We start from the raw sequence: 57,671 nt of genomic DNA on the forward strand, positions 1-57,671 counted from the left end.
TCGCGGAAGGCCCGAAGGTCCCCTCCTTTCCCCCGTAGGGCGTATGCGGTATTAGCAGTCGTTTCCAACTGTTATCCCCCTCGACTGGGCAGATCCCTAGGCATTACTCACCCGTCCGCCGCTCGCCACCTCAGGAGTAAACTCCCTTGTGCTGCCGCTCGACTTGCATGTGTTAGGCCTGCCGCCAGCGTTCAATCTGAGCCATGATCAAACTCTTCAATTAAAGTTTTGTTGCTTCCGTCTTGCGACTTCAGCGGCTCAATGAATTCTGATTTTTTGTTTCTCGCTAAAAGAAACAAACTGTACATATTACTATGAACACTCATTGTTACATTGATTTAAATTTTTGACTGCCAACCCTGAGGCTAAGCAGTTTCGATTAACTCAACACCTGTGAGTGTCCACACAGATTTGCTTGATAAATTGTTAAAGAGCGTTGACCACACACTGAGTTTTCAGCGGGTCAGGGCTGCGTATTCTACGCATTCCCGTTAGTGCGTCAAGTAGTTTTTTAAACTTTCTCAACACTCATCGTTTAGCTTGCTAACCGATGAACTGCTTGGCTTTCTTTGCTTAACTTGCGTTTCGCTGTCTGCCGTGTCAGTGGATGCGCATTATAGGGAGATTGAGAAAGTCCGCAAGGGCTTTTTTGAGAAAAATGGATCTTTTTTTAATACTTTCAGTTAGTCACACAATACCCCCACTTTATCCTCAGACTTATCCACAAAATGGGTTTTAACGGTTAAATTTGCTACAGCGGCGGGTTAACTTTAGAGGCTATCGATAAGAATGAAATGATGTTCAATGGGGAATAACGACGATTAGCTATATAAAGAAGAGTAAGAATGTAATCCGGATGACATGGGAGTAAACGTGAGGCTTAATTCTAAATTAATGAAGAAATAAAAAGGCAACTTAGATAAGTTGCCTTTAGTGTACGTTTTATTCTACTTATTCAGTAGGCTTAATCTGTCAGCAGATTAACTTAACTTGCCGTGACATTGTTTGTACTTACGACCAGAGCCACAAGGACAAGGATCGTTGCGACCCACTTTGTCACCATCACGGATCATCGGTGCTTGCGCAGTGACAGCTTCATGCTCATCACCACCGCCAACAAGCGACTCTGCCGCTGCGTGTTGATAGTCGCGCTGGATCTTGGCATCTTCTTCACGACGACGCGCTTCCATTTCTTCCACATCTGACTGAGCTTGCACTTGTACTTTCGACAGCACACTGATGACGTCGTGTTTCAAGGTGTTCAATAGTTGTTGGAATAACTCAAACGACTCACGCTTATATTCTTGCTTTGGATTCTTCTGCGCGTAACCACGTAAGTGGATACCTTGACGCAGATGGTCCATCGCCGCTAAGTGTTCTTTCCACAGGCCATCGAGCGTTTGTAGCATAACGGCTTTTTCAAACTGGCGTAGCACTTGTGCGCCAACCATTTCTTCTTTTGCCTTATACGCATCGCCCCAAGCAGTAATAATACGCTCACGTAGACTCTCTTCATGCAGATCGTCTTCTTTATCTAACCATTCCTGGATAGGTAATTTGAGCATAAATTCTTGGTGTAGACGTTGCTCTAAACCTGGGATATCCCACAGCTCTTCTACTGATTGCGGTGGAATATACTGATCAATTACTGCGCCAATCACATCGTCTTGGATGTTTTGGATAGTATCTTCAATACTTTCCGCATCCATCAACTCATTGCGCTGGGCGTAAACCACTTGGCGTTGATCGTTAGCGACGTCATCAAATTCGAGTAATTGCTTACGGATATCGAAGTTACGGGCTTCAACTTTACGTTGAGCGTTTTCGATTGCGCGTGACACCCATGGATGCTCGATCGCTTCGCCTTCTTCCATACCCAGCTTTTTCATCATGCCAGAGACACGATCCGAGGCGAAGATACGCATTAAGCTATCTTCCATCGATAGATAGAAGCGTGATGAACCCGCGTCACCTTGACGACCCGCACGACCACGTAACTGGTTATCGATACGGCGTGATTCGTGACGTTCTGTACCTAGGATATGTAAACCACCCGCAGCAACGACTTCATCATGACGAATTTGCCAATCGGCTTTGATCTTAGCTTTTTGCTCTGCTGTTGGATTATCGAGTTCATCGATTTCCATGTTCCAGTTGCCGCCAAGCACGATATCGGTACCACGACCTGCCATGTTCGTCGCAATAGTCACAGAGCCAGTACGGCCAGCTTGCGCGACGATTTCAGCTTCTCGTTCGTGGAATTTAGCATTTAAAACTTCGTGCGGGATCTTTTCCTGCACCATTAAGCGCGCTAACAGTTCAGACTGTTCGATTGATACTGTACCCACCAATACTGGCTGACCACGTTCACGGCAATCTTTAATGTCTTTAATGATCGCTTGATATTTTTCATCGGCGGTCAAATAAACTAAATCCGCTTCAGTGTCAGCTGTACCTGTCATACCTGCCAGCTTCTCGTATTGACGGAAGTAGTTCTGGAAAGTGATCGAAGCCAATGTTTGGTTTTCGTTTTGAATGTGTACACCTTCTTTGGCTTCGACAGCTTGATGTAAGCCTTCAGACCAACGACGACCAGGCATAGTACGACCCGTGTGTTCATCGACTATGATGACTTCGTTGTCTTGTACTATGTAATCCACATCACGCTCAAACAGCGTGTGCGCACGAAGCGCCGCGTTGACGTGGTGTAATAGGGAAATATTTGCAGCAGAATAGAGTGAGTCGCCTTCGGCTAACATGCCGCGCTCGATCAGCAGGTTTTCTACTTTTTCTTGGCCACGCTCGGTGAAATGCACTTGTTTGGCTTTTTCATCAATGCTGTAGTCGCCCTCACCCACAAACTCTTCCGTATCTTCTTTATCTTGACGGATAAGATTAGGGATCAGGGTGTTGATCTTGATGTATAGCTCAGAGCTATCTTCGGCGGCGCCAGAGATGATCAGCGGCGTACGCGCTTCGTCGATTAAGATTGAATCCACTTCATCGATTAGGGCATAGTGCAACGGACGTTGTACTCGTTCTTGCGGTGAAAACGCCATGTTATCGCGCAGATAATCGAAACCAAACTCATTGTTGGTCCCGTAAGTGATATCGGCGTTATAGGCAGATTTCTTCTCATGTTGGCCAATACCTGCGACGTTGATTCCTACGGTTAAACCAAGGAACTCAAACAGTGGGCGGTTATTCTCGGCATCACGACGTGCCAAGTAATCGTTCACTGTAATCACGTGGACGCCTTTGCCTGTCAATGCGTTTAAGTAGGCGGGTAAGGTTGCCGTTAAGGTTTTACCTTCACCCGTACGCATTTCAGCAATACGGTTGCTGTCGAGTACCATACCGCCGAGTAACTGTACGTCGAAATGACGCATATCAAATACACGCTTAGACGCTTCACGCACTGTCGCAAAGGCTTCAGCCATGATGCTATCTAATGAAGCGCCAGCAGCTAAACGCTCACGGAACTCTGCGGTTTTCGCCTTTAATGCTTCATCGGTTAATTTTTCATAATCAGCTTCTAATGCGTTAATGCTAATAACGATCTTTTGAAGCCCTTTAAGGGTGCGGTCGTTGCGACTACCAAATACTTTTGTCAGTAATTTACCAAACATCTGAATCACTTATTCTCTGTAGGCCAAGTCCATGATGGAAACTAGAAGCCAATGTTTCAATTAACTTGCTTTGCGGTAGACAAACTTTTGTGGATCTATCTGCTGTCCGCCGCGCAACACTTCATAATGCACATGAGCCCCAGTTGAGCGCCCAGTGCTTCCCATACTGGCGATAGCATCGCCTTTTGCGACCACATCACCTACAGTCACTGACAAAGCTTTATTATGGCCATAACGCGTATGCAAACCGTTACCATGGTCGATTTCAACCAATTCGCCATAACCGAACATATTTCCAGCAAAAGTCACTACGCCTGCAGCAGTCGCAACAACTTTAGCTCCTTCTCGACCGGTAAAATCAATCCCTTTATGCACAGACCTGCGACCGTTGAAAGGGTCATTACGTAATCCGTAGGGTGACGATAACCAACCTTTATCGAGCGGGATACCTGATATATAACGTTCATCATCTATATGGTGGTTAGATGACACTGTTTCAAGTAGTGAAAGCTGAACATTATTATTGTCAATTCGTGATGCCAACTTATCCATATCGTCGATAAGCTGTCCGAGCTCGATGTTAGTGCCTAGTTCGCTCAAACCACCCACACCAACCTCGGATGAAAAATCAAAATCTTCATCCAACTTATTCTGCTGGGCGACCTGTTGACCTAAAGCTTCGAGACGGGTGATCTTGGCTTGCATACGTGCAACATGAGTCACAAGCATAGCCAGTTGAGACTCAGTAGCACTTTTAAGCTCTAAGACTTGTTTCTTTTGTTGTTCGCGCACGAGACGATCGTTATCGACACTGGCTTGCTGATCTTGAAATCGAGCGGAGTTGTGTTGATAAATACCGGACCCAGTGGCCAACAATAGTATTGGAAGTAGCAACCAGCGTTTACTGGGCTGCCAGCGTGTGACGCCATTCCGACCTTGAATAAATACTGTTACACTCATAGCCTAATTCAGCCATCTTATTATCATATGAAAAAGCCCCCTCAAGATCTCAGCCAATTACTGCATCAATCGGGAAAATTACCCGACCTTGCTGAGAAAGCGGAACTACTTATGTATCTGGATCAGCATGTGAAGCAGATTATTGCAGGTCCTGTTGCGGAGCAACTAAAAGTCGCTAATTTCCGCCAGGGTGTTCTTGTGGTTGAAACCACTTCGGCAGCTTGGGCTGCGCGAATTAATTTCCAAAAGCCGAAGCTATTAACCCAGCTTCAAGCAGAAACGCTCCCAATCCTTACCGCAATTGAAGTTAAAGTCAACCCGAGATTAGCAATGTATGACGCAAAGCCTAAACAGGGACATAAAGAATTAAGCCCAGCAGCAGCGGAGCACATTGCAGCATTAGCGGAAAATATTGGCGGTTCACTGGGTGAAAAACTAAAACGGCTGGCCTCATTGGCCAGCCGTAATAAATAATCTTACCGCTTTTTAAGCAAATACAGCGCCACCTGGTACGGTAAAGCTGACGGGGACATCGGCTTCTTTTTCGAAGCTGACCAACTCCCACGCATCTTGTTGCGCGAGTAAAGCACGCACCAATTGGTTGTTCAACGCATGACCAGTTTTATAAGCAGTGAACTCACCTAAAATAGCGTGCCCAGCTACATATAAATCACCAAACGCATCTAGAATTTTGTGCTTAACAAATTCGTCCTCATAACGCAGGCCGTCGGGATTAAGGACGCGATATTCATCAAGTACAACAGCGTTTTCCATGCTGCCGCCCAACGCTAGGTTGTTGGCTCGCAAATATTCGATATCACGCATAAACCCAAAAGTACGGGCACGGCTGATATCTTTCACGAAAGCAGAAGTTGAAAAGTCCATCACCACATGCTGTTGGCTACGAGCGATTTCTGGGTGCGCAAAATCAATTTTAAAATTGACTCTAAAACCTTTAAACGGTTTTAACTCGGCCCATTTATCGCCATCTTCAACGCGCACAGTGCGCTTAATCTTTAAGTACTTCTTAGGCGCGGCCTGCTCTTTAATACCCGCAGACTGCAACAAGAAGACGAATGGGCTTGCACTGCCATCCATAATAGGAATTTCAGGCGCGTCCACTTCGATTACAGCGTTATCTATGCCTAAACCCGCAAGAGCTGCAAATAAATGCTCAATGGTCGAGATACGAATACCTTCGTCATTGACAAGTGCCGTACACATAGTGGTTTCACGAACTTGCTCCGCCTTCGCTGGGATAGCGACGGCAGGACTCAAATCGGTGCGCACGAGTACGATCCCTGAATTAACGGGCGCGGGCATAATGCTCAAAGTGACCTTGTTGCCAGAATGCAATCCGACACCAGTAGTTTTCACCATTTTCTGAACAGTTCTTTGAAATATCATTCAGTTACCCGTTTATATGCCAATTATAAAGCCTAATATTTGTACACTCAGCGTCGGCAAATTGGCCGCACTGGTTCAACATAATAACATAACTTTATTATGTCACACAAATGCAGCTATGTTGTGGTATTGCCCAAAACGAACAACACCTCACACATTACGCTGGACTCAAACGCTATCGCTAGTCGGCTTGCTTACGCAAAAATGCTGGAATATCAAGATAATCCAATTCATGCTTTGTCGATGGTGCAGGCGTAGGAGCTGGCTGCGGTGCCGCTGGCAACACGTTGCCTTTTGGCGCTGCATAGTTCACATGTGCAGCTTCTTCGACATAAGCTTCGACTTTTGGTTCAACAACTACAGGCTCTGGACGAGGCGCTGGTTTAGAAACCAATTGGATATCTGGACGCTTTTCAGCACCAATACCAGTCGCAACAACCGTTACACGCAGCTCATCACTCATTTCTGGGTCGATGACAGCACCAACAACCACAGTCGCGTTGTCAGAGGCATAAGCCTTAACATGATTACCGACAGTTTCGAATTCTTCGATACTCATATCCATACCCGCAGTGATGTTCACTAACACACCACGCGCACCGGCTAAGTCGATGTCTTCTAATAATGGGCTGGCAACAGCAGCTTCGGCCGCTTCTTCAGCGCGGTCTTCACCGCGAGCGACGCCAGTACCCATCATGGCATTACCCATTTCAGACATCACAGTCTTCACGTCGGCAAAGTCGACGTTAATCAGACCAGGACGAGTGATAAGCTCGGCAATACCTTGTACCGCACCAAGTAACACGTTATTCGCTGCGGCGAACGCATCGAGTAAAGAAGTACCACGGCCCAATACTTTTAATAATTTTTCGTTCGGGATCGTGATTAACGAATCCACGTGCTTAGCCAGCTCAGCAATACCTTGCTCAGCGTAAGCCATACGTTTTTTCCCTTCGAATGGGAAAGGCTTAGTCACAACCGCAACGGTCAGAATACCTTCTTCACGTGCGATTTGAGCCACAACAGGTGCAGCACCTGTACCTGTACCACCGCCCATACCGGCAGCGATAAAGATCATGTCAGAACCTTTGATTGCCGCGCGAATGTTTTCGCGGTCTTCTTCAGCTGCAGCACGACCCACATCTGGGTTTGCCCCTGCTCCAAGACCTTTAGTGACATCGCGTCCTAATTGAATTGTTGAGCCAGCGCCTGATTTTCTCAGGGCCTGAGCGTCTGTATTGGTAACGATAAACTCAACACCTTCAATGTTGTGTTTGACCATATGTTCGACAGCGTTACCGCCGCCGCCGCCAACGCCGATGACTTTAATCACCGCGTCGTCTGAGTGAGTATCCATGATCTCAAACATTGTCTGATCTCCGTGTTGCCTGCGTTATGAAAATTAAAATTCGCCCTTAAACCAGCTTTGGACCCGATTCCAAGCGCTAGTTACCCCTTGGCGCTCAGGACGTTCGAACTGACGTTCGATCACCCGTCGTGCGCCGTAATGAAGCAGTCCGACTCCTGTGGAGTAAATAGACTGGTCCACGTATTCATATAAACCTTTGATCGGTAGCGGTGACGCTACGCGAACTGGCATGCCAAAAGTCGCTTCCGCAATATCGACCACACCTTGAATCGACGCTGTGCCACCTGTGAGCACAATACCTGCGGCGATTTGATCTTCTAACCCACTGTCTTTCAACTCTTTAAGCACAAGCTCAAACAGCTCTTGGTATCTTGGTTCAACCACTTCGGCGAGCGTGTGACGTGACATGCTCCGCGATGGACGACCACCTACCGATGGCACTTCAATACTGTCTTCGCGGCTCACCATAGAACTGCGAGCACAGGCGAACTGCACTTTAATTTGTTCAGCATGCGACGACGGCGTGCGGAAAATCTTCGCAATGTCGTTCGTCACTTGGTTACCAGCAACCGGTACAACCGCACAATGACGCAAGGCGCCATTGGTATATACCGCGATATCCGTAGTGCCACCGCCGATATCGACGATACACACACCTAAATCTTTCTCATCGAAGGTCAACACAGCATCGGCTGAAGCAATCCCAGAGAACACTAAGTCGTCGACCTTAAGGCCACAACGCTCAACGCTCTTAGTAATATTCTTCGCCATATCATTGGCGCAGGTCACTATGTGTACCTTGGCCTCCATACGCATACCGGACATACCGATTGGGCTGCGAATACCGTCTTGAACGTCGATTGCATATTCCTGCGGCAGCACGTGTAAAATGCGACGTTCGGTCGGGATCTTCACCGAGCGAGCCGTATGGATCACGTTATCAACATCTTCCTGTGTCACTTCTTCATCGTTGATCGATACCATGCCGTTTTCATTTTGGCAGGCGATGTGTTTACCCGAAATACTCAAGTAAACAGATGAAACTTGGCAATCCGCCATTAATTCCGCTTGATCGAGCGCACGTTGCACACTGCGAACTATCGAATCTAAATCGTTCACGCCACCTTTATCCATGCCCCTTGAGGGATGGTTACCAAGGCCGACTATGCTGATTTCACCATCGGGCAGAACTTCGCCTATGATCACTGCGACCTTAGAGGTTCCTATGTCCAATCCGACGATAAGGTTTCTATCTTGGTTTTTGATCATTAATTATCGGCTCTCTTGTTTGTGCATCGCCCCAGCCTACGGCCAACCCTGTGTCGTAGCGCAAATCTACTCTGGCAACGGATTTCTCTTGTTTCGCCAAAACCGGATAAACAGTAATAAATCGCTGTATCCGTGCAATTTTATCTTCTCGACCCAAATCTAAAACGATACCGTTTCCAAGGGTCGCGTGCCACGCATGTCGTGGCGTTAAATTCAAACTGGCTAAGGTAAAGCCATTAATCTTTAGTAGGGAGTTGATCTGTGCATAGACAGTCAACACCTCAAGGCCCATATCATTTGGTCCAGATAACTGCGGTAAATGCTCAAGCTCTGGGTGCGATGGCGCTTCGAATACTTCTCCATGCACGTTCAACCACAAGTCACCATTCCAATGGGCTGCGGGTTGTTGCTCTTGCAAATACACCCTGAGTTTCGCTGGCCACTCACGCCTTACCGATGCGCGATACACCCAAGGCAAGGCTTCTAGTGCCTGCTGCACTAAGGTAATGTCAGCACTAAAAAAACTGCGCTGCATTAAATGCTGTAGTGCTACTTGTATATCTTTATCTGTGGTGTAAACCCGCTCACCTTTGATGGCAACGGCCTCAATCGGCAAGTTGCTGGCATCATTCAAAAATTTATGTAACTGATAGCCACCAAATACAAAACTGGCTACGATGAAGAATAAAAAGCCAGCCCCGCTCCATTGATACCAATTAAACCGTGACATTCTTGCCCGCCAGTGTCGCCTCTTATCACTCCAAGACACGCTTCATCCCACCTTTAACGACACCCATTAAAAACCACAGAAAACCGGCCATTATATAGACCAAAATCCTTTGGTCAAAATTTCCTTTTTCTCGCAGATCAAGCGCTAAAGATCAGCTTGCTTGCGCAGGTAACTCCACCACAGCAAACCCTAATCCAGACGACGCTAACTGTCGTGACAGGGCGCCAATATTACCCGCACCTTGGGTGAGTAATAAATCCCCGTCCTGCAATACATCAGGCAACACTTCTGCAAGCAGATCTGGGCTTGCGATAAAGATCGGATCTAGCTGACCACGCAAGCGAATTGAACGACATAATGCGCGACCATCCGCACCTGTGATCGGCGCTTCACCCGCACTATAAATATCGAGTAACAATAAGCAATCCACTTGCGATAACACTTCCACAAAATCCTCATACAAATCACGGGTACGAGTGTATCTGTGCGGCTGATACGCCATGACCAAACGTCTATCAGGCCATCCTGCACGCGCAGCTTTAATGGTCGCCGCAACTTCGCTGGGATGATGACCATAATCATCCACTAACATGACTTCGCCCTTCGGCGTGGCAAATTTGCCTAAATGCTGGAAACGACGTCCTATACCTTGGAACTCCACTAGAGCCTGAGTAATCGCGTTATCGTCGATTTCATCTTCAGTCGCCACCGCAATGGCAGCTAACGCATTGAGCACATTATGTTGGCCCGGTAAATTCAACACCAGATCGAGATCTTCTTTAGCTTTACGTCTAACAGTAAAACGGCACTGATGACCTTGCTGGCTAAAATTAAGTGCTTGCACGTCCGCATCGTCACTGAAACCATAGGTCACGTGTTTACGGCCAATACGCGGCAGAATCTCACGCACGACGGCATCATCGATACACACCACAGCGACACCGTAGAACGGCAAGTTGTGCAGAAAATCCACAAAAGTCGATTTCAGTTTTTCAAAATCACCGCCATAAGTATCCATATGATCGGCTTCGATGTTGGTCACTACACTGACCATAGGCTGCAAATGCAAAAAGCTCGCATCACTCTCATCGGCTTCGGCAATCAAATAACGGCTAGTGCCTAATCTGGCATTTGTACCGGCACTGTTGAGCAAACCACCAATCACAAAGGTTGGGTCCCGCCCAGCTTGGCCATAAACGCTGGCGATAAGGCTCGTTGTCGTGGTTTTACCATGGGTGCCCGCAATCGCCACACCATGTCGATAACGCATCAACTCGGCTAACATCTCAGCACGACGCACAATAGGAATACGTAATTCTTTAGCGGCAAGGATTTCTGGATTTTCCAGATTAATCGCGGTTGATATGACGACCACATCCACTTGCTGCACGTTTTCAGCGGCATGACCAATTTGGATCTTGGCTCCGAGTAAACATAATCTGTCGGTCACGGCATTTTGCGCAATATCCGAACCACTCACCTGATAGCCTTCGTTCACTAACACTTCGGCGATCCCGCCCATGCCCGCGCCGCCAATGCCGACGAAGTGAATACGCTTAATACGGCGCATTTCTGGGATCATGCTTCTCAGTTGTGCGTATCTTTCTGTCTTAGTCATGCTTATCCTTTCTCAGCAAGGCTGATGCACACTGCGGCAACTTGTTCAGTCGCATCCAGTACCGCAACGTCTCTCGCTCTTTGGCCCATACGGGCTAATTCTGTTCTGTCATTGGCGAGCAACTGTAATTTGTTCGCCAGTTTATTCACGTCCAAGATGGCCTGTGGCAATAGGAAAGCTGCGCCAGCCTCAACCAATACTTGAGCGTTACGGGTTTGATGATCATCCACTGCATGGGGATAAGGTACCAGAATACTGGGTAGCCCCACCGCCGCTAACTCAGACACAGTCAAGGCGCCAGCTCGGCACAATACCACATCAGCCCAGCGATAGGCGGCTTCCATATCGTCGATAAACTCAGCGATATTCACGCCACCATCTTGTCCTTGTTGCTGATATGCCGCCTTCACGCCCGTAAGATTATCTTTACCCACTTGATGCCAAACCGTCACTGACTGCTGCTGACTCAGTATCGCGACAGCTTCTGGCATAAGATCGTTAAATACTTTGGCGCCAAGGCTGCCACCGACCACGAGCACTTTTAAGGCTTCATCAGCCTCATGCTTAGGTTCTGCACCTAAGGCAATCAGTTCTTGGCGAATCGGATTACCAACGACCTTGGCCTTCACTGTGGTAAAGGTATTTTTAAAGGCGCATAACACTTGCGTCGCAATCCGCGACAACAACTTGTTTGTCATCCCTGGGATGGCATTTTGTTCATGCAGCACCAGTGGAATACCGGCTAATCTTGCCGCAACACCACCTGGGCCACTGGCGAATCCGCCCATGCCAAGGACCACATCGGGTTTAAACTCCGCAATCACGGCCTTAGCCTGCAAGATTGAACGCACCACTTTAAAGGGCGCCGCGAGTTTTCGGATCAAACCATTACCGCGCACACCTTTGATATCAATAAAATCAATATCAAATCCATACTGGGGCACTAAACGTGCCTCCATACGATCAGCCGTGCCTAACCAACGCACTTGCCAACCCTGTTGAGCTAAATACTTAGCCACCGCCAGCGCCGGGAACACATGTCCTCCCGTACCACCCGCCATGACTAAAATACGTTTTCCTGTTGGAGTCATCACTTCAATCTCCCTTGCACGGCCTGAATTAATGTCATGCGCCGCTCGTAATCAATGCGCAACAACATCATCGCTGCCGCAGTCATGACCCATAAACTACTACCACCGTAACTGATAAAAGGTAATGTCAGCCCTTTGGTTGGCAACATACCGATACTCGCGCCGACATTCACCACAGTCTGGAAACAAATCCAAATACCGATGGCATAACCTAAATAACCTTCAAATGGCTTATCCATGGCTAAACACAAATTACCTAAACGAATCGATCTCAGCGCCACAAATAGCAGTACAGATAACACGGCAATAATGCCGATAAAGCCCAATTCTTCCCCGATCACGGCAAAGATAAAGTCTGTGTGCGCTTCGGGTAAATATTCTAATTTTTGAATACTATTACCTAGCCCTTGGCCAAACCAATCACCTCGACCATAGGCCATCAAAGATTGAGTCAACTGGTAACCGCTACCGAAGGGATCTTGCCAAGGATCCATAAAGGAGGTCACTCGGCGGATACGATACGGTTCCAATAGCACTAGGGCCACGAACGCCAATACGCCCGCAAAAATCAAGGCAAAGAAATCGAGTAAACGTGCACCGGCTAAAAACAATAGACCAACCGTTCCCACAAATAGCACCACCACAGTACCTAAGTCGGGCTGCATCAAAATCAGCACAGCGTAAATCGCAAATACTGCAATCGGCTTATAGAAGCCTTTAGCATTCTCGCGCACTTCCTGATGACGCCTCACTAAGTAACCCGCCATATAGATGGCGAAGGCAAATTTAGCGACTTCCGCCACCTGGATACGAATAGGGCCTATGGATAACCAACGCGTTGCACCGTTTACCGTAGTGCCAACCACCAATACAGCCAACAACATCAAACCCACAATCAACAACAACATGGGGCTCCAGCGCTGCCAAGTCTGCATCTCTACTCTTAGCACAAATGCCGCAATGAATAAGCAACCCACTAAATAACCCACATGGCGAGTCATAAAATAAAATGGGTTCCCCGTGAGCGTTTGCGCTTCAGGCATAGAGGCTGACATTACCATTACAAAGCCGAAGCTAATCAAAGACAACACAGCCGCGAGCAAAGCACGGTCGTACAATTGCACGCCCGGGACTTCGGTATCACGTTGCCAATTGGGTATTGCTAAACGCAAACGCCCAAATAGGCTAAGTTGTCTTGCATCACTCGCCATTAAGTTGTCCCACGAGGTTTCTAAAATCATCACCTCGAGCCATGAAGTTACTGTACATATCTAAACTGGCGCAGGCTGGCGATAATAAAACGATATCACCAGAGGTTGCCAATTCAGCGGCTTTCGCTACCGCAGCAGCCATAGTGTCGACTCTTATCGAGCCGTCTTTCAATGCAGCAATCTTTTTACCATCGCGGCCTAAGGTGATGAGGTGTGTGACTTTAGCTAAAGCCACAGCTAAAGGCTTAAAATCAGCCCCTTTACCGTCACCGCCAGCAATCAAAATAATATCGCCTAAGTGGTCACTCAAGCCATCGAGCGCGGCGACTGTGGCACCGACATTTGTCGCTTTAGAGTCATTGACATAGGTCACGCCATTCTTAACACCAACCACTTCACAGCGATGGGATAAGCCAGTAAAAGTACGCGCCACTTTTGCCATAACGTGCTTGTCGACACCGACGACATCCACAAGCGCCATCGCCGCAAGTAGGTTGGCATGGTTATGGCTGCCAATCAGCGACACTTCAGTGATCGGCATTATTTCGCTGCTGCCGTGATAAATCTTGCTGTCGCTGATACCCCATTCGTCCGCTTCTGGCGCCGCTAAACCAAAACTGTTTTGGTTCATTGGTTCTGGTGGTACGGTCAGTTTATCGTCACGATTAAAAAGTACGGCACGGGTTTGTTTATATAAGCGTAATTTAGCCTCGCGGTAGGCATCGATGTCACTGTATCTGTCCATGTGGTCTTCGCTGATATTCAAACAGGTCGCCACCACACACTTAAGACTGTGGGTGGTTTCCAATTGAAAGCTCGACAACTCAAGCACAAATAAGTCCGCATTTTCATGCAGTAAATCCAGCGCAGGCACACCGATATTACCTCCGACGGCAACAGCAATACCCGCTTCCCTTGCCATCTCGCCCACCAGCGTAGTGACGGTCGATTTTCCGTTAGAGCCAGTAATGCCAATCACACAAGGTTTACGGTCAGCAATCTCACGGGCAAATAGCTCCACATCGCCAATCACCTCAATGCCCATATCCACAGCGGCACGCACCTCTGGGGTATAAGTGGCAATGCCGGGACTGATAATGATCTGCGTCGCTTGCACAAGATAACGGCAATCGAATCCGCCAGAAATCAGCTTCACATCAGGAAAAGACGTCGCTAACGTTTCGGCGCCCGGAGGCTGCCGACGACTGTCCATCACCAATGGCGTAATGCCCTTTCCACACAAATAGCGCACCACGGACAAGCCCGTGGCCCCCAAACCTAACACTATGTGTGAATACTGATTTTGCATAACCAATTACCTTAACTTCAACGTGGCTAAGCCAAGTAAGACGAGGAATATCGAGATAATCCAAAAACGCACTATCACTCGAGGTTCAGGCCAACCTTTTAACTCATAGTGATGGTGGATCGGCGCCATGCGGAAAATACGCTGGCCGCGTAACTTGTACGAACCCACCTGCAGGATCACCGACAGAGTTTCCATCACGAACACGCCGCCCATGATCACTAACAAAATTTCTTGGCGAACAAGCACTGCGATCGTGCCAAGTGCAGCACCTAATGACAGTGAACCCACATCGCCCATGAAGACTTGCGCGGGATAAGTGTTGAACCATAAAAAGCCTAGACCCGCACCGACAATGGCGGTACAGACAATCACAAGCTCACCCGAGCCAGGTAAATGCGGAATATGTAAGTAGTTTGCAAACTGCGCGTGACCCGACAAATAAGCAATCAAGGCAAACGCCGCCGCGACCATTACCGTCGGCATAATCGCCAAACCATCGAGACCATCGGTTAAGTTCACCGCATTACTCGAACCCACTATCGTGAAGTACGCCAATACGATAAATACGGCGCCGAGTTGTGGCATCACGTCTTTAAAGAAAGGCACCACTAATTGGGTTTCGCCTGGATTTGCCGCTGTGGCATACAGAAAAAAAGCAATAAGCAGCGCAGCCAAAGATTGCAGAATGTACTTCCAGCGCGCGATCAAACCTTTAGTGTCTTTACGCACCACTTTGCGATAATCGTCGATAAAACCGATCAAACCGAAACTGCCGAGCACAAACAGCATGACCCACACATAGCGGCTACCGAGATCGCCCCACAGCAATACGCTGATGAAAATAGCAGCCAATATCAGCAAGCCCCCCATAGTCGGCGTGCCACGCTTACTAAAATGTGATTCTGGACCATCGTTACGCACAACCTGACCAATTTGCAGTAATTGCAAACGTTCAATCAGTTTAGGGCCAAACCATAAGCTAAAAACCAATGCAGTCAATAAGCCTAAAATGGCTCGAAATGTTACATAGGAAAACACGTTAAACCCGGTATGAAAACGGGTTAAATACTCGGCCAGATATACCAGCATTTACACTAACTCCCCACGCCCGAAGGCTACTGTTAGGCCATCCACGACCCGCTCCATGGCGGCGCTACGTGAACCTTTAACGAGAACCGTTACCTGTCCCGGCAACTGGTTTATATGCTTTATAAGTTTTTCTACTAACGTCGCCACACTGTCATAGTGCTCCGCACCGAAAGCTTGGCTCGTGTGCTGACTTAAAGTTCCGGTACAAAACAAGGCATCAATCCCCTGTTGCTTGGCCAGTTGCCCTAGTTCAGCGTGTAAAAGGGGCGCATTGTCGCCTAATTCTCCTAAATCTCCCAGTACCAGACAGCGATTTTCAGAAATTTCCTTTAACCAAGCGATCGCAGCGCCAACGGACACAGGATTTGCGTTATAGCTATCGTCGATTAGACGCACGCGTCCCAATTGACTCGGCTGCATACGTCCTTTCACTGGCGTTAATTGGCTCAAGCCTTCAGATATTTCAGTCAAACTCAATCCCAAAGCAATACAAACACTTGCAGCGGCGAGAGCATTACTCACCTGATGACGACCCGCCAACGGCAATACCACTTGGCAAGATTCACCTAAATAATTGAGCATAAAACGATAGCAACCATCCGCATTAGTCTTATGGCCTGTCGCTATCACGTCGATATGACGTTTAGCGGCACCATCTTGCTGGGAGAAGCTCAGTTGCTTATAAGGTCTTGCCTTAACGCTCATAAAATCAGCGAAGGCATCATCGGCATTGATGATGGCAGTGCCATCGGCCTGCAGATGATTAAAAATTTCTGACTTCGCCTGTGCGACACCCGCTTGCGATCCAAATCCTTCTAAATGGGCGCTGCCGACGTTATTCACCAGCGCGACGTTTGGACGCACGAGTCCCGAGGTGTAATCGATTTCACCTTTATGGTTAGCGCCGAGCTCGAATATCCCAAACTCATCCGCTGGCGTTAAACGCAGCAAAGTGAGCGGCACACCAATCTCATTATTAAAATTGCCAGCGGTATAGAGGATTTGATGCTTTGCCGACAGAATGGTCGCAATCATTTCCTTCACGCTGGTTTTGCCGTTTGAGCCAGTCAAAGCAACACAAATCGGATTGATCTGGTCACGAACATAAGCACCAATCGCACCCATGGCCTTTTGACAATCAGCCACAATGAGCTGCGGGATATCAAAAGCTAACTCACGCTCAACCATTAACGCCGCGGCGCCGTTCGCAATAGCTGTTGCTGCAAAATCATGGCCGTCAAAGCGCTCACCCTTTAAGGCAACAAACAGGGTTGCAGCGCCGATTTTGCGGCTATCACTGCTTAAATCTTGGATGGTGACGTCGTCACCGACTCGAAACGTACCTAAGTGCTGACTCAGGGTCTCGAGAGAAAGAGGGATCATCTTGATTGCTCCGATAACTGGCGTGCCAGAGCGCGTTCATCATAGTCATGACGCACACCTGCCGCCTCTTGGTAAGTTTCGTGGCCCTTGCCCGCCAGCAAGATCACATCGCCAGGTTTAGCCAATGCCACAACCTCTTTAATTGCTGCGATACGGTCAACCTCAGTCAATGCCTGCTCAGGGATTGCAAGCCCTTGGATAATATCGGTAATAATTTGCGCGGGATCTTCACTGCGCGCATTGTCGCTGGTCACCATAATACGGTCGGCATACTGTTCTGCAGCTTGACCCATCAAAGGACGCTTGCCCTTATCACGGTCGCCGCCACAACCAAACACGCACCATAAATCACCGGCACAATGGTGACGTAGCGCGTTTAACGCTTGTTCGATCGCATCGGGTGTATGGGCATAATCGACCACTAAGGTGATGTTATCCGCTGTAGTGAAACGCTCCATACGACCTGCAACGGGCGTTAAATATTGCACCTGCTCGGCTAACGCTTTCATATCAAAACCTTGCAGATACAAGGCCGATAACGCCGCGAGTAAATTAGAGAGATTAAAGGCACCAAGAAGTGGCGAGTGAATTTGAGTCTCGCCCTCGGGCCACACTAAGGTTGCACTGACACCTTGATCGTCAAACTTGGCATTTTTAGTATAAAAAGCAGCACCTTGATGACCTTCAATGCTAAAACCCCAAATCTGCGCAGGCACAGGCTTAAGCTCAGTCAACCAAGAGGCGCCAACTGCATCGTCGAGATTCAATAAACCGTGACCTAAAGTGCTGAAACGAAATAGGCTTTGTTTAGCGGCGGCATAGCTTTCCATATCGCCGTGGTAATCGAGGTGATCGCGTGTCAGATTAGTAAACACGGCAACATCGAATGGTACTGCGTCGACGCGGCCTTGCACTAAGCCGTGACTTGACACTTCCATGGCGCAGACACTCGCGCCTTGGGCTTCAAACTCATGCAACTGACGCATTAAGGTAATCGCATCGGCTGTGGTATTACCGCTATCGACTAAAGCCCCCCAGAGACCATTACCAAGGGTTCCCATGACGGCGGCTTTGCGCCCCAATGAAGTCACCAGTTGTGCAATGAGTTGACTCGTAGAGGTTTTACCGTTAGTTCCGGTAATGCTGATAACCCCAAGGGATGGCATAACGGCAGACTTGTGCGCTAAGGGATAACGCTGGGCGGCAATTGCCGATACCTGACGACTTAACTGAAAGAAATAAATCTGCACACCGTGCTCGGCATTATCACCCAGTAACACTTTGCCATGTTGGTCAGCATCATCCGTGTGAACTAATACGCATGCGGCACCTAAATCTAAGGCTTTTTCAATAAACTGTCTGCCATCGACCTTATGTCCTGGCAGAGCCAAAAACACATCGCCGCGACGTATTGCGCGGCTATCTAAGGTCAGATCATTGAAGGACTGCGCGCCAGCATAATGTAGCCAAGGCGCTAGCAAATCCCGTAATAACATCATTCTGCTCTCCCAGCGGCGATTCCCGCCAATTGCACTTGTTCTTTATCGGTAATGGGTTCAACGTTTAACATTTGCAGTGCGCCAGACATGACTTTGGCAAATGCAGGCCCCGCCACTGAACCACCATAATAGAGATCGCCCTTAGGCTCATTCACTACCACCACTATCGCTAATCTAGGATTATTCGCAGGAGCAACACCCGCAAATAAAGCAACATAATCATCACCATAACCACCAGCAACTGCCTTACGACTTGTGCCAGACTTACCTGCAACTGGATAACCATCGATGTGCGCTAAAGTGCCAGTGCCGCCTTTTTCCGTTACACCGACCAGCATTTGCATTACATCGTGGGCCACATTTTCAGAAATGACTCGCTCACCGACAGGTGGCTTTTTCAGTTTCATTATCGAGACTGGAAACAAAGTGCCGCCATTGCCTAAGGTGGCATACATGCGCGCAAGTTGAAGTGTTGTTGCCGTTAAGCCGTAACCAAACGACAAGGTGGCACGTTCAAAGTCTGACCAACGGTGGCGATCTTGAATCAAGCCAGCGCTTTCACCCGTGAGGTTAATTCCCGAAAAACTGCCAAGTCCCATGGATTGATAAGTACCGAGCAGTTGCTGCACCGGAATAGACAAAGCCAATTTACTGATGCCGACGTTACTGGATTTAGCCAAAATACGCGCCAAACTCATATCGCCGTAGTTGGCGGGGTCACGTACTTGGCGACCACCTAAACGCATCCAACCCGGTGAAGTGGCAATAATATCGGTCGATTTAACTGTGCCAGCTTCAAGCGCTGCGGCAACCACAAATGGCTTAATGGTCGAACCCGGCTCAAAGGTATCTGTCATAGCACGGTTACGCATTCTGAAGGTTTGCAGATTGTCGCGCGCATTGGGGTTATACGAAGGCGTATTCACCATTGCCAAGACTTCACCCGTGTGAATGTCGAGGACGACAATCGAACCCGAAGTCGCTTGGTTCATCTCAGTGGTGCGTTTTAGTTCGCGATAGGCTAATTGTTGGATCCTATGATCGATACTCAGCACGAGATCGTTAGGGCTCTCACCTTCCTGCACTATATCCAGACGCTCGACGACATGACCATCGCGTGACTTACGCACTTTTTGTTTGGAAGGCGTACCTGTTAACCAACTATTGTAAGCATTTTCAACACCTTCAATCCCAACATCATCTATGTTAGTGATGCCGATTAACTGAGCTGTGATTTCACCACCAGGATAATAGCGGCGAGATTCGGACTTTAGAAATACACCGGGTAATTTAAGCTGAGTAATATAGTCCGCAACCGCAGGGGTAATTTGGCGTTTCAAGTAGGTGAAGCGTTTAGTGGGGTTACTGCGCACTCGCTCTAACAAATCTTCGAGGGGCTCATGCAACACATCGGCTAAGGCTTGCCAGCGGCGCATATCGGCAAAACCATTACTATCATTGACTTGTTTTGGATCGGCCCAGACGGCTCGTACAGGTACGCTCACGGCCAGCATGTCGCCATTACGGTCGGTGATCAAGCCACGCTGCACTTCACGACTTGTGGTCCGCAATGTTCGCATGTCACTTTCGTGACGTAATTTGTCGGGCTCGATAATTTGAATGTAAGCTGCGCGTCCCACTAGGCTGCAAAACAACGCACACACAAACCCGACCACTACGTATAAACGCCAGTGGATCAATTGAGGTTTTTGCGGTTTGCTTACCCGTTTGATTTTCGCTTGCCTAGTCATATCTTCCCTATACTCACGGCACCTTTACCACAACTTCTTCGCTGGGTAACGGACGACTCATGTTGAGTTCCTTAGAGGCAATACGCGTAATACGACTGTGCTCAGTCTGCGATTGCTCTTCTAATAATAAATTGCGCCACTCAATATCTAATCTATCTCGCTCCTGCAGTAACTGGTCCCACTGGGTTGTCAGTTGACGGCTAACATGGCTGCCATAAACCACGGCAACCGCATTACTCAGCACAAGCAAGGCTAATAACAAGATCCATTTGTGCAGCCATAAATCATGTAAAACGATCCGTGGCAGATTAATCGAGGGCTTACTCACAGTGCGCCCCTTAGTAATCTAAACGCTCGGCAATGCGTAACACTGAGCTGCGAGCTCTGGCATTGCGTTCGATTTCTTCGTCGGATGGCATAATCGCCTTGCCCACGGCACGTAACTTACGTGACTTGTTAATTTGATCTTCAGTAACCGGAAAACCGTGCGGCACACTTTCGCCTTGGCTATGACGACGAATAAAACGCTTCACGATACGATCTTCTAAAGAATGGAAACTGATGACCGACAAGCGTCCTTGGGGTGCGAGCACATTGACGGCTCCTTCAAGTGCCTGATCAATTTGATCTAATTCACTATTGATATAAATGCGGATTGCTTGAAACACCCGAGTCGCAGGGTGCTTATTACGTTCTTTATTTTTAGTGATACGCGCAATTAAATCGGCTAAATCTTTGGTACGTAAAAAAGGCGTTTTCTCACGGTCGGCAGCAATACAACGGGCAATATGGCGAGCATTTTTCTCTTCACCGTAGGTTTTAAATACCCAAGCCATATCTTCAATTTCGGCACGAGCCAACCATTGCGCAGCCGTTTGGCCTTGACTGTTATCCATACGCATATCGAGTGGGCCATCACGCATAAAACTAAAGCCACGTTCGGCATCGTCGAGCTGAGGTGAAGACACACCTAAATCGAGTAATACGCCATCTATTTTGCCCACAAGCCCAAGCTCTTCAACGTAATCGGCTAATTGGCCAAAGCCACCATGCACGATTTGAAAGCGTGGATCGTCAGCAAATTGTTTGGCCGCTTCAATCGCTTGAGGATCACGATCGATGGCGATCAATCGACCATGTTCACCGAGTTGTTGTAATACTTGTCTTGAATGACCACCGCGGCCGAACGTGCCATCGATATAGATGCCATCGTCTTTGATGTTTAAACCGCCAACCGTTTCTGCTAGCAGTACGGATAAATGGGCAAATTCTTGACTCATTACTCTCTTCTTATTTAGTTATCACGACTCGTTAAAGTGAAAAATCCGCGAGGCGCTCATTATTAACGAGATCCTCACTTCGAATCGTTTCCTGACATTCATCAATTTGCTGCAGCCAAGATTGCTCATCCCACAGCTCAAATTTATTCAATTGCCCCACCAGCATGATGCGCTTATCTAAATTGGCATATTGCCTTAACGGTGGCGGCAGTAATATGCGCCCATTACTGTCGAGCTCCACTTCGTGGGCGTAGCCGAGTAACAGGCGTTTTAAAGATCTCTGGGTTTTATCGGTATCTGAAAGCTTCAACAACTTAGCTTCGATCAATTCCCATTCGTGAATGGGATACAAGAGTAAACAGGCGGATTGGATATCGACGGTAATCACGATGCGGCCTTGGTGCTCAAGCTGCAAAGGTTCGCGGTATCGCACTGGAATAGCGATCCGTCCCTTTGTATCTAAGTTGATAGCACTGGCTCCACGAAACACGCTAATTCATCCTATCCTTTGATTTTTGATCCACAAATATCCACTATTTCCCACAACTGCTAAGTTTAGGGACAGTCGACAAGCATTGTCAAGGGATGGGATCCTTTTATAAATCCAGTCGGCAAGCGGGTTAGCCGCATGTTGAGCACTTAACCTCGCGACAAACTTTTGACAAGAAAAACCATTAGAGATTGACTAAACAGAGGAAACAACAGGAATAAATAGCGCCGATATATTCAGCAACCTTTTGCTTTCAGGTGCTTGCGATGAAAAAAATGGGGAATTATTTCTGTATTTGTGGGATTTTACGGGTCGAGAAATAACGTCAAACTCAAAAACGCAACAAAACAAACTTACGTCCATCCTTATTCGACAGTCAAAAAAGAGTTTAAATCAGCATAAAAATCTAAATTTTTATTCCAAATAAAGACGTTCATCTTTTTACTAATGGCTGAATATTAATGTCGCGATTGCGAGAAAGATCAAAAATCCCACGTAAAATCCACCAAAAGAACCACTTTCACCCTATACATTCACCTTATACCCGCACTAGCTACCTAATGGATCGCCTTATTCGCCTTAACAAGTTAAACGGCGTATAGTCTAAATATTGACCGACTTCAGCCGATATCATATTAAGAGGTGTAATAACAAGGAGGCGTTATGAGTGGATTGGATAGCATTTATGCCATGCTGGCACAGCCAGTAAAAGCCGTGTTTCACCCTAAACGGGTTGTTGACCAAGTCAGCAGTGCAAGCGCAAATACCCCCGATAGCCATGAAACACCGCAGTCGCAGTTACCTCCAGCGTTAGAAAGCCGCAATACTAAAGTCAGGGAAAGACGCAAAGAATCAGATAACAATAAAAATAAGAAACGCCGTGCATCGGATGAAAGCGAAACGCTAAAACTAAAAGAAGGTGTCGTACTTGAAGTGACCGATGATTCCGCAGAAATCAAGAAGCCACCGAGCCAACATATCATTGATCTAGAAGTATAAATCCGTACTGATATAAAACGGAAAAGGCGCAATCCCATTGGATTAGCGCCTTTTTATTAGCCTCTTTTTAGCAGCACTATCGAGCATGTCTGAAATCAGGCCAGATTTCGAATCATGCGATACCTCAAATTAAGTTTTATCTCAAACCAATGCCGCCTCAAGGCGTATTGTTTAAGTTCGAGTTCTGGCCACCGCGTCCTGCCAACCTGCGTATAACTGTACTCGAGTCTGGGCATCGATATTAGGGATAAAATGCTTATCGATACAGGCTTTGTGCTCAAGCTCTATCACACTCTCCCAAAAGCCCACTGCCAACCCAGCTAAAAATGCCGCACCCAAAGCGGTTGTCTCACAAACGCTTGGCCTTAACACTTCGACATCGGTAATGTCGGCTTGAAATTGCATCAAAAAATCATTAGCGACCGCGCCGCCATCCACCTTTAAACGCTTAAGGCTGACGCCACTGTCTTTGGTCATGGCATCAAGTAAATCTTTACTCTGATAAGCGATGGATTCTAACGCCGCCCGAATAATATGATTACGATTCGCCCCGCGTGTCAGACCAAATAGCGCACCACGGGCATTGGGATCCCAATAAGGTGCACCCAATCCCACAAAAGCGGGCACCAGATACACGCCATTAGTATCGGCGACCTTAGAGGCAAAGTACTCAGTATCACTGGCGTCACGAATAAGCCCCAGTTCATCCCGCAGCCATTGAATGGTCGCGCCGCCCATAAAGACTGAACCTTCGAGGGCATAGTTCACTTCACCCTTAGGCCCCACGGCAACTGTGGTCAATAAGCCATGGTTTGAGCGCACCGCTTTTGTCCCTGTATTCATCAACAAAAAACAACCAGTACCGTAGGTATTCTTCGCCATGCCGGGCTCGACACATAACTGACCAAAAAGCGCAGCCTGTTGATCGCCCGCCATTCCTGCAACTTGGATTTCACTGCCTTCGCCAGCAATCCGTGTTGTACCATACACGCTGCAGGAAGGTTTAACTTCTGGCAACATAGACGCCGGAATATCTAAGGCTTCGAGTAACTTATTATCCCAAGTCAGGCTATGGATATTGAATAGTAGAGTGCGGGCAGCATTGGTGGGATCGGTGACATGCACCTTGCCCTCGGTTAACTTCCACACGAGCCAAGTATCGATAGTGCCGAACAACAACTCACCACGCTCGGCTTGCTCACGGGCATTGGGCACATTATCTAGAATCCATTTGATCTTAGTGCCTGAAAAATAAGGGTCGAGTAATAAACCGGTATTCTCACGCACATATTCTTCTAACCCTTGAGCTTTGAGTTGCTCACAAATCTCAGCGCTGCGACGGCACTGCCACACTATCGCGTTATAAATAGGTTTACCTGTGGCCTTCTCCCATATAACAGTGGTTTCCCGCTGATTGGTAATGCCAATGGCGGCCACTTCATCGCTGTGAATACCCGCACGCGCCAATACTTCAATTAACACTGAACTTTGACTTGCCCAAATCTCCATGGGATCATGCTCGACCCAACCCGGATTAGGGTACAACTGGGTAAATTCCCGCTGGGACACGCTGACAATGTTTGCGTCGTGATCGAACACTATCGCCCTTGAGCTGGTCGTGCCTTGATCTAAGGCCACCACGTATTTTTTCTGCACGCTACTATCCTATCTGAACTCTCCGCTGCCTTTTTATGCTAGGGAGAATTAACATGATCCACCGACTTATGCAGTGAATATATTCGGAATTTACCGCCGTGACCAGCAAGCAAGCCGTAAAACAAGATCACTCCACCATGCTATAGCCATAAAAAAGCCCTGAAGATTCAGGGCTTTTTTTAACATACTGAACTTACATCTTGTAGCTCATTTGGATACCCGCAAGCCATACATCGCCGCTTGCTTCGCCGTTAAAGTTAACAGTCGCTAGGTTCAATAGGTTTTGCTGTTCATTGATTGGCGCATCGCCAGTCGCTTTAATATAAGTCACAGCAAAATCAACGTTCAGGTTCTTAGTTGCCTGATAACCTGCGCCCACAGAGAACCACAGACGGTCAGAGTCTGGAATTGTGGTTGTGCGCCACTCGTCATTTGCCGCCGTTTTATCTAAAGCAACACCGGCACGCACTAACCAGTCGTTATTCACTTGATAAGTCGTCCCTAGCGCGAAGCGCCAGTTATCTTCGAAGTGCTCTTCTTTAACTAAATCAGACTCTAAACCGCCCTTAGGTTTAACTTCACCAGGGAAATAAGCCACTAGTTGATCGAATACGCTCCAATCTGTCCAGTTCACACTCGCATGCATGGCCCAGTTATCGGTCAATTGGTGATGGGAAGCTATCTCTGCAAAAGCGGGCAATTCAAGCGGTAAATAACCTTCAATGGACACATCTTGGCCGCCAGTGTACAGAACACCAGACGCATGGCCATCTAAGTCCAGTTGCACGCCGCTGTGATAAGCAAAACCCAAACGGTGAGCCGGATTAATCTGCCAACTGGCACCTAACTGCCAGCCATAACCCACATCATCACCCTTCATGCTTTTCAGCTCAGTGCCACCTGGAGGTAACACTGCCTGCACAGGAGCCGGCAGAGCAGGTTTGATACCATCAACCCAACCTGGTAATGAGGCACCGATTTCGCCCTCACCATAAACGATACGTACACCAGCACCGACGCTGACAGCATCATTGATGCGATAAGCGATGTTTGGATTAAATTCAACGGTCGTAACCGAAGTCTTATTACCAAAAATAGCCGCTGCGTGGGTCGCGGGTAATTCAGTGGCTAGACCATAATTAGAGTTTACCGCTAGGCCCCAAGTCCATTGATCATTTAGCTGATTTGAATAATAAAAATTTGGCACAAGTGCGTCATCAGCTACATCTAGTGCATCGCCACCTTTCATAACAACAGGATTTGGACCAATTAACGGTGAGCTAAGGCTCACATCACCTGTCACATCGACGTTTGGCATAACGTAAATGCCACCCGCGGACAACTGACGTCCTTCTAAATAAGTGAGCATGGCAGGATTTCGACCTTGAGCCGAAGCGTTATCCGCCATAGCGGCTTCACCCGCAAAGGCGCGACCTAAACCTGTAGCAGAGTATTCCGCAAGTTGAAAACCCGCGGCATGGAGTTGAGTCGTTGAACTTAACAAGGCTGCAGTGACAGCCAAAGTCAGAAGACGTTTTTGCATTGTTATTCTCTAATCATATTATTGTTATCTGTACTACTTAGATGAGTACTGTGGCGTTCAGGCAAAATAGAGCAAACACTCCATATTGAATGCGCAGCAGTTTACTTATGCAGAAGATGTTTGCAACCAAAGGAGATAAAACAGACAAAAACTCTAAAGAGATGCGACTTTAAAACAGATTTAGTGACGCATGTCACCATTAAAACAAAAAATGACCTTTAAACACTCAAAAATCATTCACGACAGTCGTGAGATTCAAATTATGAACCAAACAAATACCAATATTAAACAATAAGATAAAAAATTAAAACTTTGGAACACCTGTAAATCATTTAAACTCGACAAATACAGCATAAATCACTGCAGAGAATAAAATTTTCTAGTATCAAAACGACAATAAAAATTTATGCTTTAAAATACAATTAATTAAATTAAGAGTGTTTTGAGATTTAAAACAAAAACGCCTAGGTATTAACCTAGGCGCTTAAATATAGACTCAACACGAGTACAAATGTGCGCTGAAAGTTTAGCGGCGCCAACCTTGGATTTGAGTTTCGTACTGACTGATTTGCGCAGCATGGGACAAGGTCAGCCCAATAGCATCTAACCCATTGAGTAACTTATGTCTCGCCGACTCTGCCAGCGTAAAACTAAACTCAGCACCTGACGGTGCAATCACTTTACAGCTGGTGAGATCAACCGTGATTTGCGCGCCTTCTTCTGCCGCCACTTCGTCCATCAACTGACGCACCTGCGCATGGGTTAACGCCACAGGCAATAGGCCATTATTGATTGAGTTGCCGTAAAAAATGTCGGCAAAACTCGGCGCTATAATAGCGCGCAAACCAAAGTCTGCCAGCGCCCAAGGCGCATGTTCACGGCTTGAACCACAACCAAAGTTTTCCTGCGACAAAAGAATTGAAGCGCCTTTATAACGAGACTGGTTCAATGAAAACTCAGGATTGGGCACATCGCCCGCATCATCTAAATAACGCCAGTCATGAAATAAGTGCACCCCAAAACCATCGCGCGTCACCTTAGACAAAAACTGTTTAGGAATGATTTGATCAGTATCGATATTGGTGCTGTCGATCATGACCGCAAGCCCGGTATGGGTCGTAAAAGGTTGCATTAACTTCTCCTCTTGGGTTTACGGTAATTAGTAAGGTTTACGAATATCGACAAAATGCCCAGCCACCGCAGCGGCGGCGGCCATTGCCGGGCTCACTAAATGGGTGCGACTGCCACGGCCTTGGCGACCTTCGAAATTACGATTACTGGTCGAGGCACAGCGATCGCCCGCCTCTAATCTGTCATCGTTCATCGCTAAACACATAGAACAACCCGGTAAACGCCACTCAAACCCGGCTTCGATAAAGATTTTATCTAAGCCTTCGGCTTCGGCTTGGGCTTTCACTTGACCAGAACCAGGTACGACAATCGCAGTGACACCGTTCGCGACTTTACGACCTTTAGCATGCACGGCAGCGCTGCGTAAATCTTCAATCCGAGAATTAGTACAAGAACCGATAAATACTTTGTTGATACTGATGTCTGTCATAGGCGTACCCGCACTCAGGCCAATATATTCTAGGGCCTTTTCCATACTAGCTCGGGTACTTGGATTTACTTCATCAATAGGATTTGGCACTTTTCCATCGATCGCTACGACTTGGCCAGGGTTTGTACCCCAAGTCAATTGCGGCGCAATATCGGCAGCATCTAACTCAACGACAGCATCAAACACCGCGCCGTCATCGGTTTTAATGGCTTGCCAGTAAGCGACAGCCTCTGCCCAATCTTCGCCCTTAGGTGCAAATTCACGGCCTGCTAAATAGTCGAAAGTGGTTTGATCCGGCGCGACCATGCCCGCCTTAGCGCCCATTTCAATCGCCATGTTGCACACTGTCATGCGGCCTTCCATCGACAGGGCTTCAATCGCCTCACCGCAGAACTCCACCACGTAACCCGTGCCACCATCCATGCCGATTTTGCCAATAATAGCGAGGACGATATCTTTGGCGGTCACGCCCTCGGTGACATGACCACGCACTTCAATCTTCATGGTTTTAGCTTTTAACTGACGCAGCGTTTGCGTTGCTAGAACGTGCTCAACTTCCGATGTACCAATGCCAAACGCCAATGCGCCAAAGGCGCCATGGGTGGCGGTATGGGAATCGCCACAGACAATCACAGTTCCCGGCAAGGTGATACCCAATTCAGGGCCCATTACATGCACAATCCCTTGATTAGGATGGTGAATGTCGTATAAACGCACGCCAAAGTATTTACAGTTTTGCGCTAAGGTTTCCACCTGAGTGCGCGCCATCGGGCTTAGGGCACCCAAGCTGGCGCTACGGGTCGAAGTGTTGTGATCCATAGTAGCAAAGGTTTTTTCCGGTGCACGCAGTTTGCGGCCCGCCACTTTTAAGCCACTAAATGCTTGGGGAGAAGTCACTTCATGGACTAAATGTCTGTCGACATAAATGATCGGCGCTTCACCTTCAGGAGTCGCTACAACGTGGGCATCCCATACTTTTTGATACAGCGTTTTTGCCACCGAGTTTTTTGGCACAGTCGTCATTACACACCTTCCTTTATAGTATTGGCGATAAAGTCACCCATCTCGGCGGTTGATTTAGCTTGGCTACGCTTGTCACTGCTCAATAGCTCACCGGTTAAGTAGCCAGAATTTAATGCTTTGCTTACGGCACGCTCAATCGCACAGGCGGCTTCTTCTTGCTTTAGGCTGTGGCGCAACATTAATGCCGCCGACAGAATTTGGGCGATAGGGTTTGCAATGCCTTTGCCCGCGATATCCGGCGCACTGCCACCCGCTGGTTCAAATAAACCAAAGCCAGTGCTGTTCATGCTCGCCGATGACAACAAGCCCATAGAACCCGTTAACATCGCGATTTCGTCGGATAAAATGTCGCCGAACAGGTTAGAACATAGCATCACATCGAACTCATCGGGACGACGTAGCAACTGCATGGTCGCATTATCGATATAAATGTGTTCAAGCTCGACATCGGGGAAGTCCACCGCCACTTCTTCGACCACTTGGCGCCATAACACTGAACAGGCGAGCACGTTGGCTTTATCCACTGAGGTCACTTTTTTACGGCGACCACGGGCGGCTTCGAAGGCGATGCGGGCGATACGGCTAATTTCGCGGCGGCTATAACGCATGGTATCGAAGGCTTCTTCATTTTCGCCTTCGCCTTGACGGCCCTTCGGCTTACCAAAATAAATGCCGCCGGTTAACTCGCGCACACATAAAACATCAAAGCCACGGGCGGAAATATCGCTACGCAGCGGCGACATATGTTCTAAGCCATCATGCAATTTTGCTGGGCGCAGATTACAGAATAGTTCGAAGTGACCACGCAGAGGCAATAGCGCGCCGCGCTCAGGTTGCTCATTTGGCGGTAACTTTTCCCACTTAGGGCCGCCTACCGAGCCAAATAGGATCGCATCGGCCGCTTCACAGCCCTTTAGCGTGGCATCGGGTAAGGGACAACCGTGGTTATCGATGGCAATACCGCCAACATCGAATTCAGTGTATTCGATACTCAAATCGAAACGCGCTTCAACCTCGCGCAGCACTTTACGCGCCTCTGCCATCACTTCAGGACCGATCCCATCCCCTGCTAATACTGCTATTTGATAACTCATACGCCAGCCAACTCCTTTAAATGTAAATGCTTTATGCTCGACCTTGCTATTCTTTGGATGCTTTTAGCGACTAGACGCCGCCTAGCTCTCGATTTTTTTGCATGCTTTGTTTGTAATCGGCGACCTTGTCTGCGCGGCACGTTAAGTTCATTACATGCACTAAAGCGCGTGCCGAGGCTTCAACCACATCGGTTGCCAAACCTACGCCGTGAAAGTTTTGCTCGTGATAAACCGCGGTAATATCCACTTGGCCTAAGGCATTTTGACCTACGCCCTTAGCGCCTAGCTTGTAGCTGATGATATCGATTCGGCGATCAGTTGCGCGAGCAATCGCGTTATAGGCAGCATCGACAGGACCATTACCCGTTGCGGCTTCGGTTTTAATTTCGCCGCCCACTTCGATACGCACAGTCGCCGTAGCAACGCCTTCAGTTGAGTCAGACTGCACCACTAATTGCTGCAATTGATAGTGATTGTCTTCTTCGGCCTGCGCTTCCATAAAGGCTAAGGCTTCTAAATCATAATCAAATACTTGGCCTTTTTTATCTGCCAATTTTAGAAACTCTTCATACAGAGTATCCATATTGTAATCGTGCTCGCTATAGCCCATTTCCTCCATGCGATGCTTGATCACATGGCGACCCGAGCGCGAGGTCATATTCAAGTTGTTGCGATTCAAACCTATGCTTTCTGGCGTCATGATTTCATAGGTATTTTGTGCTTTTAACATGCCATCCTGATGAATGCCCGACGAATGGGTAAAGGCATTGGCACCGACAATAGCCTTGTTCGCCTGCACTGGCATATTGCATAACTGGCTGACTAAATTAGAAGTACGGTGAATTTCTTTGGCATTAATGCCCGTTTCTAATCCCAACATCCCCTTACGCGTCGCTAAAATCATCGCGATCTCTTCCAGTGAACAGTTACCCGCACGCTCACCTATGCCATTGATCGTACATTCAATTTGACGCGCACCGTGTTGCACTGCAGTTATCGAGTTAGCCACAGACAAACCTAAGTCATCGTGGCAATGCACTGAGATCACCGCTTGGTCGATATTCGGTACCCGATTAAACAAAGTTTGAATGATATTGCCAAACTCGCTGGGCACTGTGTAACCGACCGTATCGGGAATATTAATGGTGCGCGCGCCCGCACGAATAGCGGCTTCTACCATACGACATAGATTATCGATGGGCGTACGCCCCGCATCCTCACAGGAAAATTCCACATCGTCGGTAAAACGGCGGGCATACTTCACCGCGCCTACGGCCATCTCTAACACTTGATCGAAAGAACGCTTCAACTTGCTCTCAACGTGAATCGTCGAGGTCGAGATAAAGGTATGGATACGGAATTGATCTGCAACAGACAAGGCCTGCGCCGCAGCATCTATGTCCTTTTCCAATGCGCGGGATAAGGCACAAACGCGGCTATTTTTGATGGTACGCGCTATGGTCTGCACTGACTCAAAATCACCGGGCGAAGAAACCGGAAAACCCACTTCCATCACATCCACACCCAGACGTTCCAGCGCCATAGCGATCTGTAGTTTTTCTTTGACCGACAAACTTGCGGCTAACGCCTGCTCACCATCACGCAAGGTAGTATCAAATATTATGACTCTGTTAGACATCTCGCTTCTCCATGGAACGTCACCGTTCGTTAGTTAATTTTTGCCGTATTCAGATACAAAAAACCCCGCAACATCGGTGCGGGGTTTGTGAATGCTTTGCCTCTTTATCGAGCGTGCAACACTAAGACCTCCGCGTATAAACCGCGAGAGAGAGAAGGAGGAGGTCGAGTTTGCGGCTAATAATATTCATTTAATCTGTATATTTATTCTGTTTGAATTATTGAGGACGGTTAATATTTAACTTGCCTAGCCGATAGTGTCAACCCTAATTTTTTCATGTTCCACTCATTCAACCTGTCTTAAGGCTAATAACGGTGAGTTTCATCCCCAAATTAGTGATCGATTCCACAGAATTAACCCGCTGTTTGGATTCAGAAATCACTGGGATGTGTTAACTTATTCCCCTTAGAAAAAAATAGTTTTTTATGCAAAAAACGATTAAGAAAAGTTATAATCCCGCCTTAGTGATTAGGGATATTAGAACTTACGCATTTTATATGGAGCACAAAATGGATTTTCGCGTCTTGGTACTGAGCCTGTTGTTATGGCTGTTTCCCTTTGGGGCCAGTGCTATAGACCAATTAGATGAACTCACTGAACTCGTCTACCAATATCCCAGTAAAGCACTCACTCAAATAACAGCGTTAGAAAAACAATTTGCGACCAGTGCAAGCTCAGATATCAATCGACTCAGATTAAGTGTATTGAAATGCCAAAACCTACTACAAATAGGGGAAAATGAAGCCGCTATCAACGTTGCTCAATTAGGCGAAGCAAACGCTAAACAACTTAAGCTAGATCAAGTACGACCTTACTTTTTGATTTGCCAAGCCGACGCCAACCTTAGCTATAACAATATTCAAAATGCCCTACCTTTGCTTGATTCAGCCATTAACCTAGCGCGACGTTACCAGCAACCACAAGCCTTAGTCGATGCCTTACGCTTACGTGGCCAACTCGATACTGACACTGATAACTTCTCCTCTGCTATCGAAGATTTACGCCTCGCGATTGATATTTATCCGGATATTCATACTCAAAACCAAAATTGGATTTGGCCACCACAGGCCTATGTGTATGCCGCGATGGGAAATTTACTTTATGCCACCCATGATTTCCCCCAAGCCATGTATTACACCAACTTAGGTATACAAAGTGCCGATGCAAAAGGGAAGGTTTTACACTTTATTTTACGCAATGCAGCTCGGATAGCGCTTGATAATCAAGAGTTTGATTACAGTGATAAACTCGAAAAACAAGCTAAAGCGCTTTTACCTGAGCTCGGTTCGCCACTTGAACTCGCCTACAGTTATGCCATTTTGGCCTCAATCGCGCTCGATAAAGGCCGCATCGATAATGCCGAAGAATATCTTTCTATCGCGATTAATACGTTTAAAAAACAAAATCAACAATTAGCGACAATGCGTTCAACTCGCCTACTCGCCCAAATTCGTTTTGCTCAGCATCAAGAAGATGCCGCTTTAATCCTCATGAATCACGCTATTGAGCAAGCTGAAAACCTAAAACAATACTCAGATCTCAAAGGGTTTTACGGGATCATGAGCGATCACTACTTAGAAAAAGGGGATTTTAAACAAGCCTATTCTTTCTTACTCAAACGTTATCGAGCGGCCGAGCTCACCAATCAAGCGATGAATAATGCTCGGATATTGCAGTTTAAGGCACGTCTAAATCAACAAGATCTGCAGCAGGAGCCAAATAGCACTGCGCTAGAAAAAGATTCAATCCTACAAGAGCTAAATGTCGATTGGGCCTATAGCACACTGTTCTTAATCGCAATGGCATTATTGGGCGGAGCTATTTGGTATTTGATTGATAAACAGAATAATCGTGCCCCACATATTGAAGGTAATGAACCTGCGGAAACGCTGCTCCAACAAGTCACATCAGCATTAAACAGTGCCAAACAAGGTAATTACCCACTGTCTTTATTATTGTTTAATGCGAGTCAGATCCGTCAAGTTGACCTACCTCTCTTACAGGATGAGCTACAACACAGACTACGGGAGCAAGATAAGTTAATCCGATATTCGATGGATGAAATTGTCATTATCCTGCCGCATACCTCGGCAACTGGTGCTAAAAGAGTCGTTAGTCAGTTGGTTGCTTGCATTCAGCCTTGGCAGGGTTCAAGCAAGGTCAATATTGGTATCGCGGCAATGCAACAGTTTGATACCTTAGAGTCTTTAATTAAGCGCGCCAGTATCAATCAATTGGGCAAGGTTAAAATCAGTGAGAATAATCCAAACCATTATTCTCCCGCTAAATAAGCCGCGATTTCATCGAGAAAAGCGTCGCCGAAACGACTCAGTTTACGCTCGCCTACCCCGTTAACGGCGAGCATTTCCCCTGCACTGGTCGGCATCATGGCCGCCATTTCCGCCAGCGTCGCATCGTTAAATACTAAATACGGCGGCACATCCTGCTGCTCAGCTATGGTTCTTCGCAGTAACTTGAGTCGCGCGAACAGCTTACGGTCGTAATTCAGCGGCGCCTTAGACTGGCTCACCTTACGTTTTGTGGTCGTTAACTGAATGCGAGGTTCGGCGAGCATTAACGCCACCTCACCTTTGAGTACAGGTCGTGCCGATGGGTTTAAGGTTATAGATGAACCTCGCGTCACATCCTGACTCGCCAGTCCCAAGTGGATCAATTGACGGATCACGCTCAACCAATACTCATGGCTCTTGTCTTTACCAATCCCCCAAGTCGTGAGTTTGTCATGGCCTCGGTCAACAATCGGGGCGCCTTTCGAGCCGCGCAACACTTCAATCAAGTGATTAATACCAAAACGCTGCCCTAACCGGAAAATACATGACAACACCTTTTGTGCATCTTCGGTGCCGTTATAACGCTTAGGCGGATCGAGGCAAATATCGCAGTTGCCACAGGGCTCTAGTGCGCTCTCATCAAAGTAATGCAGCAACACTTGGCGACGGCAGGTTTGCGCCTCAGCAAACGCCGCCATGGTATTGAGTTTATGGAATTCGACTTGCTGCTGCGGCCCGGGCTCAGACTGTTCAATCAAATGTCGCACCCGGCCAATATCGGCAGGATCAAACAACATAAAGGCCTCGGCATCAAGCCCATCACGGCCGGCTCGGCCCGTTTCCTGATAATAGGCTTCGATACTTTTAGGAATATCGTAATGCACCACAAAGCGCACATTCGATTTATTGATCCCCATACCGAAAGCCACAGTGGCGACAACGATATCGATTTGATCTTTAAGGAAACTATCTTGCACTGCGCCACGGTCTTCCTGCGTCATTCCCGCATGATAGGCCTTAGCATTAAAGCCTTGCAGACATAAACGATCGGCAACCTCGTCGACACGGCGACGACTACTACAGTAAATAATGCCGTTGGTGCCATTTTGATGGGTTAAAAAATGCCGTAACTGATTCGCAGCATTGAGCTTTTCCGCCACTGTGTAGCGAATATTAGGCCTGTCGAAACTAGAGAGTAAACGGAACGGGTCAATCCCAAGTCGCTCGCAAATACTCTGCCGAGTCGCCTGATCCGCCGTTGCTGTCAGCGCCATCATAGGCACATAGGGGAAGAGTTGCTTTAACTGGCCGAGCGCCGCATATTCAGGGCGGAAATCATGACCCCACTGGCTAATACAATGCGCCTCATCGATGGCAAACATCGCCAGCTGGAGCGACTGCATTCGCTCAATAAAATCAGCGGTTAATAAACGCTCAGGTGACACATAAAGCAGTTTTAACTCACCGTGGCGCAGCTGCCTTAATACTTCGGCGCTCTGCTCTCGCGGCAATGAAGAATTGAGATAAGCCGCCGCAACACCGGTTTGCAACAAGCTATCGACTTGATCTTTCATCAAAGAAATCAATGGAGATACGACAATAGTGATGCCATTCATCATCAAGGCAGGTAACTGATAACACAGACTCTTACCGCCGCCCGTCGGCATGATCACTAAGCAATCTTGCCCGCCGCAGACACGTTCTATCACCTCCCGCTGACCGTCCCTAAAGTCACGGTAACCAAACACCTGCGCGAGGCGTTGCGAGAGCGGATCATCATGCGTGTCGAGTACGAGCTTTTCCATGGATCTTCTATGTCAAAAGTGAGGGGGCCTATTCTATACCCAAACTAGTTCAAAATGCAGGATTCAACGGTAATTTAAAGCGCTTTAGACGAGGCAATTCACCACGATTGCAGCTATTTTAACCCTAGTGGGCTAAGCCAAAAATAACGAACGCGGGGTAAAATACTTTAAAAACTGCCGAAACGGTGTCGTCATTTTAGCGACGGAGTTGCATTAGCCGTAAGCTTCACTGTAGATTAATTGCTCTAAGCCGCACTTTGTTTATCTCAGTGTTGATAACAAATCCAATTACGCCTAATACCGTCACTCAGTGACAAGGACCCCAAAATGACCAGCCCAATCCAAGCCGAAGCTTTGAGAAGAGTCGCAGCAGTATTTGATCAACATGTCCCTTTCCATAATCTACTCGGGCTCGATATCAAACGTTACGATGTCGACGGTGTCGAAGTGGTCATCAATATGAAACCAGAACTTATTGGCAATATCCATCAACAGATCCTCCACGGCGGTGTCACAGCTACAGTACTAGATGTGGTCGGCGGACTTACCGCATTTGCAGGACTGGTCGCAAGCCGTGAAGATTGGACGATTGAAGAATTACAACAACGCCTCCAAACTTTAGGGACGATTGATATGCGCGTCGATTATCTGCGGCCGGGACGCGGCCTCACCTTTACGGGGACGGGCAGCGTCATTCGTGCGGGTAATAGAGTTTCAGTATGCCGCATGGAACTACATAATGAGCAAGGCACGCATATCGCTTTTGGAACAGGGACTTATATGGTGGGTTAGGCGGTTAAATTTAGATGTGTATTACTGCCTTAGGGCTCAAAACTGACTAAGGTAAACGTCTTGATTAACAGGATGTTTACTGACTTTAATTGTCCATTCAATCTTTTGCGGAGATATTCTGTAACGAAAAGAACACGGCGATGCCCTTGAGTCAGCGGTCAGACACACCTACAATCGCCACCTTGTTGTTCTTCGAAGATGTCTCATGCCAGATCTTGAATACCGCAAAGGGATCCTACTTGCCGTCAGTGCTTACTGTATGTGGGGTTTTGCACCTTTATATTTCAAATTACTCAACCATGTTTCCGCCACCGAAATTTTGCTCCATCGAGTGATTTGGTCATTCGTGTTTATGCTGATCATTATGCAGTTTATCGGTGGTTTTTCTCGCTTACGCTTACTGTTTAAACAGCCTAAACAGTTGATGGTTCTCACCATTACTTCCATACTGATCGCGGGAAACTGGCTACTATTTATCTGGGCGGTAAATAACGATCACATGCTCGATGCCAGCCTAGGTTACTTCATCAATCCTTTACTCAACGTCTTACTCGGTATGTTATTTCTAGGCGAAAGATTGCGTAAACTGCAATGGTTTGCGGTTTCACTCGCCAGCGCTGGCGTATTGATCCAGTTAATCTCTTTTGGCTCAATTCCCATCGTCTCACTGGCACTCGCGGGCACCTTTGGTTTCTATGCGCTGCTGCGAAAAAAGGTCAATGTGGATGCTAAGGCCGGCTTATTGGTCGAAACCGCAGTGTTATTACCGGTTGCACTGGTTTATCTCATCGCAACCTTAGACACAGCCACAGCGAGCATGCTGACTAACGATTGGCAATTGAATCTGATGTTAATGGCGGCAGGGATAGTGACTACCATTCCTTTGCTGTGTTTTGCAGGGGCAGCGGTACGTATTCCATTGTCTATGCTCGGCTTTTTCCAATATATTGGTCCGAGTATTATGTTCATCCTCGCGGTGAGTCTGTTCAATGAGCCCTTCGATGCCGAAAAAGGCGTGACCTTCGGCTTTATCTGGAGCGCGCTGCTCGTCTTTACCTTAGATATGGCCTATAAACGCAAAACGGCGTGAGCATTATCACGCCGATAAACACAGTGGCAGAAGTGATGACATATGATGATTACTTCTGTAACTGTGCTAAAAACTCACTCCCTTGCGGTACTGTCAGTAATAAACTGTAGCCTTTAGTCGTTGGCACTAACACTAACTGCGATTTATCTGTTATCGCCAAAAATGCCCTGCCTTTCCCCTGTAGATTAAACCAGCCTAATTGAAATCCTGGCATGCCTATACCGTTGGTTTTAAAGCTCGGCGTTAAATCTGCCTCTTGTTGCAAATCGACTATACGTGCCTCGGCGAGCAATAAATCCACGCGGGATAACTGCACTTTATAGAAGGGAACATCCACTGTGAGCTCTGTATCGGTTAACACTAATTCGGCGCTATTCGATTGATAGAAGACCCAAGAAAATCCGCCCATCATCACCAGCAATATACCTAAACTCGCTGACTTCGCTATCTTAGGCATATTTTTTAGCCATAACATCAGTAAGATACCCGCTAAACCGAGCAATAAGACGATAAAACTGAAGATAGAGGTTTGGGTTAAAGGGGCGAGTTCAAAAAATTGAGGACTCATTGGCAGTATCTCCCGTGCAGTGAAGTCTTAATCTGCCAATAAAGACATATTATGTCAATAAAAATGCCAGCGCTAATATGAGTACTAGGCTGGCATTGATTGGATTGATTTAGAACGGCTTAAAGATCGAGCGCGAGAATTTTTGAGCGGCGTTGATAGTTATACAACTGCTTCTTCTTCTGTGGCAGTGCTTCAACATCTTCAATCACAAAACCATGCTCGAGGAACCAGTGAATACTCCGAGTTGTCAATGCAAACAAGCGTGAATAACCACGGTTTCTAGCCTGATTGATAATGTTCTTCAGCAGTAAGCTCCCTCTGTCGGCATCGCGATAATCGGGATGCACCACTAAACAAGCAAACTCACCCGCATTGTCCTCTTCAAAAGGATAGAGCGCAGCGCAACCAATCACTAAACCATCACGTTCAATCAACATGAATTGTTCGATTTCAATCTCAAGCTGCTCACGACTACGACGCACCAGAATGCCTTGTTCCTCCAATGGACGGATAAGGTTCAACACACCGCCAATATCGGCGATTGACGCACAGCGTAAACGCTCAGCACTCTCAGTGACGATTTGTGTGCCTATCCCTTCGCGAGAAAACAGTTCCTGCAACAAGGCGCCATCTTCGAGGTAGCTAACTAAATGACAACGCGGTACGCCATTGCGGCAAGCATCGATACTGGCTTTGAGAAACGCCATAGTACCAACACAAGCAGAACCTTGCTCGGCCAGCTTGTTCATGATGTTTTGCGCATCATTTGGCATCAACTCGGCAATCACATCGCCATTTCGATCGAGAATACCGTTCTGTGAGCTAAAGCCGATCATCTTGTCTGCTTTGAGCTTAATTGCCACTTGAGTCGCAATTTCCTCGGCGGTGAGATTAAAGCTTTCACCAGTAACCGAAGCAGCAATAGGCCCCATCAATACGATGCAGTGATTATCTAACTGACGTTTTAAGCCTTGCACATCAATACGACGAACTTTGCCACTCAGGCAAAAATCCACACCATTATCCACGCCCAGTGGTTGAGCAATCACAAAGTTGCCGCTTACTAAGTTAATTTGCGCACCTTGCATCGGCGTATTACTTAAACTCATGGATAAACGCGCTGTGATATCAAATTGCAGTGCCCCCGCAACTTGCTTAATCACTTTGAGCGAATCTTCATCCGTGATACGCACACCGTCGTGGTAGGCAGGCGCAATACCGTTGGCGGCTAATGCAGCATCAATCTGCGGCCTAGCGCCATATACCAACACCACTTTGATCCCTAAACTGTGCAGCAGGGCGACATCATTTAAGATGGCGCGGAATTGATTTTGAGCCAAAGCTTCACCGCCAAGCATGACCACAAAAGTTTTACCTCTGTGAGCATTAACATAGGGGGCAGAGTGACGAAATCCATCAACCAGTTCAGTGGTACGCACGCGTTATTTACACCTCATTTTTGAGCTGGCAGCGTCACTATGACATGCCAGGAATGAATCGCTAACTTTCGCGTATGGTATTGCATTTTAATTCACATATAAAGAATTTATTCTCACTAAAGTGCAGTTTTAATGATTTAAAGTGCTTAGAACTGCACTATTTTATATTTTCAGCAAGAGTTCACACTTTTTTAACTTCACAGGGGATGATTCAGCGGCTTAAGTTTGCGAGGCAATTATCTCAACTTGATGACTAACCACTAAAAAAAGCGCAAAAAAAAGCCCCTTAAATAAGGGGCTTTTCTCGAAACACTAACCAAGGATTACTTGATTTTGGCTTCTTTGTAGATAACGTGCTGACGAATAACTGGATCAAATTTTTTGATTTCCATTTTTTCAGGCATGTTACGCTTGTTTTTTTCAGTTGTGTAGAAGTGACCAGTTTTAGCTGTAGAAACTAATTTGATCTTCTCACGATTACCTTTAGCTTTAGCCATGATCTATTATACCTTCTCGCCACGGGCACGAAGTTCAGCAACAACAACTTCGATACCTTTTTTGTCGATCAGACGGATACCTTTAGTAGATACACGTAACTGTACGAAACGCTTTTCTTCTTCTAACCAAAAACGGTGGTTTTGTAGGTTAGGTAAAAAACGACGACGGGTCGCGTTTTTTGCATGCGAACGGTTGTTACCAACCATCGGCTTCTTGCCAGTAACTTGGCATACTCTTGACATGTCAATCTTCTCCAAAAACAATTTTAACGCTCGAGCATTAATGTGCCTCGTATGGCCGTCGCCCGAGGCACAAAGAGGGCGCATTTTATACACGATCACAGAGTGAAGATCAAGTGTTAGATTAATTAATCCAGCCTCGTTCTGCAAAAGAAACTATCTCTCGATCACCTACAACCATATGGTCCAACAAGGATACGTCTATGGTTGCTAACGCATTTTTTAATCGCTCAGTTATTCGTCGGTCAGCCTGACTGGGCTCGGCAATACCAGACGGATGATTATGACAAACTATAACTGCTGCGGCCTTTTTCTCCAGCACTAAGCTCACCACTTCACGTGGATATACTGAGGCTGAGTCTATTGTGCCGCGGAATAATTCGACAAATTGAATCACTCTATGCTGGCTATCCAGCAGTAAAACTGCGAACACTTCATAGGAGCGATCGGCCAATTGTCGCATTAAATAGTCCCGAGTTAAATCGGGATTTGTCAAAACCTGACCTCTTTGCAGATTTTCCTGCGCTACACGCCGCGCTAATTCGGCCGCAGCTTGAAGCTGGGCGTATTTTACAGGTCCTACGCCCGGAAGTCGACACACCTGATTTCTTGGGGCACAGAGCAGGTTTCTGAGGCCGCCAAACTCGCAAATAAGCGACCTAGCAAGGTCAACCGCGTTTAATCCAGCTAAACCGTTACGCAGCAATACTGCCAGTAATTCAGCATCCGAGAGATGCGCAGCTCCTTTTTGTAACAGTTTATCTCTGGGACCTTCGCCCTCAGGCCAATCTTTAATCCCCATGTGACCTCCCTGTCATCTCACATATTTTCACTTTACTGAGTATGGACGAGATTTTTTGAACTGGGATAGTCACTAAAATTCACCGCTTTGTGATATTGTTGCCGGCATTATTTCTATCTCGGATGATGTCTGTGAGTCTGACAAATAAAAACGTCCTGCTGGGCATTGGCGGCGGTATTGCGGCCTATAAAAGTGCTGATTTAGTACGTCGCTTGAAGGAGCGTGGTTTTGATGTGCGCGTGGTGATGAGCCAAAGTGCGATGGAGTTTATTACACCACTTACGCTGCAAGCCTTATCTGGACATCCAGTGGCATCTAGCTTGCTCGACCCCGCAGCAGAAGCAGCCATGGGTCATATAGAACTCGCTCGTTGGGCAGATCTCGTCATCATCGCCCCTGCAACCGCAAACCTATTGGCGCGGATTAATGCAGGAATGGCCGATGAGCTAATCACCACCACTTGTCTTGCCACAGAGGCGCCTATCGCCCTGTGTCCGGCAATGAATCAGCAGATGTACCGTAATCTGGCGACGCAGGCGAATTTAACCAGCCTGGCATCACGTGGCTTTACCCTTTGGGGACCTGCAAGTGGCAGTCAGGCCTGTGGTGAGGTAGGTCCCGGTCGTATGTTAGAGCCATTAGACATAGCCGAACGGGCTACGCAGTTTTTTGCCACTCATGACGTTGTTGAACTTAAGCCACTCGCAGGACAGTCACTGCTGATTACCGCAGGGCCAACCCGTGAGGCGATTGATCCCGTCAGATATATTTCGAATCACAGTTCTGGAAAAATGGGCTTTGCCTTAGCCAAAGCCGCGGCAGATATGGGCGCAACAGTCACCTTAGTCTCAGGCCCAGTAAATCTAAGCACCCCAGAAGGCGTGACCCGCATCGATGTTGAATCGGCGAAAAATATGCTCGATGCTGTGATGGATAACGTTGATAAAAAAGATATTTTTATTGGTTGCGCCGCCGTTGCTGACTATCGAATTAGCGACATCGCCACCTGTAAGATCAAAAAATCGGCAGAAGAAATGCAACTTGCGCTGGTGAGGAATCCTGATATCTTAGCCACGGTTGCGAGCTTACCTAACCGTCCTTTTGTGGTGGGATTCGCCGCAGAAACCCATGATGTAGAAACCTACGCCCGCGATAAGCTCAAACGTAAAAACTTGAACATGATCGCCGCAAACGACGTTTCCGTTGCAGGTATTGGCTTTAATGCCGATGCCAATGCCCTGCGAGTGTTCTGGCCGCAAGGCAGTCAAGATTTGCCTGCTACTGACAAACTCACGTTGGCACGGCAATTACTTTCGTTGATAGTGAAAGAAAAAACAAATACATGAAAACACCGATTGAATTAAAAATTCTCGACTCCCGTATCGGCTCAGAATTTCCCTTGCCCGCTTACGCCACCGCAGGCAGTGCAGGCATGGATCTTCGCGCTATGATAGACACGGCTTTAACCATAGCACCGGGTGAAACAGTGCTCATTCCCACGGGGATTGCCATTCATGTGGCCGACCCAGGACTTGCAGCGGTGATTTTACCGCGCTCAGGCCTGGGCCATAAACACGGTATCGTACTGGGGAATCTAGTCGGACTCATAGATTCAGATTACCAAGGCCCCTTAATGGTATCTTGTTGGAATCGTGGTGACAGTCCATTCACCTTAGAAATGGGCGATCGTCTCGCGCAACTAGTGTTTGTTCCTGTGGTACAAGCACAATTCAAACTCGTTGATGAGTTCGACAGCTCAGACCGTGGTGAAGGCGGATTTGGCCATTCAGGCACTAAATAATCCCCTAAGTCGTTATTGAGCCAAGGATACTGCAATGGCTGTAAGCCCAAAAATTAATCGTCGTGAACACATTCTGCAATGTCTAGCGCAGATGCTAGAAACCAACCCAGGACAAAGGATCACCACAGCGAAACTGGCCTCAGAAGTCGGTGTATCGGAAGCCGCCCTGTATCGCCACTTCCCGAGTAAAGCGCGGATGTTCGAAGGCTTAATCGAATTTATCGAAGAGTCGTTATTGTCGCGCATCAATTTAATCATGGATGACGAAAAAGACACCATGAAGCGCTGCCAGTTGGTACTGCAACTGCTGCTGATCTTTGCCGAGCGTAACCCAGGAATTTCCCGCGTTCTCAACGGTGATGCTCTACTCGGTGAAAATGAACGCCTGCGAAGCCGTATTGGTAACTTATTTGCCAAAATTGAAACCCAGTTAAAGCAAATTTTACGGGAAAAAACCCTGCGAGAAGGTAAAGGCTTCAACTTAGACGAAGCCATATTAGCCAATTTACTGTTAGCCTTTGCCGAAGGCCGCATCGCCCAATTTGTACGAAGTGAATTCAAACTCAAACCGACGACACACTTCGATGAACAGTGGCGTTTTATCCAGCACCAACTTTTACAAAGCTAATGATTTTTCAACATAAAGGACGGTAACTCTCGTCCTTTATGTTCGATATTCCTTCCTTGTTTCGCTTCATCTTTTGTTTTATCCTCGAAAAACATTTCAAGAACAAAAAACACAATGATTTTACAAGGATGTCAGATGAAACTCTTCCGATTAGCCATGTTGGCGACACTTTGCTTACCAATACTTCCAATACCCACCTTTGCAGCCAATAGCTCCAACGCGAATGCGTTATCGCAAGCACAGTTATTCAGTAAAGGTAATGAGTACTCAGATGTAAAAATATCGCCTACTGGTAAATACTTAAGCGCTATCACAAGTGTCGAAGGTAAAAACGTTCTCTTAGTCTTAGATACCCAAACCAAAAAACTCCTCAATGCGATACGTTTTCCCGGTAATGCTCAAGTCGGCGACTATGAATGGGCCAACAGTGAGCGACTGGTACTGGCAAAAGAATACCTAAAAGGCTGGCAAGACACACCTATCTACTACGGTGAATTGATGGCGGTAAATGCCGATGGTTCACGAAAAGCGTATCTATTCGGTTTCGAGAGTGGCGAGCAACAAACAGGTTCAAATATCAAGAAAAACACCCCTATGCGGGCAAGCGCATTTATCCTCGATCCTCTGCCAGATGATGAACGCTACATGTTAGTTAATGCTATTCCATGGAATGATAAGATCAATCTGGACGTGGAACTGTTACAAGATGTCTATCGCGTAGACTTGTTCAATGGCACACGCAAACGCATCACAGGCTCACCTATTGGCCAAGCTCGCTTTATGACAGACCATGATGGAGAGGTTCGCTTCGTTGCAGGTGAGGACAATAAAAATATTACTAAAGTGTTCTACCGCAAAGACGGTAACTGGATAAATACTGACAAACTCAACCTAGGTCTAACTGACTTTAAACCACTCTCCTTTGCCGATGACAAAAATACAATTTATGCCGCCGGTCGATCCCAAGGTGAAACCTTAGGGGTTTACAAAATTAATCTCGAAACGGGCGATAAAACTGAAATCATTCAGGATGAAAACGTTGACCCTAGCAACTTTTGGATTAACGGCACCAATAAACAACTTTACGCCGTCGAGTTTGAAAATGGTTACCCAAGTTATGCCTTTGTCGATAATGAGGATTCGCACGCTAAATTGCTAAAAGATCTGCTGGGTGCTCTCCCCGGTCACCAAGTACGAATTGTTAGCGAAACCCGAGATGCAGCAAAACTCGTCGTACTTGCGTTTAATGATCGAAACCCTGGCGATTACTACATATTTGATACAAAAACACTAAAACTTGAATATCTAGCCGCCGCTAAAAAATGGCTCGATCCAGAGCAAATGGCTGATGTTAAACCCATCACTTTCACCAGCCGTGATGGTAAACAACTCCATGGATATCTAACGCTCCCCTTTGGTAAAGAAGCTAAAAACCTACCCTTAGTCGTCAATCCACACGGTGGTCCACACGGTATCCGTGACTGGTGGGGCTTTGACCCACAAAACCAATATCTAGCAAGCCAAGGCATAGCCGTTCTACAGGTCAACTTCCGTGGTTCAGGCGGATATGGCGATCAATTTGAACGCGCAGGCTATCAAAAATGGGGCTCAGATATTCAGCACGACATTATCGACGCAACCCAGTACGTTATTAACCAAGGTTTTGCCGATAAGGAACGCATCTGTATTGTTGGCGGCAGTTTTGGTGGGTACAGCGCCTTGCAGAGCGCTGTGCTTGCGCCAGATATGTTTAAATGCGCCATAGGTGTAGCTGGCGTATATGATCTTGAATTGATGTTTAATGAAGGCGATGTCGCCAACAGCCGTTCTGGTACTAGCTATCTCAAGGATGTGCTTGGCCAAGATAAAGCGGTACTTAAAGCAATGTCTCCTTCTGAAAACGTCGATAAACTCAAAGCAAACATACTATTGGTGCATGGTGGTGAAGATGATCGAGCGCCAATTGAACAACTCGAATCCCTCGAAAAAGGCCTAAAAGCTCACAATTATCCTTACCAAAAACTGGTGATGGACAATGAAGGCCACGGTTTTTATAACGATGAGCATAGAGCGAAATACTATGAACAAATGCTCAGTTTCCTAAAAACCAATCTGAAACTTTAGAATTGACTCAAACTTGCCGATACTACTAGGCTAAACTCGATTGGCAGTGGTAGATTTAAAGCCGATATCCGATAAGGACTATCGGCTTTTTCATGTGGCCTATGAGCGTTTTTCGGTATGAATTGTCTGCAATTCGCGCTATCCTCGTCCCCCTATTCTTGCCCTAGCGAGAATAACAATAATTTGTATCTGATGCTGAACAGCCCTAGTACCACGCGATGATCAGCATAGGTTTTCTGTTATAGCCGCTACGACGTAGTGGAGGATAAGATGGCATTAAGTGAAGCAGCAGTAAAAGTACAAGCCGCGTTATTAGAACGTGGACTTGAAACCCCAATGCTCCCAAGCGTTTACAGCAGTGAAGAACGTAAAGACAAGATTGAACATCATATGAAAGAAATCCTGACATTAATGTCATTGGATCTGTCAGACGATAGCCTTGCCGATACGCCGCGCCGCATTGCTAAAATGTACGTCGATGAAATCTTCTCCGGCTTAGATTATGCGAACTTCCCTAAGATCACGGTTATCGACAATAAGATGGGCTTCGATGAAATGGTGCGAGTGCAAGACATTAGCCTCACCAGCACCTGCGAACATCATTTAGTGACGATCGATGGTACTGCCACCATAGCTTATCTGCCACGCAAAAAAATCATTGGTTTATCAAAGATTAACCGTATAGTACGTTTCTTTGCTCAACGCCCTCAGGTACAAGAGCGTTTGACTCAGCAAGTGTTAGTCGCGCTACAAACCTTGCTCGAAACCAAAGACGTTGCGGTTAAAATGGATGCTGTGCATTACTGCGTCAAATCCCGTGGCGTGATGGACTCCACCAGTTCGACCACCACCACAGCACTTGGCGGTATTTTCAAATCTAACCCCGCAACTCGCGCCGAGTTTTTGCACCAGTCTAAATAAAAGTATTGAAACTTAACGTGATTTAAAACGTGTCGAAATCAATCAATACAGCTCAATAAAAAACGCTGCGATTCCTTCTATAGAATTGCAGCGTTTTTTGTTTTCATACCAACTCAATCAAACCCTTCTCAACCTAGCTAAGATCAATGCTGGCTGATTAACTAATTTCACCAAGCCTGCGATAGCCGCTTGCTCAATACAAGCTGCCAAACACTAGACTTAAATCCCGTATTGCTCGCGGTACTGGCTCACAGCGGCAAGTTGCACTTCCATCCCTGGTTTTTCAGACAAATAACTGATTAGGTCGGCAAGTTTAATAATTGCCACTATGCCACAACCAAAATCACGCTCAACCTCTTGAATAGCCGATAACTCGCCCTTGCCTTTCTCTTGTCTGTCTAAAGCAATCAACACGCCCGCTAATTGTGCTTTATGAGCTTCGATGATTTCCATAGACTCACGAATCGCAGTACCCGCAGTGATCACGTCGTCTACCAACATCACGCGGCCTTTCAGCTCGCTACCAACTAAGCTGCCACCTTCGCCGTGATCTTTTTTCTCTTTGCGGTTAAAGCAGTAAGGAATATCGATATCGTGGTGTTCACACAGGGCAACCGCCGTAGTGGTCGCAATTGGAATACCTTTATAAGCTGGGCCAAACAGCAAATCGTAATCAATGCCAGAATCCACTAATGCAGCGGCATAAAAACGGCCCAGACGCGCTAAATCACGACCAGTATTGAACAAACCCGCATTGAAGAAATAAGGACTGATACGGCCCGATTTAAGGGTAAATTCGCCAAATCGCAACACCTGACGTTCTAGGGCAAATTCAATAAACTCACGTTGATAAGCTTTCACAATATCTCCTTACGACTTTGTATTTTACTGGTTTTTTATTATGGGGAATTTTTATTCGGTACAGGGCTTGCTTTACACTAGCATCTTGCTGCAGATAAAAAGCTGCAGTTAATAAAAAGCCCCGCACTCTATAACATGACGGGGCTTTTTCATCACCACAATATTAGTTCAGTGCGGCTTTCTGCACATCGACGATTTCACGAATACTGTTCTTCGCCAATGCCAACAGTTCGAGTAATTCTTCGTGGCTGAATGGCTCGCCTTCGGCGGTGCCTTGAATTTCGATGATCTTGCCCGTTTCCGTCATCACCACGTTCATGTCCGTTTCGGCGGCGCTGTCTTCGATATATTCTAGATCGCTTATTGCTTCACCCTTGTAAATACCGACGCTGACAGCAGCGATAAGGAATTTCAGCGGGTTAGATTTAATGATGCCTTTACCACGCGCCCAGTTCAGCGCATCCACTAAGGCCACACAAGCGCCAGTGATAGAAGCAGTGCGCGTGCCACCGTCAGCTTGGATCACATCACAATCGATCACGATAGTGTTTTCGCCTAGGGCTTTCATATCCACACAGGCGCGTAGAGCACGGCCGATAAGACGTTGAATTTCTTGCGTACGACCAGATTGTTTACCGCGAGCAGCTTCACGATCCATACGGCTATGGGTCGAACGTGGCAACATGCCGTATTCAGCCGTTACCCAGCCTTGACCCTGACCTTTAAGGAAACGTGGCACACCTTCAGTAAAACTGGCGGTACAAAGCACTTTCGTTTCGCCAAATTCCACTAACACAGAACCTTCGGCATGGGCCGTAAACTGGCGAGTGATAGTGATGGGACGAGTTTGTGCTGGCGTTCTGTTACTTGGACGCATGCGAGATTCCTGTATTCTGAGTCATTGACCGATTTTGGCTGCATATTATAAGGGCTTGAGCCTTAGGATGCCATGCTTAGGGTGATTCTCTGGCAAACTCATCACACTCAAACGCCTAATCCGTGTCCTTATACCCAAACAACCTGAAGATGCAGAATTCAGCGGGAGTTTAACGCACTTTAGGCAAGGCCCTTTATTGCTCCTGCATAAATGGCATTCACGCCATCCATGGCGATTGCGGTTATTTGCGGACCTAGTGGGCTAAGTTAAAAATAACCAACGCAGCATAAAGTGCGTTACCCCGTGGTTAACATCAGCCGCTGGGACGGAGCGCCTAGGGCACTTCACTTCCGTGTTACATCAATTCAAAAGGTGGCCGACATTCTGTCATTGCTGCGCCTTGAATTGAAGCACCCTAGGCGCTCTGAAACTCGTATCTTCAGGTAGCTTGGGTATATTTACTGTATGCCTTTAATCCTAAAGCCATTGACTCTATAATCGCCTCTCATTATGACGATTACACCATTAGGACAACCCATGATCCAAAGCATGACAGCCTACGCTCGCATCGAGCACAAAGCACAATGGGGCACAGCCTCCTGGGAAATTCGCTCAGTCAATCAACGCTATCTCGAAACTTACCTACGTTTACCCGAGCAATTCCGCAGCTTCGAACCTGTACTGCGCGACCGCCTTCGTAAACGTTTAAGCCGCGGCAAAGTGGAAGTCAATTTGCGCTACGAGCTGGCAGACAACAGCAATAACGAGCTGCAGTTGAATCAAGCGCTAGCAAAACAGCTATTAGGCGCCGCCACTTGGCTCAAGCAAGAAGCGGGACAAGGCGATGTCAATCTGACCGACATCCTGCGCTGGCCGGGCGTGCTAGCGAGCGGTGAACAAGATATGGATGCCATCGGCGCCGATCTGATGACAGCCTTCGACTCAGCCATAGATCAATTCATCGAAGCCCGTGGCCGTGAAGGCGAAGCCATCAAAGACATGCTGTTAAGTCGCTTAGACGGTGTGAGCGAACAAATCGCCGTCGTACGCGAGCACATGCCAACGGTAATGCTGTATCAACGCGAAAAGCTCACCAACCGCCTTGCGGAAATCAAAGGTGAACTCGACCCAGCCCGCATCGAGCAAGAAATGGTGCTTCTGGCTCAGAAACAAGATGTCGCCGAAGAAATGGATCGCCTCGAAGCCCACGTAGCCGAAGCTCGTCGTATCCTCAAAAAAGGCGGCAGCGAAGGTCGCCGTTTAGATTTTATGATGCAGGAATTTAACCGCGAATCGAACACACTCGCCTCTAAATCCATCAGCACTGAAATCACTTCAGCCGCAGTTGAACTTAAAGTGCTGATTGAGCAAATGCGCGAGCAGATCCAGAACGTTGAGTAAGGTTTCAACTTGTTCTAGCAGGTTATAAATAACCAATAAAACCCAGCACTTGCTGGGTTTTATGTTTTTACAGGTTCGTGATTGTTTGCTCTATGTAAGCGAAAAAGAGGTATTACAGATTGGGTGATTCTTTATTGATCTAAATAGGGGGTAGCCCGCATCTTGCGCCAACACATTAAGCCAAAGATAGAGTTCACTTGGGCATGTCAGTAGCCAAGCTTGGCATTGAAATGCCGTCATTACCTGTATAGGTAATGGCATTCTAAAATCCAGTCGTTCCAGTACCTGCATTGGTAATAATAACGATTGCGCAAAGGCATGATTATGATAAAAAATACCAAATTCTATGCCCTTATCAGTCATGACAAACTGGAGATCTTTTACCTCTGCAACAAACTCAACGAGATCTAACCGCAGTAAATCATCAGTTAAAGAGTAAGCGGGATGCTGGCGTGGTGGTGAATAGGGTAAGGCAGTAAAAATTGCAGTCTCTAGCGCCGAATACTGTGTTTTAGGCTCGCTTAATGCTTCATCTTGCTCATCGGCTCCACTCTCTGCGTAAGTTATTGCATCTAGCTGAAACAGACTCGCAATCTGCGGCTTATTCAGACTGAGCAAATCTGACAATACATCAGCATCAAAGCTAGGATCATTGAGAAAAGACATATAGCGGGCAAACCATTTAAGCCCTTTTTGGCTTTCAAGCTTATCATCGCGCCAATCTTCAAGTGCCAAATGGATCAATCGCTCTCGCGTATCTCGTTTATCTAAAACGGGGTTTATTTCAGCACCGATAGCAACCAAGCGGTTCATGCCAACAAAATCACGCTGGCGGTATAAGTGCACTAACAGCGGGGCGCTATCATCACCATTAACCGAATGTTGCCAGTCAATCTCCAATAATGGATATAGCCCTTCATATTGGGGTTCCATTAACCACATTTGTGGGCAGTAATGATCGCACCAGTCCCATACGCCGCAAAACTCTGCCACCTCCCTTGCCTTGCGGTTGGCCTCGTATGAACATTGGATCTCAATATCGGGATGCAAGAGTAACAGGTTAAAAATGGCTCTTTGATTGTAAGCAACCGCCATGGCAAGCAAGTTATTTTCAAATCCATAGGCAGCCAAATTAGTTTGTGCCAATAGTGCGGCGACTAATTGAGCGTTGCCTTTTGCTATCGCGATTTCAAAAGGGTCTGGCTCATCCCATTGTTGTTCACACTGTTCAATGAACGCTTGTGCGGCACTTGCGTACTCCTGTGCTGCGAATAAGCTATTAAAGTCTTGGCGCTCTACTGTTTCAGGCTCACTGGCTGGAACTTGGTAATCATTAAGATAACTTAACAGCCAACTGCTTTCTCGGGCTTGTTTTAGCCATTGAACATCAAGCAGTTTTTTATTTTCAATCATTACGTACCCTTAAAAATCCGAATGGCTAACCACCTTATTGTTAATTTCTAATCAAGCTTTAGCTATTTCGATCATAGCGTTTAGGATAATAAATATAATTACTCGCCTTATTAGCTAAATATGCTGTTTTCTCTAAGGTTTTTATTGTGTTTTTAGCATTCAATCCACCCAACCAACTTTTGATATAAGCAAGTGAGTTAGGACGAACGCTCTTGACTAAGCCAAATCTCGCACATAGGAACGCAGAACCAATCTCAGCCACCAACTCCTCAAAAGCATAATCTGCGTCACCGAACTGCCCGAAAGTGCGGTTTAATCTTGTCTCATGTCCCGTCCAATGCACTAGCTCATGTAGTAAAGTAGCATAATAAGCCTTGGTACTATCTTTGCCCCTAAATAGCTCTTTACGCGGCACTTCAATATAGTCATCGTGATAATGGAAACAAGCCTCACCATTATGGGTGTGCTGTATCACAAGCATATTTTCTGGCGCTTGTGTCAATTCCTGAATTCGGCTTGCGAGGACAGGCAATTCTTGCACTTTGGTATCTTCAAAACTTTTACCAGTGTAACCAATAACCTCATCCGCGTTATAGACTAATGAAACCTTGCGGCCGAACGTACTTTCAAATGTAGCATTCTCACTGTCTAACTCATCTTCACTACCTAACTTGAAATAATGAAAAACGGGAGTCGCATTGGCATTTGGCTTTAGTTCGTACCCCATTGCTGCCCACTGTTTTTGAGTCGCCCACATATGGCTGTCATAACCATAGATTTCTGCGTTAATTGACAAAAACATCCAAGTATATAAAGACTTATACTCCCTCAAGGTTTTTGCATTGTAATAGGACTCATAGTTAGCATGGGTGAGCCACTCGGCAATAAAATCTTTAGAATGCTCACTCCATCCATTGGCGATATTTTCAAATATCGGCGCATCCAAATCCCAGTTAGCTGCACCTGCTTGAGCAAGATCGGCTAATCTTCTAAATTGTTTAAACATGGTTCCATTTAGCGATTCCAATAACTGAGTTGCTGAACCAAGTTGAATATCTAAATCGAGCTCATCTAAATAGCTGCACCACCAATCAAACTCTAACAATAAGGGCTTAATGTCCCCTTTAGTCGCCGCAGCCCAATCTTCACCGACGGCGCAATCAAAGATCTTTTCTAAATCACTGGTGCTATGCCTACGTTCAAATTTTTTTAATATTTCTGGATAAGGCATATCCACGCTGGCTTCCAGACTGGCAATCATTTCTGCCGCACTTCTTAATCCTGCAATACTTGCGCTCAGCGCGTCATCTTCAGACAACCAGTCGATAGGGCTAGTCGTAGTCCACGTTGCTTGCAGAAAAGTGCTGAATTTCGTATTACCATTCATGCTTTCAGATCGGTTCAGCAAATTGTCGACAGTACGCCCTGTTGCCAAAGCGTACTCGGATTGCACAAATGGATTTCTCCTAAACTCTGCTAAATTGCTCATATTTTAAATCCTTTTATTGGTTGAAGTTGACTGTCTCAAGCAAGTTACAAACATCATTGAAAAATTTATCACTGACTCACAATAAGTACACACTGCATGGATTGAGTATTTTGATTTTGGCTGCTTACCTCTCGGGCGCGTTAAGCTTTGATACGTTTCAGCAAAGCCTCGGCGCTGTTATCACCTGATATCAGTTCAGGGTTCGCAGCACGCCACAAAATGGTCGGGAGCCATTTTGAATGACCACAGGTCGGCCCGAAGGGCAAACTACAGGGAAGTAGTTTGTAATCGGCGGTTAGTTCACCTCTGAAGGCTTTAGCAGTTAACTGATTCGTCATGCTTTTGCCTTTTTAGCTGTTGTTTTCTTTACCGGCTTAAGCTTAGCGCGTTCAGCTTTGATTCGTTTTAGCAAGGCTTCGGCGCTGTTGTCACCGGATATCAGTTCAGGATTTGCAGTACGCCAATCGGCAGTCAGTTCGCCGCGGAAGGCTTTAGCGAGTATCGACTGAGTGAGATTGTTGACCCGTAATTGTGCTGCATTGACCTGAGCTTCAACTTTATCGGCACAAGATGGACGGGATCCATCTTGGACAGCGGTACGCTGGCCCGCAGGGCAAAGCACAAGGATGTGCTTTGCAAAGGCGAACAGCGCTTCGACACGACGGACACAAAATCGTCGGGAACGATTTTGGACTGCTGAAAGCAGGGCCGAAGGCCGAGTATCAGGGATGATACGAGCAATTTCGGTTTGTTCTGCACCACCAGCTAAATTCAAACTATAAATAACACCCATTATGCTTTTGCCTTTTTAGCAGGCTTCGTTTTAACAGATAGTGCTTCACGTTCGGCTTTAATGCGTTCAAGCAGTGCTGTAGCGCTGTTCTCGCCGCAAATAAGTTCAGGGTTAGCGGCGCGCCAGTCGGCAGTCAGTTCGCCGCGAAAAGCTTTGGCGAGTATCGACTGAGTGAGATTATTAACCCGTGTTTGTGCGGCATTGACCTGCGCTTCGACTTTATCGGCGAAGGCGAATAACTCTTCGACACGACGGACGATTTTGACTTGTTCATCGTAGGGGGGAAAGAAAACTTCTAACCCCTTAATCACTTTCTGGTTTAAATTCACCATGGTTGAACCCACAGCGTCTTTATTAAAGTAATTAATCGCAACGGTTGAGCGTAGAATGGAGCATAAATATTCTGGAAGAACAGATCTGTCTGCACGTAGAACCATTGAACCAGTGCCACATAGCATAGGTTTACTTTCTTCGGGTACAACTGCAGCTCTCCCCATTTCACCTCTGCGGCCTAAAACAATGTCACCAGGTTCAAGCTTCCAAGAGCTTAACTCAGCAAACTTATCTTTAGTTACAGTCATATGATTGGCAGGTGCTATTGCTCCATTATTTATATGCATTGGGTTAATTAAGGGAATCCCATCGATTACATATTCTTTTTTGTGTAACGCACTACCGAAGGGGCCAGTTTTAACTGTTACACCAGCTTCACCTAGAGTTTTAAAATTCCTCTCTTCATTTTCTTCTGTCAATTTTCCACTCACTGCGGCGGCGAGGACGGATTGGCGGAAGGATTTTAAGATGGCGGGGATGGCATCGAGGCGGGCTTTGGTACTTTCCACCTGTGCTAGCAGTTCATCCAGCTTGTCGGCAATCACTTTTTGTTCGGCTAGTGGGGGGAGCATTACAGTTAGTTCTCTTAACTTTTTTAAATATATTCCTTTTTGTGCTGTCCCTTTAGCATTATCAAAAATTTGAGATTGAAAAGAACTATCTTTTAACGCTAAACCGAAAAAATTAGAGTCAATTTGGGGGGCTGCGAGAACTGCGACACTTCGCTGCAGGGTGAACTTTTGAAAGTCATTTGGCACTACAGCTACGCGCCCTAAAGCTCCAACTATTGTTAATAAAATATCCCCAGTAGTTACCGATGTTCTTCTATCCTCAGTTTGGAATTGCTCTACAGGTATTAACCTATGCGTTGCCTGAAAATCAATGATTCCATCATGAATATTCTTAGCACTTAACATTGGAAGACCTGTTTCAGTCTCTTTTGGTGGATTATGTGAGCCATCAGTTACTTTGTCACATATGTCATTAAGAGTGACCATTTTCCATTCTTTAGGCATATTCCAACTCATTCTCTCACCCCACCAGCTAATGAGTTAACCAAAGCTTCAAGATCCGCCAATGCGCCTTTGAGTTCTGTCATAGCTTCGCATGCCAATTCTTCTGGGGTGCCTAAGTCGGCGGCATCAACGCTATTAGCATCTTTGAGCCATGAAATATCCAGTGAGTCACCTTTGGTGTCGCGGATAAACTCACGACTGAATACGCGCCAACGACTCTTTTCTAAGGGCCGCTCAAGGCTGTCGGCTATTCGCTGCGCTTTCTCGCTTGTGTCTATGCCTTGATTAACAACTGAATCATCAACTTCCGCTTCTTCGGCATTGAAGCTCCACTCTCCCTCTTTACGTTCAATAAGTGGGACATTACACACAACTTCAAACGGGGTTAAGTGTTGTTCACCAAAGGGGGTGCGTTTACCAAAGTTAGGCATGTTAGTACGCAGGTCATACACCCAAGTGTTAGTGGTGCAGTTTTCCTCTTGTAACTTGTTTTTGGTACTGCCTTTAGTGAAAAACAAGACGTTGGTTTTCACGCCAGCGGCGTAGAAGATGCCTGTCGGCAGACGCAAAATAGTGTGTAGGTTGCACTTGTGCATTAAGTCGCGGCGCACGTCAGTACCGACGCCCGCTTCAAACAAGACGTTATCTGGCAATACCACGGCGGCGCGGCCACCAGGCTTTAGGTTGCGGTAAATGTGCTGTAAAAACGCCAGCTGTTTGTTGCTGGTGGGATAGGTTAAGTCGTCACGGGTGATGGAGGCATCACCACCCTTACTGGTGCCAAAGGGCGGGTTAGCCAAGATAATATCGGCCTTGGGTAAACTCATACCGACTTGACCCAAGGAGTTACCTAAATGCACTACGCCTTCATCGTCACCTTCCATGCCATGGAGTAGACAGTTCATTAACGCTAAACGGCGGGTGGAGGGCACAAGCTCGACACCGACAAAGGCGTGGTTTTTTTGAAACTCTTTTTGTTTGTCGGTTAAATCATACAGATCATCGGTTTGCGCTTTAATGTAGCTATCGGCGGCAATTAAAAAACCTGCAGTACCAGCGGCGGGATCTTGAATCACTTCGCCCGCTTGCGGGTTAATGACCCGCACCATAGAGTCGATTAATGCACGCGGGGTAAAGTATTGGCCCGCACCGGATTTAGTCTCGTTGGCGTTTTTTTCTAACAAGCCTTCGTATAAGTCACCTAAACCGTCTTTTTGGGCGCTGAACCAGTCAATCGAATCCAGTGATTTTATCAGCTGCTTTAAATGGCGTGGCTCACGCAGGCGGGTTTGCGCATCGGCATAAATGGCTAAAATCAGCGGATCGGCGTGTAGGGTATTGCCTTCACTGTCTTTGCCCGTCGATAGGGTGAGTAAAATGCGTTTGTAATCATCAAGTAGGTTGAGGCCATCTTTATCGTTTAAGTCAGACCAGCGGCAGCCGCTTGGCAAGGTGTGTTTATTGAGTAAACCTGCCTCGGTATTTTCGTGCACCATTTTGATAAACAGTAATAACACCAGTTCGGTAACGTAATCGGAATAGTTAATGCCGTCGTCGCGCAGTACATCACACAGGTTCCAAAGTTTTTGGACGATATCGCTGTTGCTGCTTGTTATGCTCATGGGATTCTCAATGTTGTAATTTGGCTAATGATTGATGCATTAGGCTTAGGTATGTGGTTTATAAATAGGTTCAAGCTTATTGGCTGTCATCACCTAGCGTTTAATGACCTGTTTACATTACCCTGTTCAAAGCTCATAACGGCTGAACTGGTTACTGTCTTTGGTCATCAAAGTGACAAATTTAGGGTGGACAAACAGCTTCTCTTTACCCGATTGCACCTCTTCAAGCACGCCGATGTCGCATAACTGCTTTAAGTAGACTGAGGCGGTTTGACGTTTGGCTAAGCCACTTTCGACAAGGTTTTGAATACGGCAATAAGGTTGCTCAAAAATCACTTGTACCAACTCATGGCTGTAAATTTTGGGTAGCTGCTGACGCACATATTCTGTGGTATGGGCGATGAGTTCGCGCGCTGCGGCAATTTTAAGGGTGGTCCATTTAGCCGTTTGCTCGACAGCGTTAAGGATAAAGATGATCCACGGTTGCCACTGTTGCTGAGTCGTCACGTTAAGCAATAAACGGTAATAGTCTTGCTTATTCGCGACAATATAGCGGCTCAGATACAAGATAGGTGCGCTGAGTAATTGTTGGTCGATCAGGTAGAGAATATTGAGCACACGACCCGTACGACCATTACCATCGATAAAAGGATGGATAGCTTCAAACTGGTAATGGGCCATGGCCATTTTGATCAGTGGATCAACATCATCTTGATTATGCAAAAAGGCTTCCCAGTTACTGAGTAAGTCACGAATGACACTCTCGCCTGCTGGTGGCGTATAAATAACCTCACCTGTGGCCTGATTCGTTAAGCTAGTACCAGGCACTTTACGCACGTCCATCTGCACGGACTTAATAGTGCTGCAGATTTCTAATGCGGTAGTGACACACAGGGGGCGGTTGCTTAGCTGAGTAAAGCCTTGATAAAGCGCAGTGCGATAACGTAGCGCTTCTTTGGTCATAGGGTCCGCTTGGCTATCTTCTTGGGCATACTGAAACAGCTTGTCGGTGGTGGTGACAATATTTTCAATCTCGCTACTGCCTTGGGCTTCGAGCAGTGGCAGTAAGTTGATGAGCAGACCCTGATTAGGTAGCAGCTCACCTGCTTGTTTTAGCTCTGCAAGGGCGGCACGGGCAGGAATACAGGCTTTGAGTATAGGTAAGGTTTCGGCCAACTCCGCGAGTGCGCTATCTAGCGGTAGTGGCGGTAAATGGTTGTATGCTTGTTCAGCTTGCCATTCCATGTTTAAAAAACCTTCTTTTATCG

Annotated in this window: 49 protein-coding genes and 1 rRNA gene; 11 read left to right on the forward strand and 39 right to left on the reverse strand. The window is 46.9% G+C overall.

Annotation, left to right across the window (positions count from 1 at the left end):
- From L5M29_RS15565 to L5M29_RS15575, 3 genes are all read right to left on the reverse strand, one after another.
- Positions 1-223: ribosomal RNA gene (locus tag L5M29_RS15565) — 16S ribosomal RNA — on the reverse strand; the annotation flags it as partial.
- 757 nt (positions 224-980) lie between these two features.
- Positions 981-3,629, reverse strand: a complete 2,649-nt coding sequence (gene secA / locus L5M29_RS15570; RefSeq protein WP_263168767.1) for a preprotein translocase subunit SecA — start codon at positions 3,627-3,629, stop codon at positions 981-983.
- Between the two features lie 60 nt (positions 3,630-3,689).
- On the reverse strand, positions 3,690-4,589 hold the full coding sequence (locus L5M29_RS15575; RefSeq protein WP_105251201.1) for a M23 family metallopeptidase: 900 nt from the start codon (positions 4,587-4,589) through the stop codon (positions 3,690-3,692).
- A 27-nt stretch (positions 4,590-4,616) separates the two neighbouring features.
- Here L5M29_RS15575 and L5M29_RS15580 point away from each other — a divergent pair, with 27 nt between their 5' ends.
- Complete coding sequence (locus L5M29_RS15580) at positions 4,617-5,063, forward strand: DUF721 domain-containing protein (protein WP_106648311.1); 447 nt, start codon at positions 4,617-4,619, stop codon at positions 5,061-5,063.
- A 12-nt stretch (positions 5,064-5,075) separates the two neighbouring features.
- Here L5M29_RS15580 and lpxC read toward each other — a convergent pair whose 3' ends face one another.
- From lpxC to mraZ, 15 genes are all read right to left on the reverse strand, one after another.
- Complete coding sequence (lpxC, locus tag L5M29_RS15585) at positions 5,076-5,996, reverse strand: UDP-3-O-acyl-N-acetylglucosamine deacetylase (protein WP_198572582.1); 921 nt, start codon at positions 5,994-5,996, stop codon at positions 5,076-5,078.
- 181 nt (positions 5,997-6,177) lie between these two features.
- Positions 6,178-7,365 carry a cell division protein FtsZ gene (gene ftsZ, locus L5M29_RS15590; RefSeq protein ID WP_106648312.1) on the reverse strand — a complete coding sequence of 396 codons (1,188 nt, stop codon included), beginning with the start codon at positions 7,363-7,365 and terminating at the stop codon, positions 6,178-6,180.
- Positions 7,366-7,398: 33 nt separating this feature from the next.
- Positions 7,399-8,634: a cell division protein FtsA gene (ftsA, locus tag L5M29_RS15595; RefSeq protein ID WP_006079897.1), complete on the reverse strand. Its 1,236-nt coding sequence runs from the start codon at positions 8,632-8,634 to the stop codon at positions 7,399-7,401.
- The gene (locus L5M29_RS15600) at positions 8,615-9,364 is read right to left on the reverse strand and encodes a cell division protein FtsQ/DivIB (RefSeq protein WP_168826587.1); all 750 of its coding nucleotides are present in this window, start codon (positions 9,362-9,364) and stop codon (positions 8,615-8,617) included. The genes ftsA and L5M29_RS15600 overlap by 20 nt, the downstream gene beginning before the upstream one ends.
- A gap of 151 nt (positions 9,365-9,515) precedes the next feature.
- The gene (murC, locus tag L5M29_RS15605) at positions 9,516-10,982 is read right to left on the reverse strand and encodes a UDP-N-acetylmuramate--L-alanine ligase (protein ID WP_105251197.1); all 1,467 of its coding nucleotides are present in this window, start codon (positions 10,980-10,982) and stop codon (positions 9,516-9,518) included.
- Positions 10,983-10,984: 2 nt separating this feature from the next.
- On the reverse strand, positions 10,985-12,073 hold the full coding sequence (gene murG / locus L5M29_RS15610) for an undecaprenyldiphospho-muramoylpentapeptide beta-N-acetylglucosaminyltransferase (RefSeq protein WP_168826594.1): 1,089 nt from the start codon (positions 12,071-12,073) through the stop codon (positions 10,985-10,987).
- The gene (ftsW, locus tag L5M29_RS15615) at positions 12,073-13,284 is read right to left on the reverse strand and encodes a cell division protein FtsW (protein WP_263168771.1); all 1,212 of its coding nucleotides are present in this window, start codon (positions 13,282-13,284) and stop codon (positions 12,073-12,075) included. Before ftsW ends, murG begins: the two co-directional genes overlap by 1 nt.
- Entirely contained in the window at positions 13,274-14,593 is a 1,320-nt protein-coding gene (gene murD / locus L5M29_RS15620) for a UDP-N-acetylmuramoyl-L-alanine--D-glutamate ligase (RefSeq protein ID WP_131525724.1), read from the reverse strand. Before murD ends, ftsW begins: the two co-directional genes overlap by 11 nt.
- Before the next feature lie 6 nt (positions 14,594-14,599).
- Positions 14,600-15,682, reverse strand: a complete 1,083-nt coding sequence (gene mraY / locus L5M29_RS15625) for a phospho-N-acetylmuramoyl-pentapeptide-transferase (protein WP_006079891.1) — start codon at positions 15,680-15,682, stop codon at positions 14,600-14,602.
- Complete coding sequence (locus L5M29_RS15630) at positions 15,683-17,065, reverse strand: UDP-N-acetylmuramoyl-tripeptide--D-alanyl-D-alanine ligase (protein WP_263168648.1); 1,383 nt, start codon at positions 17,063-17,065, stop codon at positions 15,683-15,685.
- Positions 17,062-18,564, reverse strand: a complete 1,503-nt coding sequence (murE, locus tag L5M29_RS15635) for a UDP-N-acetylmuramoyl-L-alanyl-D-glutamate--2,6-diaminopimelate ligase (RefSeq protein WP_263168649.1) — start codon at positions 18,562-18,564, stop codon at positions 17,062-17,064. Before murE ends, L5M29_RS15630 begins: the two co-directional genes overlap by 4 nt.
- Complete coding sequence (locus L5M29_RS15640) at positions 18,561-20,315, reverse strand: penicillin-binding transpeptidase domain-containing protein (RefSeq protein ID WP_105251191.1); 1,755 nt, start codon at positions 20,313-20,315, stop codon at positions 18,561-18,563. Before L5M29_RS15640 ends, murE begins: the two co-directional genes overlap by 4 nt.
- A 13-nt stretch (positions 20,316-20,328) precedes the next feature.
- Positions 20,329-20,643, reverse strand: coding sequence for a cell division protein FtsL (ftsL, locus tag L5M29_RS15645; RefSeq protein ID WP_105251190.1), 315 nt, complete (start codon positions 20,641-20,643; stop codon positions 20,329-20,331).
- A 10-nt stretch (positions 20,644-20,653) separates the two neighbouring features.
- Positions 20,654-21,595, reverse strand: a complete 942-nt coding sequence (gene rsmH, locus L5M29_RS15650; RefSeq protein ID WP_263168651.1) for a 16S rRNA (cytosine(1402)-N(4))-methyltransferase RsmH — start codon at positions 21,593-21,595, stop codon at positions 20,654-20,656.
- A gap of 31 nt (positions 21,596-21,626) precedes the next feature.
- Positions 21,627-22,085 (reverse strand): division/cell wall cluster transcriptional repressor MraZ, encoded by a 459-nt coding sequence (mraZ, locus tag L5M29_RS15655; protein ID WP_105251188.1) that lies wholly within the window; start codon positions 22,083-22,085, stop codon positions 21,627-21,629.
- 663 nt (positions 22,086-22,748) lie between these two features.
- Here mraZ and L5M29_RS15660 point away from each other — a divergent pair.
- Positions 22,749-23,084 (forward strand): hypothetical protein, encoded by a 336-nt coding sequence (locus tag L5M29_RS15660; RefSeq protein ID WP_263168653.1) that lies wholly within the window; start codon positions 22,749-22,751, stop codon positions 23,082-23,084.
- A 171-nt stretch (positions 23,085-23,255) separates the two neighbouring features.
- On the opposite strand, the gene glpK is transcribed toward L5M29_RS15660, so the two are convergent.
- From glpK to leuA, 6 genes are all read right to left on the reverse strand, one after another.
- Positions 23,256-24,740 (reverse strand): glycerol kinase GlpK, encoded by a 1,485-nt coding sequence (gene glpK, locus L5M29_RS15665; protein WP_173497386.1) that lies wholly within the window; start codon positions 24,738-24,740, stop codon positions 23,256-23,258.
- 193 nt (positions 24,741-24,933) lie between these two features.
- Positions 24,934-26,283, reverse strand: coding sequence for an outer membrane protein transport protein (locus tag L5M29_RS15670; protein WP_219234674.1), 1,350 nt, complete (start codon positions 26,281-26,283; stop codon positions 24,934-24,936).
- 526 nt (positions 26,284-26,809) lie between these two features.
- Positions 26,810-27,415 (reverse strand): 3-isopropylmalate dehydratase small subunit, encoded by a 606-nt coding sequence (gene leuD / locus L5M29_RS15675; protein WP_263168656.1) that lies wholly within the window; start codon positions 27,413-27,415, stop codon positions 26,810-26,812.
- A gap of 27 nt (positions 27,416-27,442) precedes the next feature.
- Complete coding sequence (leuC, locus tag L5M29_RS15680) at positions 27,443-28,843, reverse strand: 3-isopropylmalate dehydratase large subunit (RefSeq protein ID WP_263168772.1); 1,401 nt, start codon at positions 28,841-28,843, stop codon at positions 27,443-27,445.
- A gap of 23 nt (positions 28,844-28,866) precedes the next feature.
- Positions 28,867-29,961, reverse strand: coding sequence for a 3-isopropylmalate dehydrogenase (gene leuB, locus L5M29_RS15685; protein ID WP_263168657.1), 1,095 nt, complete (start codon positions 29,959-29,961; stop codon positions 28,867-28,869).
- Positions 29,962-30,031: 70 nt separating this feature from the next.
- Complete coding sequence (leuA, locus tag L5M29_RS15690; RefSeq protein ID WP_113941087.1) at positions 30,032-31,600, reverse strand: 2-isopropylmalate synthase; 1,569 nt, start codon at positions 31,598-31,600, stop codon at positions 30,032-30,034.
- Between the two features lie 509 nt (positions 31,601-32,109).
- Between leuA and L5M29_RS15695 the strand changes: the two genes are divergently transcribed.
- On the forward strand, positions 32,110-33,891 hold the full coding sequence (locus tag L5M29_RS15695) for a diguanylate cyclase domain-containing protein (RefSeq protein ID WP_263168659.1): 1,782 nt from the start codon (positions 32,110-32,112) through the stop codon (positions 33,889-33,891).
- On the opposite strand, the gene recQ is transcribed toward L5M29_RS15695, so the two are convergent.
- Positions 33,873-35,696 (reverse strand): DNA helicase RecQ, encoded by a 1,824-nt coding sequence (gene recQ / locus L5M29_RS15700; protein ID WP_263168661.1) that lies wholly within the window; start codon positions 35,694-35,696, stop codon positions 33,873-33,875. The two genes, L5M29_RS15695 and recQ, sit on opposite strands and share 19 nt — an antisense overlap.
- 327 nt (positions 35,697-36,023) lie before the next feature.
- Here recQ and L5M29_RS15705 point away from each other — a divergent pair, with 327 nt between their 5' ends.
- The gene (locus L5M29_RS15705; protein ID WP_113941090.1) at positions 36,024-36,488 is read left to right on the forward strand and encodes a thioesterase family protein; all 465 of its coding nucleotides are present in this window, start codon (positions 36,024-36,026) and stop codon (positions 36,486-36,488) included.
- 205 nt (positions 36,489-36,693) lie between these two features.
- A complete protein-coding gene (gene rarD, locus L5M29_RS15710; protein WP_263168662.1) occupies positions 36,694-37,578 on the forward strand; it encodes an EamA family transporter RarD in 885 nt (294 codons plus the stop codon).
- 49 nt (positions 37,579-37,627) lie between these two features.
- Here rarD and L5M29_RS15715 read toward each other — a convergent pair whose 3' ends face one another.
- From L5M29_RS15715 to radC, 5 genes are all read right to left on the reverse strand, one after another.
- Positions 37,628-38,146 (reverse strand): PH domain-containing protein, encoded by a 519-nt coding sequence (locus L5M29_RS15715; RefSeq protein ID WP_263168663.1) that lies wholly within the window; start codon positions 38,144-38,146, stop codon positions 37,628-37,630.
- Between the two features lie 119 nt (positions 38,147-38,265).
- Positions 38,266-39,585 carry an amino-acid N-acetyltransferase gene (gene argA, locus L5M29_RS15720; RefSeq protein WP_105251176.1) on the reverse strand — a complete coding sequence of 440 codons (1,320 nt, stop codon included), beginning with the start codon at positions 39,583-39,585 and terminating at the stop codon, positions 38,266-38,268.
- A 323-nt stretch (positions 39,586-39,908) separates the two neighbouring features.
- Positions 39,909-40,082 (reverse strand): 50S ribosomal protein L33, encoded by a 174-nt coding sequence (gene rpmG, locus L5M29_RS15725; protein ID WP_006079871.1) that lies wholly within the window; start codon positions 40,080-40,082, stop codon positions 39,909-39,911.
- 6 nt (positions 40,083-40,088) lie between these two features.
- Positions 40,089-40,325, reverse strand: coding sequence for a 50S ribosomal protein L28 (gene rpmB / locus L5M29_RS15730; RefSeq protein ID WP_006079870.1), 237 nt, complete (start codon positions 40,323-40,325; stop codon positions 40,089-40,091).
- A 121-nt stretch (positions 40,326-40,446) separates the two neighbouring features.
- Positions 40,447-41,124, reverse strand: a complete 678-nt coding sequence (gene radC, locus L5M29_RS15735) for a RadC family protein (protein WP_113941095.1) — start codon at positions 41,122-41,124, stop codon at positions 40,447-40,449.
- Between the two features lie 122 nt (positions 41,125-41,246).
- Here radC and coaBC point away from each other — a divergent pair, with 122 nt between their 5' ends.
- The 5 genes from coaBC to folE all read left to right on the forward strand — a co-directional run bounded on the left by coaBC (position 41,247) and on the right by folE (position 46,598).
- Positions 41,247-42,470 carry a bifunctional phosphopantothenoylcysteine decarboxylase/phosphopantothenate--cysteine ligase CoaBC gene (gene coaBC / locus L5M29_RS15740; protein ID WP_263168774.1) on the forward strand — a complete coding sequence of 408 codons (1,224 nt, stop codon included), beginning with the start codon at positions 41,247-41,249 and terminating at the stop codon, positions 42,468-42,470.
- The gene (gene dut / locus L5M29_RS15745) at positions 42,467-42,925 is read left to right on the forward strand and encodes a dUTP diphosphatase (protein ID WP_105251173.1); all 459 of its coding nucleotides are present in this window, start codon (positions 42,467-42,469) and stop codon (positions 42,923-42,925) included. Before coaBC ends, dut begins: the two co-directional genes overlap by 4 nt.
- Positions 42,926-42,959: 34 nt before the next feature.
- Complete coding sequence (gene slmA, locus L5M29_RS15750) at positions 42,960-43,553, forward strand: nucleoid occlusion factor SlmA (RefSeq protein WP_113941097.1); 594 nt, start codon at positions 42,960-42,962, stop codon at positions 43,551-43,553.
- A 135-nt stretch (positions 43,554-43,688) separates the two neighbouring features.
- Positions 43,689-45,677 carry an alpha/beta hydrolase family protein gene (locus tag L5M29_RS15755; RefSeq protein ID WP_263168665.1) on the forward strand — a complete coding sequence of 663 codons (1,989 nt, stop codon included), beginning with the start codon at positions 43,689-43,691 and terminating at the stop codon, positions 45,675-45,677.
- A gap of 270 nt (positions 45,678-45,947) precedes the next feature.
- Complete coding sequence (gene folE / locus L5M29_RS15760; protein WP_006079864.1) at positions 45,948-46,598, forward strand: GTP cyclohydrolase I FolE; 651 nt, start codon at positions 45,948-45,950, stop codon at positions 46,596-46,598.
- 219 nt (positions 46,599-46,817) lie between these two features.
- Here the strand turns inward: folE and pyrE are convergent, their stop codons facing one another.
- Together pyrE and rph are read right to left on the reverse strand one after the other, a co-directional pair.
- Positions 46,818-47,459: an orotate phosphoribosyltransferase gene (gene pyrE, locus L5M29_RS15765; RefSeq protein ID WP_006079863.1), complete on the reverse strand. Its 642-nt coding sequence runs from the start codon at positions 47,457-47,459 to the stop codon at positions 46,818-46,820.
- A 163-nt stretch (positions 47,460-47,622) separates the two neighbouring features.
- A complete protein-coding gene (gene rph / locus L5M29_RS15770) occupies positions 47,623-48,336 on the reverse strand; it encodes a ribonuclease PH (protein ID WP_006079862.1) in 714 nt (237 codons plus the stop codon).
- A gap of 537 nt (positions 48,337-48,873) precedes the next feature.
- Here rph and L5M29_RS15775 point away from each other — a divergent pair.
- Positions 48,874-49,737 (forward strand): YicC/YloC family endoribonuclease, encoded by an 864-nt coding sequence (locus tag L5M29_RS15775; protein WP_006086670.1) that lies wholly within the window; start codon positions 48,874-48,876, stop codon positions 49,735-49,737.
- 90 nt (positions 49,738-49,827) lie between these two features.
- Here L5M29_RS15775 and L5M29_RS15780 read toward each other — a convergent pair whose 3' ends face one another.
- From L5M29_RS15780 to fic, 7 genes are all read right to left on the reverse strand, one after another.
- Entirely contained in the window at positions 49,828-51,150 is a 1,323-nt protein-coding gene (locus L5M29_RS15780) for a hypothetical protein (RefSeq protein ID WP_263168667.1), read from the reverse strand.
- A gap of 58 nt (positions 51,151-51,208) precedes the next feature.
- Entirely contained in the window at positions 51,209-52,639 is a 1,431-nt protein-coding gene (locus L5M29_RS15785) for a zincin-like metallopeptidase domain-containing protein (RefSeq protein WP_263168669.1), read from the reverse strand.
- A 140-nt stretch (positions 52,640-52,779) separates the two neighbouring features.
- On the reverse strand, positions 52,780-52,977 hold the full coding sequence (locus L5M29_RS15790; RefSeq protein WP_263168671.1) for a hypothetical protein: 198 nt from the start codon (positions 52,975-52,977) through the stop codon (positions 52,780-52,782).
- Entirely contained in the window at positions 52,974-53,432 is a 459-nt protein-coding gene (locus L5M29_RS15795) for a hypothetical protein (RefSeq protein WP_263168672.1), read from the reverse strand. The genes L5M29_RS15790 and L5M29_RS15795 overlap by 4 nt, the downstream gene beginning before the upstream one ends.
- Positions 53,432-54,793: a restriction endonuclease subunit S gene (locus tag L5M29_RS15800; RefSeq protein WP_263168674.1), complete on the reverse strand. Its 1,362-nt coding sequence runs from the start codon at positions 54,791-54,793 to the stop codon at positions 53,432-53,434. The genes L5M29_RS15795 and L5M29_RS15800 overlap by 1 nt, the downstream gene beginning before the upstream one ends.
- Entirely contained in the window at positions 54,790-56,403 is a 1,614-nt protein-coding gene (locus L5M29_RS15805) for a type I restriction-modification system subunit M (RefSeq protein WP_263168675.1), read from the reverse strand. Before L5M29_RS15805 ends, L5M29_RS15800 begins: the two co-directional genes overlap by 4 nt.
- A 126-nt stretch (positions 56,404-56,529) precedes the next feature.
- Positions 56,530-57,648 (reverse strand): protein adenylyltransferase Fic, encoded by a 1,119-nt coding sequence (fic, locus tag L5M29_RS15810; RefSeq protein ID WP_263168677.1) that lies wholly within the window; start codon positions 57,646-57,648, stop codon positions 56,530-56,532.
- Between the last annotated feature and the right edge of the window lie 23 nt (positions 57,649-57,671).

It is taken from the genome of Shewanella sp. SM95, from assembly GCF_025653595.1.
Classification (GTDB): domain Bacteria; phylum Pseudomonadota; class Gammaproteobacteria; order Enterobacterales; family Shewanellaceae; genus Shewanella; species Shewanella oncorhynchi.

What these genes read in the sequence shown, in the direction of transcription:
- L5M29_RS15795 (WP_263168672.1), bottom strand. Translation starts at nt 53,432, where the DNA reads ATGGGTGTTATTTATAGTTTGAATTTAGCTGGTGGTGCAGAACAAACC.
- murC (WP_105251197.1), bottom strand. Translation starts at nt 10,982, where the DNA reads ATGACTAAGACAGAAAGATACGCACAACTGAGAAGCATGATCCCAGAA.
- L5M29_RS15805 (WP_263168675.1), bottom strand. Translation starts at nt 56,403, where the DNA reads ATGAGCATAACAAGCAGCAACAGCGATATCGTCCAAAAACTTTGGAAC.
- ftsW (WP_263168771.1), bottom strand. Translation starts at nt 13,284, where the DNA reads ATGGCGAGTGATGCAAGACAACTTAGCCTATTTGGGCGTTTGCGTTTA.
- L5M29_RS15800 (WP_263168674.1), bottom strand. Translation starts at nt 54,793, where the DNA reads ATGAGTTGGAATATGCCTAAAGAATGGAAAATGGTCACTCTTAATGAC.
- L5M29_RS15695 (WP_263168659.1), top strand. Translation starts at nt 32,110, where the DNA reads ATGGATTTTCGCGTCTTGGTACTGAGCCTGTTGTTATGGCTGTTTCCC.
- L5M29_RS15715 (WP_263168663.1), bottom strand. Translation starts at nt 38,146, where the DNA reads ATGAGTCCTCAATTTTTTGAACTCGCCCCTTTAACCCAAACCTCTATC.
- L5M29_RS15660 (WP_263168653.1), top strand. Translation starts at nt 22,749, where the DNA reads ATGAGTGGATTGGATAGCATTTATGCCATGCTGGCACAGCCAGTAAAA.
- murG (WP_168826594.1), bottom strand. Translation starts at nt 12,073, where the DNA reads ATGACTCCAACAGGAAAACGTATTTTAGTCATGGCGGGTGGTACGGGA.
- L5M29_RS15755 (WP_263168665.1), top strand. Translation starts at nt 43,689, where the DNA reads ATGAAACTCTTCCGATTAGCCATGTTGGCGACACTTTGCTTACCAATA.
- leuA (WP_113941087.1), bottom strand. Translation starts at nt 31,600, where the DNA reads ATGTCTAACAGAGTCATAATATTTGATACTACCTTGCGTGATGGTGAG.
- leuD (WP_263168656.1), bottom strand. Translation starts at nt 27,415, where the DNA reads ATGCAACCTTTTACGACCCATACCGGGCTTGCGGTCATGATCGACAGC.
- L5M29_RS15790 (WP_263168671.1), bottom strand. Translation starts at nt 52,977, where the DNA reads ATGACGAATCAGTTAACTGCTAAAGCCTTCAGAGGTGAACTAACCGCC.
- rpmB (WP_006079870.1), bottom strand. Translation starts at nt 40,325, where the DNA reads ATGTCAAGAGTATGCCAAGTTACTGGCAAGAAGCCGATGGTTGGTAAC.
- L5M29_RS15640 (WP_105251191.1), bottom strand. Translation starts at nt 20,315, where the DNA reads ATGACTAGGCAAGCGAAAATCAAACGGGTAAGCAAACCGCAAAAACCT.
- rph (WP_006079862.1), bottom strand. Translation starts at nt 48,336, where the DNA reads ATGCGTCCAAGTAACAGAACGCCAGCACAAACTCGTCCCATCACTATC.
- ftsZ (WP_106648312.1), bottom strand. Translation starts at nt 7,365, where the DNA reads ATGTTTGAGATCATGGATACTCACTCAGACGACGCGGTGATTAAAGTC.
- rpmG (WP_006079871.1), bottom strand. Translation starts at nt 40,082, where the DNA reads ATGGCTAAAGCTAAAGGTAATCGTGAGAAGATCAAATTAGTTTCTACA.
- leuB (WP_263168657.1), bottom strand. Translation starts at nt 29,961, where the DNA reads ATGAGTTATCAAATAGCAGTATTAGCAGGGGATGGGATCGGTCCTGAA.
- radC (WP_113941095.1), bottom strand. Translation starts at nt 41,124, where the DNA reads ATGGGGATTAAAGATTGGCCTGAGGGCGAAGGTCCCAGAGATAAACTG.
- lpxC (WP_198572582.1), bottom strand. Translation starts at nt 5,996, where the DNA reads ATGATATTTCAAAGAACTGTTCAGAAAATGGTGAAAACTACTGGTGTC.
- secA (WP_263168767.1), bottom strand. Translation starts at nt 3,629, where the DNA reads ATGTTTGGTAAATTACTGACAAAAGTATTTGGTAGTCGCAACGACCGC.
- rarD (WP_263168662.1), top strand. Translation starts at nt 36,694, where the DNA reads ATGCCAGATCTTGAATACCGCAAAGGGATCCTACTTGCCGTCAGTGCT.
- recQ (WP_263168661.1), bottom strand. Translation starts at nt 35,696, where the DNA reads ATGGAAAAGCTCGTACTCGACACGCATGATGATCCGCTCTCGCAACGC.
- L5M29_RS15575 (WP_105251201.1), bottom strand. Translation starts at nt 4,589, where the DNA reads ATGAGTGTAACAGTATTTATTCAAGGTCGGAATGGCGTCACACGCTGG.
- L5M29_RS15670 (WP_219234674.1), bottom strand. Translation starts at nt 26,283, where the DNA reads ATGCAAAAACGTCTTCTGACTTTGGCTGTCACTGCAGCCTTGTTAAGT.
- L5M29_RS15785 (WP_263168669.1), bottom strand. Translation starts at nt 52,639, where the DNA reads ATGAGCAATTTAGCAGAGTTTAGGAGAAATCCATTTGTGCAATCCGAG.
- fic (WP_263168677.1), bottom strand. Translation starts at nt 57,648, where the DNA reads ATGGAATGGCAAGCTGAACAAGCATACAACCATTTACCGCCACTACCG.
- dut (WP_105251173.1), top strand. Translation starts at nt 42,467, where the DNA reads ATGAAAACACCGATTGAATTAAAAATTCTCGACTCCCGTATCGGCTCA.
- rsmH (WP_263168651.1), bottom strand. Translation starts at nt 21,595, where the DNA reads ATGAGTCAAGAATTTGCCCATTTATCCGTACTGCTAGCAGAAACGGTT.
- L5M29_RS15600 (WP_168826587.1), bottom strand. Translation starts at nt 9,364, where the DNA reads ATGTCACGGTTTAATTGGTATCAATGGAGCGGGGCTGGCTTTTTATTC.
- ftsA (WP_006079897.1), bottom strand. Translation starts at nt 8,634, where the DNA reads ATGATCAAAAACCAAGATAGAAACCTTATCGTCGGATTGGACATAGGA.
- L5M29_RS15580 (WP_106648311.1), top strand. Translation starts at nt 4,617, where the DNA reads ATGAAAAAGCCCCCTCAAGATCTCAGCCAATTACTGCATCAATCGGGA.
- coaBC (WP_263168774.1), top strand. Translation starts at nt 41,247, where the DNA reads ATGATGTCTGTGAGTCTGACAAATAAAAACGTCCTGCTGGGCATTGGC.
- L5M29_RS15780 (WP_263168667.1), bottom strand. Translation starts at nt 51,150, where the DNA reads ATGATTGAAAATAAAAAACTGCTTGATGTTCAATGGCTAAAACAAGCC.
- folE (WP_006079864.1), top strand. Translation starts at nt 45,948, where the DNA reads ATGGCATTAAGTGAAGCAGCAGTAAAAGTACAAGCCGCGTTATTAGAA.
- murE (WP_263168649.1), bottom strand. Translation starts at nt 18,564, where the DNA reads ATGATGTTATTACGGGATTTGCTAGCGCCTTGGCTACATTATGCTGGC.
- L5M29_RS15775 (WP_006086670.1), top strand. Translation starts at nt 48,874, where the DNA reads ATGATCCAAAGCATGACAGCCTACGCTCGCATCGAGCACAAAGCACAA.
- slmA (WP_113941097.1), top strand. Translation starts at nt 42,960, where the DNA reads ATGGCTGTAAGCCCAAAAATTAATCGTCGTGAACACATTCTGCAATGT.
- murD (WP_131525724.1), bottom strand. Translation starts at nt 14,593, where the DNA reads ATGCAAAATCAGTATTCACACATAGTGTTAGGTTTGGGGGCCACGGGC.
- mraY (WP_006079891.1), bottom strand. Translation starts at nt 15,682, where the DNA reads ATGCTGGTATATCTGGCCGAGTATTTAACCCGTTTTCATACCGGGTTT.
- L5M29_RS15630 (WP_263168648.1), bottom strand. Translation starts at nt 17,065, where the DNA reads ATGATCCCTCTTTCTCTCGAGACCCTGAGTCAGCACTTAGGTACGTTT.
- L5M29_RS15705 (WP_113941090.1), top strand. Translation starts at nt 36,024, where the DNA reads ATGACCAGCCCAATCCAAGCCGAAGCTTTGAGAAGAGTCGCAGCAGTA.